The organism is Synechococcus sp. ATX 2A4, from assembly GCF_024346375.1.
GTDB lineage: Bacteria > Cyanobacteriota > Cyanobacteriia > PCC-6307 > Cyanobiaceae > MW101C3.
Genome location: NZ_JAGQCV010000007.1, coordinates 55,119 through 112,789, shown reverse-complemented (window position 1 = coordinate 112,789; position 57,671 = coordinate 55,119). Strand labels below are relative to the sequence as shown.

Here is a 57,671-nt window from a genome sequence, read left to right as displayed (position 1 = left end):
GATGACCGACGGCAGCGGCATCGGCGTGGTGGTGGAACTGAGCAACGGCAGCACCGGCTGGTTCTTCGACGACGAAATCGCCCCGGCCTGAGCGTCCCCTTCGCCTCTCTCACTTGAGCGACACCCCCGATTCCAAGGCCAGCAAGGCCGCCGAGGCGTCCGGCAGCGCCAGGCAGCTGCTGGGCATGAAGGGTGCCAGCGGCACCAGCAGCCTGTGGAAGCTGCGGCTGCAGCTGATGAAGCCGGTCACCTGGATCCCCCTGATCTGGGGGGTGATCTGCGGCGCGGCGGCGTCAGGCCGCTTCGAATGGACCCTGCCGAACGTGCTGGCCTCCTTCGCCTGCATGTTGATGAGCGGCCCGCTGCTGGCCGGCTACACGCAAACCATCAACGACTACTACGACCGCGAAATCGACGCGATCAACGAGCCGTACCGGCCGATCCCGTCGGGGGCCATTTCGCTGCCGCAGGTGAAGGCGCAGATCTGGGTGCTGCTGCTGGCGGGGCTGGCGGTGGCCTGGGGCCTGGATCGCTGGGCGGGCCACAGCACGCCGGTGGTGCTGCTGCTGGCGCTGTGCGGCTCCTTCGTGAGCTTCATCTATTCCGCCCCGCCCCTCAAGCTCAAGCAGAACGGCTGGCTGGGCAACTACGCCCTGGGCGCCAGCTACATCGCCCTGCCCTGGTGGGCGGGTCAGGCCCTGTTCGGCCAGCTCACCTGGGCCACGGCGCTGCTCACGCTGGCTTACAGCCTGGCGGGCCTCGGCATTGCGGTGGTGAATGATTTCAAGAGCGTGGAAGGCGACCGCGCCCTGGGCCTGCAATCGCTGCCGGTGGTGTTCGGCATCCAGCGGGCCAGCTGGATCAGCGCCTTGATGATCGATCTCTTTCAGCTGGCGATGGTGGGCGTGCTGATCGCCATCGGCCAGCATTTCGCGGCGGTGCTGCTGGTGCTGCTGATCGTGCCCCAGATCACCTTTCAGGACATCTGGCTGCTGCGTGATCCGGTGGCCTTTGACGTGAAATATCAGGCCAGCGCCCAGCCCTTTCTGGTGCTCGGCATGTTGGTCACCGCCCTTGCGATCGGGCACAGCCCGCTGACGGTGGGAATGTGAGGCGCCGCCAGCGCCAGCTTCTCGTCACGGCGCTGCTGGCGGCGGGTGCCGGTGGGGTGGTGGCCGTTGGCCAGGCCTTCGTGGTGCGCACCCTCGACCAGACCCTGCCGGATGTGAGCCGCATCGGCACGTTCAACCGGCCCGGCACCGTCACGATTCTTTCGGCCGATGGCCAGGTGCTGCAGAAGCTGGGCCCGGCCACGCGCGAAAAGCTGGTGGGCGGCCAGATGCCCGAGCTGGTGGAGCAGGCCTTCATCGCGGCTGAAGATCGCCGTTTCTACGAGCACAGCGGCATCGACGCCTGGGGCATCGGCCGGGCGTTGTGGCGCAACGTGCAGCGGGGCGCGGTGGAGGAAGGGGCCAGCACGATCACCCAGCAGCTGGCACGGCTGGTGTTCCTCAGCCAGGACCCCACCTTGGTGCGCAAGCTGCAGGAAGCGCTGCTGGCGGGAAAGCTGGAGCGTGAACTCAGCAAGGAGCAGATCCTTGAGCAATATCTCAACTACGTGTATCTGGGCTCCAGCGCCTATGGGGTGGCGGATGCCGCCTGGATCTACTTCTCCAAGACCCCGGAAGAGCTCACGCTGCCGCAGGCGGCCCTGATCGCCGGCCTGCCGCCGGCTCCCTCGGTGTATTCGCCACTGGTGAATCCGGATCTGGCGCAGCGGCGCCGGGCGGTGGTGCTGCGGCGCATGCGCGAAGCCGGCTTCATCGACGCCAGCGAAGAGGCGGAAGCCAACGGGGCACCGCTGGATCTCAAGCCGGCCGAACCGAAGTTCTGGACCAGCCGCGCACCGTATTTCACCAGCTGGGTGGCACAGGAGCTGCCCAAAGTGCTCACCCCCGAGCAGCTGGAGGTGGGCGGGCTCACGATCCGCAGCAGCCTCAATCTCGTGTGGCAGAAAGAAGCCGAGCAGGTGATCGAGCGCAGTGCCTTCGGTGCCATGGAGGGGGCCCTGGTCACGATCGAGCCGGGCACCGGCCTGGTGCGGGCGATGGTGGGCGGCAAGAACTTCAACGAAAGCCAGTTCAACCGCGCCACCCAGGCGCTGCGTTCGCCGGGCTCCACCTTCAAGCTGTTCGTGTATCTGGCGGCGCTCAAGGCCGGCATGACGCCGGAAACCACGGTGCTGGATGCGCCGCGCTGCTTTGCCGGTTACTGCCCGAAAAACTTCGGCAACCGCTACCTGGGCCGGGTATCGCTGGCGGTGGCGCTGCAGAACTCCCTGAACGTGGTGGCGGTGAGCCTGCTGCAGCAGGTGGGCTTCGACAAGGTGATCGCCGTGGCCCAGGGCCTGGGCATCACGCGGGAGCTGGGCCGCTTCTACCCGATGGGGATCGGCGCCTACGAGCAGACGGTGCTCGACATGACCGCCGCCTACGCGGGCGTGGTGAACCGGGGCATTTTTGTGCCGCCCACCCCGTTTGAGGAGATCAGCGGGCCGGAGGGTCAGCTGCTGTGGAGCCGCCGCGTGCAGGGCGATCGCGGCCGCCGGGTGGTGAGCTCCGATGTGGCCGACGCCATGGTGTGGATGCTGCAGCGCGTGGTGACCAATGGCACCGGCGGCGGGGCGGCCCTGCCGAACCGGCCGGTGGCCGGCAAGACGGGCACCTCGGAAGGCGCCCGCGATCTGTGGTTCGTGGGCGCGATTCCCCAGCTCACCACCGGCGTCTGGCTGGGCTTCGACAACAACCGCAAGACCAACAGCGACAGCGGCGCGGCGGCGGCCGCCTGGGGCCGCTACATGGCCGTGATCACCAAGGATCTGCCGGTGCGCCCGTTCCCGCCCAAGCCCGCGCTCACCAATACCTTCAACGTGCGGGGCGTGAAGCCGCCGGCACCGGCCAGGCCGGTCGAGCGGGCACCTGAAGCGCCGCGCAGCTGGGAGCCCACACCAACCCGGCCGGAGCAAGACTTCCGCGACGACGGCCGCTTCCGGGGCGATCCGGCGGACCCTGCTGCACCGGCGCCGGACGCCCCCACCCCCGCACCGAGGCCAGCCCCAGAGCCGGCACCCGCCACCCCCTCGGTGCCGTCACGGCCCAATTCCCCCAGCCAGCCGCCCCCGCCTGCGGCCGCGCCAGCACCGGCAGCTCCACCGGCACCACCGGCACCCGTAGCGCCACCGCCAGCACCCTCTCCGGTGGCACCGCCGGCGCCTTAGGGCGCCTGGAGCACGCGCCTCAGGGCGCCTGGAGCACGGCGGCATAAAAGCCATCGCCGCCTTGCGGCCGGGGCCAGAGCTGCTGCTCAACGCGCAGCTGCCAGCCGGGGTGGGCGGCGAGGAAGGCCGCGATCTGCTGCTGGTTCTCGCGGGGATGCACGGTGCAGGTGGCATACACCAGACGGCCAGCGGGCCGCAGCAGCGGGGCCACGCCGGCCAGCAGGCTCTGTTGCAGCTCCACCAGGGCGTCGATGGCGGCGGGGGTGATGCGCCAACGGGCATCGGCATGGCGGGCGAGGGTGCCGAGGCCCGAGCAGGGGGCATCCAGCAGCACGCGATCGAAGGGCGCCGCCCCCAGCTTTGCTGCCAGATCCGCCCCCAAGGCCGCCGCATCGCCCTGCAGCGGTTTGATCGTGTGCAGGCCGAGCCGCTCGGCGTTGTCGTGCACGCGCTGCAGGCGGCCGCTGGAGCGATCGACGGCCACCACCGTGCCCACATCACCGATCAGTTCAGCGATGTGGGTGCTTTTGCCGCCGGGGGCGGCGCAGGCATCGAGGATGCGCTCGCCCGGCTGCGCCTCCAGCAGGGGCGCGATCGTCTGGGCGGCGCGGTCTTGCACGCACCAGTGGCCTTCCGCATAGCCGGGCAGGGCGCGCAGATCGCTGCTGCGGGCGGTGAGCGTGAGGCCGGCGGGCAGATCGGCGAGCGGTTCGGCGGGCACCCCGGCGGCCTCGAAGGCCGCCAGCACGGCGTCGCGGCTGCTGCGCAGCACATTCACGCGCAGATCCAGCGGCGGGGCCTGGTTGGCCGCCAGAGCGAACGCATCGGCTTGCTCGGCCGGCAGCCAGGCCAACAGATCCGCCGCCAACCAATCGGGCAGGGAATGGCGCAGGGCGAAGGCGGCAGCGGGATCGGCCGGCAGCGGCAGGGGGGCGGTGCGGCGCAGGAAGGCGCGCAGCAGGCCGTTCACCACCGGCGCCAAGCGGGCGAGACCATCGCGTTTGGCCAGCTCCACCGCCGTGCTCACCGCCGCCGACGCCGGCACCCGCTGGGAGAACAGCAATTGATAGAGCCCCAGGTGCAGCAGCCATCGCAGCGGCGGCGGCTGCTGCTCAGCGGGCACCTTGCCGAGCTGATCGAGCCAGGCATCCAGCAGGCGCCGCTGGCGGATCGCCCCATAGGCGAGCTCGGTGGCCAGGCCCCGGTCTTGGGGCGCCAGCGGCAGACGGCGCAACTCCCGCTCCAGGGCCAGATCGGCATAGGCGCCCGAAGCCACCGCCAGCAGCACCCGCCAGGCCACCCGCCGGGCCTCAAGACCGGGGGGCGCCGTGCTGGCGGGCGGGGTGGAAGCGGGGGACGCGGCGCTCAATCGGCAGGCAGCGGTGGAACCCACAGATAGCGCCGCAGCGGCAGGCGGCCGTCGTCTGCCACCGGAATGCCCTCGGCCAGCAACAGGTCGCGTTGGATCCAATCGCTGCCTTCGCGGCCCAGGCTCATGCTGATCCGCCCCTGCGCGTTCACCACCCGATGCCAGGGCACGGCTGAGGGCAACGGCAACCGCCGCAGCGCCCAGCCCACCTGCCGGGCACAGCCGTAAGCGCCGATCCGATCGGCGATCTGCCCGTAGGTGGCCAGCCGGCCGTGGGGAATGCGCTCCACCTCCGCCCAGACGCGTTGATCGAACAGGTTCGCCATGGCCGGAGAGTCTGGCCGCTGCAGGAGGCCGAACAGTGACAGGATCCCACCGCAGGGCTGGGGGGAAAGATCCTGTCATCAGGCGCCCTGCTGCCAGTGACAGACAGGGGACTCAGGCGACGTAGGACGAAGGTCTGCCTCGGATCGTCCGCTGACGACACCCCCCATGCTCCTCCCCCACCAGCCCTCACCAGCCCAGCCCCCGGCCCCTCCCCGACGCCCCGCGTGGGCCGTTGCCGCGGCAGGGGCCACCGGCCTGGCCATGCTGCTTTCGAGCTGCACGGCGGTGCGCAGCAATGCCACCGCACCCACGCCGAAGCTGGCGGCAGTGGCGCCGGCCCCCACAGGCCAGAGCTGCAGCAACAGAACCCAGAGCGCCGAGCAGGTGTTCAACAGCGCCAAGCAGGGGGTGGCCGTGGTGACGCACGGCGATGGGGTGGGCAGCGCCTTCGTGGTGGCCCATCAAGACGGGCAGACGTTTCTGATCACCAATGCCCACGTGGTGCAGGGCACCGAAAGCGTGCGGTTGAAGTGGGTGGATGGCAAGCGCGATGGCGCGCGGGTGGTGGCCCGCGGCCGGGGCGACACGCCCAGCAGCGACCTGGCCCTGCTGGCGGTGCAGGGCACCAAGGGCACGCCGTTGCGCATCGCCGATCAGGCGTCAGCGGTGGGGCAGGAGGTGTTCGTGATCGGCGCCCCCAAGGGGCTGGAGTTCAGCCTCAGCCGCGGCGTGGTGAGCAGCCTGCGCGACAGCAACAAGATCCTGCAGGTGGATGCGGCGATCAACCCGGGCAACTCCGGCGGGCCGGTGCTCAATGCCGGCAATTGCGTGGCGGGGGTGGCCACCTTCAAGTTCAAAGACAGCGAAGGCCTCAACTTCGCCATTTCCGCGGCGGTGGTGCAGGACTTCCTGGCGGACCTGCCGCCCGCGTCAGCCGCGGCTGACCCTGCACCGGCAGGCCCACCGATCGCCCAGGCCCCCGGTGGCGAAGGCAACACCACGCTCTGCCTGTTCAAACGGCCCGACGAGGACGCGGCCGCCTCAATCCCCTGCCAGCTCAGCCGCGGCGAAACCGCCCAGGGGCAGACGTTTTATCAGCTCGCCTGGGCCGATGGCGCCCGCAGCGCCTATGCCTTTTTCGGCGATGGCCGGGTGGCGATCGACGCGCGCAGCGCCGACGGCCGCCGCGTGCAGGACGCGGGCAGCTTCAGGCTGCTGCGTGATGGGGTGGCGGTGCGCAGCAGCAGCGACGCGATCGCCGTGATTCCGGGGCTGGATCCTGTGCTGAACTGAGGAAGCTGATCAGCGTTCAGCCAGCAAAGGCAAATAGTGCTAAAAACATGGGGTATGCGCTCTAATTCCAGTGAGGTTTTTACTTGAAGACAGTCAAACCACGATCTATTGCAGAATAATAAGATGCATAAGAAACAGCCTCATTGAACATGGATACAATGCTGCAATACTGGCTCCAAATCTATCGGGCTCACAACTCGAATACAAGCAATCAATCGCAGCATGGAACCCCACCCATATTATACTGGTCGACCCAACGAGAATGCTCCACCATGTCTGCACATGGGCTTCAGGCAGGCTTTTGCTAGAAGAAATAGATTGCAACTTGGTTTTTCTACACTTCGATTATCCCCTAATTTACGCTGCAGCAGGAAATACCACTCCAATCACCCTAAGCGCTTACATTCGGTCCGCATCGAGAAGTCACCACTTTTGCCTTGAGCATGAAGGCTTGAGCGACCTTGCGGAAGCAGGCATCAAGAACTCTTACCCCTTAAGATCTTCAACTGAGATTATATCGGACTATGAAGCCCAGCCAAGCCATCCAGAAGTCTGCTTTGTAGGTCATGTGATGTCATGGCTTAGCAACATGGCACAAGAAGACCCATTGAGCCACCACTTGCGAAGAGATTTCTGGGCACGAGTATGCAATCTCGCACATCCGATTGCTCCGTCATCAGTTCGTCATGCAAGATCTTTATCACCTCATGAAGCGGCGTCGATCCAGTTCACGTCAAGGAAGATTCAGTATCGATGTGAAGCGCATGGGTTATCACTGCCATTTCGCGGTGAGATACTACAAAGACTCAATGCGCCGAGCATAGCCATCTACGGAGGGATCTTACCCATTTACGCGTCTGAACAGAATGCAAAGATAGACAAAGACAGTGTGCACTATTTTGCAGCCCAGCACGATCCTGTCAAATTAGCTCAAATCTACAAAGAAAAGAGAATCAATCTTAACATCACTTCCCTTCAGTTTGACAATGCCGTGATCAATCGTGTGATTGACATCGCTGGAGCAGGTGGGTTTGTCTTGACCGACTGGAGACCAGGCCTTGCAGAACTCACCGAGGTCGCGGACTCAATCTCATACCGAAGCCCTGAGGAGCTCAACGAGAAGATAGCTTATTACCTTGATCCTTCGCACGACAAAGAGCGGCAAGAAATCAGCGAAGCCCTTCATAATGACATCATGAGCCGATGTACCTATCAACAAACTGTTTCATCAGTCCTTGAGCAACTGGAAAAACCGGAATCACGTGAAGCCTCTGTCATGCAAATTGATCTTGGCTGTGGCATCCACAAGCCAGAAGGATATTTGGGCGTGGACAGGTATCCAGCAGCGGGCGTAGACCGCGTAGCCGACTTAAATCAGAGATTCCCGTTCGCCAGCAATAGCGTAGACAGGGTAAGAGCTCACGACGTAATTGAACATCTTACAGACCGAATTCACACAATGAACGAGATATGGAGAATTTGCAAGCCAGGTGGAATCGTAGATATTCTCGTGCCTTCAACAGATGGGCGAGGTGCATTTCAAGATCCCACTCACGTGAGCTTCTGGAACCTTAACTCGTTCTTGTACTACAGCATTGATCACCCTGCCTACCTCAACCTCTGCAAAAGCTACGGGTTCAAGGGTTGCTTTAGAATTATTGCCTGCAAGGAAGATCACACCCCAGGCAACGTGGTCCATGTAAACATCCAATTGGAGGCAATAAAAGACGAAAAAACAACGGATGCAGAAGGAAACAAGGATCTTGTCTCACGTTACACTCTCAAACAGATCAACGTGATCGCAAGTGCTTTACAGACTAACGAAGATCGATCAAGCCAGCTGAGCCCCCAAGGGCTACTCGAACTTGTCCGTAAGATTTCCAAGCACCCCTCTGGCGCAAACGTCACAATAATCGTGGATATCGGAAAGGAAAACCAGGAAGCAGCAACCGAACAACTCTCAGATCTAATGCTATCCTTAATTCTGGAGGATTTCATGGATAGCAACGCGTGCGTACCGAGTATTAGTATCTACTCTGATCATGATGGAAGTGAAAGAAGTCAGCTGAATGCCCTGATCCACGGACGGATCACCAACGATGACTTCATAGAGCCCGTCCTTGCACAGGTGTTACCACCCATTCCCCTTGATGGCAGTCTCGCTCCAAGCACTGAGTGCTGAACTGGGGCGGAGTTACCACACGCTTCGCAATGCCCCTGCTCCCCCGACGTTTCGAGCGGCTCCAGGCCGTGCTGAACCGCCGCATGGCGGATCTCACGGTGCTGTTGGAGGCGGTGGACAAACCCCACAACCTCTCGGCGGTGCTGCGCACCTGTGATGCGGTGGGGGTGCTGGAGGCCCATGCGGTAACAATGCCGGGCCGCACCCGCACCTTCAACGACACCGCCCGCGGCAGCCAGAAGTGGGTGGCCCTGCGCCCGCACGCCAGCGGCGTGGAGGCGGTGAAAGCGTTGCAGCAGCAGGGCTTCAAGGTGTATGGCACCCACCTGGGCGTGAACGCGGTGGACTACCGCAGCTGCGATTTCACCGGTCCCACAGCCTTCGTGCTGGGAGCGGAGAAGTGGGGCCTGAGCGGCCCGGCAGCGGCGGCGGTGGATCAGGCGCTGTTCGTGCCGATGGGGGGCATGGTGCAGTCGCTGAATGTGTCGGTGGCGGCGGCGGTGCTGCTGTTCGAGGCACTGCGCCAACGGCAGGCCGCCGGGCTGGTGCCCTCGTCCGGAGAAGGGGTGCCAGCCGAGCGGCAGCAAACGCTGCTGTTCGAATGGGCCTACCCGGAGGTGGCGCGCTGGTGCCAGCAGCAGGGCCGCCCCTATCCAGAGTTGGATGGGGAAGGGGCGATCACGGAAACGCTGCCCCGCACGGTGAAGCTGCGCCACTGAACGCAGCAGAGGCTCAGCTCCGGGCTGAGCATTGGGCTCAGAACGGAATCGACACGTCGTCGCGGTGGGGGATCGGTGGCGGCGCCTGGTTGGCGCGGGCGCGTGGCAGCCAGAAGGCCAGCAGAACCCCGGCGATCTCCAACGGCACCCCGCGGCCCACCAGCACCACCACCATCAGCGCCCCCACCGACAGGATCCGCTCCAGCAGGCCGATCACGTCGTCGGCGTTGTTGGAACCCGACAGCCACAAGGTGCCGGACACGGACAGCAGAACCAGGGTGAGCCAGACGGGCACAGGCAGGTGGCTGGGCAATCGTCAAGACTAGGGCGAGATCTGGGCACCCAAGAGCCACAGCCGCTACCAAACCCACACATGCCTGCGCGCCCGTGCGGCGAGCACACGCACGCGGAAGGCAATGGAGCGGGGCAGCGACAGCACAGGATCTTCAGTAGAGCGTTGCTGCGGTGGTTCGGCTGCATGCTGCTGGAGGCGGGGAAAACAGGGCTTGCCATGAAACGAACAGGCATCACGTCCTCCCACCGGCTGCACACCCATCCGCCGATCTCGACGGGAGAGGGGTCCAGCCGCGACGCACAAACCCAGGTTCAATCTCCTGCGCCAGATGCAGAACCTGCTGGCAACTGCGCAACTTGCGTAGCATCAGACCATCTAAACCCACGCACCTCAAAGGCTGCCACGGGACAGGCATAAGTGAACAAGTTACCCCCTTGACAAAGCCATTCAAAAAAACGATTGACAACTCCAGAAGAAACAATGAAAGGCCTGGCCGCAATACAAGGGACCAGGCTTGGAACAAAAGAAAGAAGCAGCTAGCCCCGCTGAAGTCTTAACAGGGATGTCATTCGCGTCTCCGACATTCTAGACAGAGCAGATGACGCTCACTGGAACGGATTGCTCAACACAAGGTCATATTGCTAATATTTGAGGTGAATGCGCATGTCTTGCACGATGGTGGTAGAAAGATCAAAGACCGACCCATCTGTAGCCATTTTCACTTGGCAGGGAAAAACCATCCGGTACTGCACACCAAACGCCGCGGTTCTCTGGAGAGTAGACACGCTCCTTTCCAAAGAGCCATGCACCATTGAGTGGCTATGTCAGATTCAAAGCAACGAGACGTTCTTTGATATTGGCGCAAATGTTGGCATGTATTCGCTATTTGCTGCAATATGTCAAGACGCCACAGTCTATGCGTTCGAGCCAGAATCACAAAACTATGCCCTGCTAAACAAGAACATTCATGAAAATCAAGTCAGTGGTCGTGTGCATGCTTACTGTCTTGCCTGTTCCGATCAAGAGGGCTTCCAACCGCTCTATCTATCAAGCTTTGAAACCGGAGGCTCCTGTCACTCAGTTGGGGAAGAAGTTGGGTTTGACCTGCAACCTAGAAGAGCAAGTTTTACCCAAGGCGCCTATGCGATAACCATCGATCAAGCCATTGCTTCAGGGGGCTTACCGACACCCAATCACATCAAGATTGATGTGGACGGCTTTGAGCACAAGGTTCTACGCGGAGCGTCAAAAACACTGAACGACTCCTCCCTGCGATCGCTGATTATTGAAATCAATCCAATGCTTCCTGAGCACCAGGAAGTTGTGTTTGCCCTCTCAGTTCTTGGCTTTGAAGTCAATGAAAAGCAAATTCAGAAGGCCACCAGAAAAGATGGTCCTTTCAAAGGGGTTGGCGAATGGATATTTACTCGGCGCGAAGACAACACTCACATAAGCCAGCTGATCAAACGCAAGCAAACACCTTCATTGCTGTGCAGACAGACAGACCGCGGCAAGCTCGTCAGTGAGCACGTCGTGAAACAGATCTGCCTCACTCCGATCAAGTCAGAACACTTTCCAATCAGCATCGTCGACAACGTATTTCCCGAGGAATACTACCAGCAGATTCTTGACAACTTTCCATCTGCCGATCAGCTTCTCTCACTGCCAGCAACCGGAAGAGCAGCAGGCGGCACGTACGAATACAGACAGGTCGCAGTGTTTAACGAAGAAGGGTTCTCACGTTTCAACCAGCCGCAATTGGACTTTTGGAGCGAACTGGGGTCGTGGCTATACCACCCTGATTTCGTTGCTGCAATCATGCAATACTTTGACTCATACGTGACCCCCCGCATTGAAGACATTGTCAGCAAAGAAAAAGGGCAAGTAGAACTTAGCAGTGATGCACTGATTGTTTCGGACCAAAGCAACTATGCGATAGGACCTCACACCGATGCGCCCCACAGACTACTATCGCTGCTGTTTTACTTGCCCCATGATGACTCCATGAGACACCTTGGAACATCACTTTATACGCCAAAGCAAAAAGGAATGACATGCCATGGACTAAGACATCACGATCAAGCGGACTTTGAACGCGTCGCAACCATAGATTATATTCCCAATCGTCTTGTGCTATTTCCCAAGACTGATTCATCATTTCATGGCGTCGAGGCAATAAGAGATAGCAATCCAAAGCGACAGTTGCTTATCAGCAATGTTCGAGTGGCAAGGGGAGATGGAGAATCCTAGGCGCCAGGGATACAGAAACCATAATGGCGAGAGCAGCTTTCGCAGAAGAAAGGTGCATAAGCGCCGGAAGCATCGACACCGAATTCTGCCAAACCGGATCTAAACAAGCGGCCGAGTAAATCCAGGCGCCGCCAGCCATTCAGCTGGCGACGCTGGTGAAAACACCTCAGCCCTCGCATACTCTGTAGAAGCATACAAACAAACAACAACATCAGGGAATGCCGGTGCCACCGCATCAAACACCCCTTTCCACCACAGCGGAGGCCTAACTGTGATATGGGCATTCTCACCGTTGGGGAGAAGTGCGCCGGCGGGATAGCAAGCAACATTCACGACAAGCAGCTTCTTTGCATAAGAGAATAAGTCCCATACCACGCTAGAAACATCAGCCAGAAACACATGCTCTAAGACATCAAAACAAACAACAGCGTCTGCCTGCTGTCGTTCGTCCAAGCCAAGGCTCGGTTCATAACTCCAAACAGACTCAATGGCAAAATATTCCTTAGCAGACCGCTCATCAGAAAACCCCGGCATATCCCAGCTGGTATTGCCACATCCATAATCCAATACAGACTTAATATCGTTGGCAAGGAATAACGGAGCAACCATCTCCTTGAAAAGACGAATGTTCATCAGGGAAAAGTCCTTGGGGGCGCCGTCCACCTGGCCTCGGTCCACGCCTTCATGCGCCATCTGCGTATAGAGGCCGAAAAGCTGAAGCTGCTTGTCAGTTGTCACGGCGGGGATCAGAGCGCTCTCTAACAGCCTAGACGAAAGAGCATGAGTCCCATCATTCAACGAAGAAGTGCCGAGGGCGGAGTGACACCAAGGAATAGCATCACAGCCATAATGAGGTGGTGGCTTAGGAACAAGTCGAGGCCCCAAGTCGAGCAGCCCAGCACAATCAATATCAGAAAACGCTCTGAATGGTCCTTGGAATGACAGCCATCAATAGTCAGAGGAAGATGCTACAAAAGTCAGATTTAAAGATACTGTTGTTGCAGATCGGCATGGAGGTCACCATACGGATCGGCATGGAGGTCACCATAGGCACCAGCAACGTCCAATCAGCAAGCAGCAACCGACATAGATGCATACGCGCACCCTTCCATGAATGCTGTAGTTTCAAGCAATGGAAGGCTCAGTCATCTCGCCCAAGAGTGCGAACAAGGCCTTCGATATCATGGATTCAAGGTCCGTCATCACCATGGACCGTAGCCTACGTAGATAGATCTTTAGCTTGCAAGGCCCGCCATGAGGCCGTTGTGGAATGCGGGCTCAACCTAAACAGTCACAACAAACTTGTCAGCATAAGCACAACAACAGGCCATGGCTGATGACGCTCATATCGAGATGAACTAGAATGCCAGCGCGATAGTTCTTGGTGTTGACAGGAATGGGACGAAAACTTCACATCGGAGGTACGTCTATCAACCCCGGCTGGGAAGTTCTGAATGCATTGCCTGGGGAGTTCGTAGATCACCTAGGCAACGCCAATGATCTATCGCAATTTCCCGATGGAACATTTTCAATTATTTACGCTTCTCACGTTTTAGAGCATCTTGATTACACAGCCGAACTTCAGCTCACCTTGGCAGAGTGGCGAAGAACACTAGAGCCTGGCGGGCTATTGTGCCTCAGCGTCCCGGACCTAGACACTCTTACGGAACTGTTCGTCGACAAGAAACTCCTATCCATTGAAGAGCGGTTTCTCGTGATGAGAATGATATTTGGTGGGCACACAAGTCAATTCGACTATCATTTAACAGGCCTCAACGAAGAATTCCTCACTGAATATCTCACTCAGAGCGGTTTCATCGAATTGCAAAGGGTGGAGAGCCTTGGATACTTCTCTGATACAAGTGAACTTGAACTTAAGGGAAGAAAGATAAGCCTGAACATGCAGGCAATCAATCCACTGGAGGAGGGGTAGCTGGCGAAGCTCTCATAGGCCACCGCAGCCCACTTCCTGCCAAGTCGTAAAGAGTCAAGCTTCCCATGAAGCATGGGTTTTGGCATGCTGCGTCGCGAAGCGCACGTCTGGCTAAAAGTGCCGATCGGCAGACTGAGTTGACGAACCCTGATTTCGAATGAGGAACAACGTGAAAGGCCTTGAACGTGAATGCGATGGTCCATTGGCCACAGTCATCAACTCACTGGTATTCCAGAATCGTTTTGATGAAGCTCTCATAGAACTGGATGCTCTGTTAAAGGATGACGAATGGAATCCGGATATCTATGTGGCCATTTCACTGGCCACAGAGGGAAAAGGGCGAATTGAGGAAGCCATCCAAGCGATGCAATTTGCAATCCTCCTGGACATCGCAGACCCACTGAAATACATTCGCCTCGGAGAATTGCTGCTCAACATCATGGAGGCGAAAGATGCTACGGACGCCTTCAAACAAGCCATTCATCTGGAGCCAACCAACTATGGGGCATACATTGGGCTGTCGAGAAGCCTTCACGAACAAGACTTACTTGAAGAGGCTCTTGAAGCAGCCAAGGAAGCGATAAGAATTGATTCATTGCAGATACATGCACATGAGTTACATGGCGCAGTTTTGCACTCGATGGGTCTTGATGAAGAGGCAATTGCTGCGTTTTCAGCTGGTCTTGATGTGCACCCAGATTCTGCGAGCTTGCATACGTTGCGAGGAACATTGCTACTGGCCTGTCAACGGTATCGCGAAGGCTGGGATGAGTTGGAATGGAGATTCAAAGGCGTTTTGAGCAGCGTTGAAGCCAAGCATTCCCATCTTCCTGCATGGGATGGAAAGAGTCAATCACAGCGAGTTTTCATCTGGAGAGAACAGGGCCTTGGCGATGAGATACTCTACCTGGGTCTCCTACATAACTCAATCCAGAAGACGCAGCAATTCATTATAGAAGTTGACGAGAGGCTGATTCCTTTGGCTAGAAGGAGCTTTCCAGGATGCTCATTCATTTCTTCCAACGAAGCCGGCACGATTAGAGAAGGTACCCCTGCGGTGGCAATGGGATCAGTCTGCAAATACTTAAACCTTGACAGTTACATTGCACCGAGGGCAGGCCAATACCTGGTGGCTGATCCAAGAAAGGTAGAAGCCGTTGCATCTCAATTGGAGGACACAACGACAGAGGCCGTAGACCTCCGCATTGGGCTCTCTTGGAAAAGCTTTCGCCAACATCTCTCCGCATACAAGTCAGTGCCAGTCAACAAACTTTCACTTCTCTTTCAAAACAATCAGTTCCAGCCAGTTAATTTACAATATTCAGCCAATCAGGATGAGATCGATGAGTTCAACAAGGCTTCCTCGCAGCCGATGGCTTGCCTCGACATTAATATTCGAGACGACATCGATCAGCTTGCCAGCCTCATTGAATGCTGTGACATTGTCATTACGGTTAGCAACGTAACGGCTCACATCGCCTCAGCTTTGGGTAAGGAGACATGGGTTTTACTTCCACGTCCGAAAGGCTTAATTTGGTATTGGCTGCGAGAAGGTGAAACCGTACCTTGGTATCCCAATACGCATCTATTTCGTCAGAAGGCTAGCAGCAACTGGGATGAGGTGATTGAGCGGGTCAGACACGAGTTATGCGCTCGAACGGGCATGAAGCACATTTAGAGGCAGTTGAGGGAATCTCCGCGGTGATCCCTGGAATCAAAACACAATTGTGATTGCGCGGTGAGAGTTCGTGAATCAAGGAATGCATCTTGCTTTCAGATGCGCAGAAGCAACGAGGGCAAATGCGTTGGCAGAAACCATGGTTGCCATGCCAAACTGTTTGATGATAAGCACAGCTTGCTCCCAACATCAAAGCAATGGATCCACAGAAGACGGAACAACCGGCCACACCCTCTTCTGTGGAGCCAGTTCCACCAGGCCAATCAAGTGCTCCCAGCATCAGCACCGACAACAGCCTATTTTCAGATCAAGTTGCACATGGCTTGGCACTCTGCCAAAGCGGAAAATACGAAGAAGCTGAGCTGATCTATCGAGATATGATAGCTTCAGGAATTGCAGATGCAGCCGTTTTCTGTAATCTTGGCAACCTATGCCGCCTTACGAGCAGGAGCGAAGAAGGGCTTGCCCTGCTGAAACATTGCACGGAGCTTGATCCCACCTATGCCAATGGCTTTTTCAATCTTGGTGTTGCCTATCAACAAGATAACGATCAAAGGCAAGCGATAGGATTCTACCGGAAAGCACTTTCAATTAACAGAAAACACGAAGAGGCCATCAGGAATCAGGGCCTTGCATTCTACTTTTTGGGCAGACCACTGGGAGCCTATGTGTGTTTTAAACGATTATTCGCCCAAAACCCGGGACAGCCTGGATTGATGCTTGATGCAGCACGCCTCGACAAGAGACTTTATACCCCCGTCATCCAGGAGTATCAGAAGAGATTGGCAACTGACCATGCAGACACCGTCACGGCTTATCACTTAGGCGTTGCACTGCGAGAGGCCCGCAGACTGGAAGAAGCAGCCTTGCACAATGCAATTTGCCTTTCAACTTCACCAGCTTCCGTTGATCTCTGGCTGGAGCAGGCGTGCTGCCTGATGGAACTTCATGACATTCCACAGGCGCTGGAAGCCTGCCAGAAAGCCCTCAGCCTTGATCCTGAAAATGCCCGTAGCCATTTTCTGAAGAGCAACTGCCTCCGAAACTCTGGCAAGCCGATGGAGGCTGCACAAGCCATGCAACACGCCATCGACTTGCAGCCCGACTTCGCTGATGCGATTGTAAATCTTGCGATCAACAAGCGAGACCAGGGGTTGCTCGAAGAAGCCATTGATATGTTTAAGCGTGCAATTCAATTGCAACCAATGCATCCGGAAGCATGGGAGGGATTGATATTTTCATATTCCATTGGAGGAAAGAGATATCAAGATGAATTGATCACTGCATCGGCTAAGTTCTGGGCATTAACGGCTCAAGCCGCTCCTCTCCATCATTCAAGTGCAAACGATCGCAAACTACGACAGCCGACACAGGTAAGACGCGCCAACAAGATGCGAATTGGCATTCTCTCAGCCGAGATTGGCCACCATGTAGTGAGTACCTTTCTGGATTCCTTTCTTTCTCACTACAACCGGGAAGCGATTGAGGTGGAAATCATTGTTCCCGCCCTACGCGTAGAAGCTGGATCGCGGGAGCTCATCAGCAAAGCCAGCCAGCTGCTGAACATTCAGGGAGAAGGAGTTGAAAAGGCAAGAGAATTGCTCCGCTCAAGGAGTTACGACATACTGATCGAGACGTCTGGCCACACTGAAAGCAACCGTTTGCAACTCATCTCGCAACGTTGCGCGCCCATTCAATGCCACTACATCGGCTTTCATGCCACAACCGGGCTGAAAACGATTGACTACATTATAGCCGACCATGAATTGATACCCGAAGAGTTTGATTCTTCTTTTACGGAAACTCCCTGGCGCATCAATCGGCCCTGGCTTGCCTGCACCCCTTATTCAGAGCCACCGGTTGCGGCCTCCGCCGCCCAATCGTTGGCACCTGTTTGGGGTTCATTTGGCCAAGTGGCCAAGATCAGAGAAGAAACTCTCTCCTACTGGAGCAGTGCCCTCCGCGCTGTGCCTGCAGCCACGCTAGTGATCAAAGATCGGAACACCGTCTTTGAATCAGTACGGCAAAGAATCTTGCTATCCCTGAAGCGCCAAGGCGTGGAAAGCCATAGGGTGAGCTTTCTCCCTTGGACAAAAACATGGCGAGATCACATGCTCTGCCACAACCAGATCGATATCGCCCTTGACACCACCCCGTGGAGTAGTTCCACCACAGCTTTCAATGCGCTCTCCATGGGGGTGCCATTGGTGGCCATCCGCGGCCAAACCATGGCGGCCCGCATGAGTGCCTCGATCGTGCGGGGGTTGGGAAAACCCGAGTGGATCTGCGACACAGAAGCAGAATTCGCTGTAATCCTGGCCCAGCTCTCCAGCGGGGTGGCAGCCCTGCGCTCCGGCAAACAGACCCTTCAGGCGGAGGTGATGGCGAGCCAACTGTTCGACGGCAAAGATCTAACCCTGCACCTCGAAACTGCCTTCAGGCAAATGATCGCCAGCCACAAAGGCTGATCGCTGATCAAGCAGTTTGAGCAAACTCAGGAGAAGACGCAGGAGATCGCGCCCTTCTCTGAAACAGTGATCGTTGCCGCGCCATCCGTGGCGATCGATCTGTCGCCTAGACAGTTGAGCCCAATGGCTCCGGGCGTGAAGGCCACGGAAACAGTGCCTCCAGTGGTGTTGCACACGATGGTGACATTTGTGGACCCTGTGGTGACGCCAGTATCCAAAGCAGAAGCGGCAGCGGTGGCGCATTCTTTCGCGAAGCCGATGGCTTCACCCACCACAGCCCCAGCAGCAGCGGCAGTGCGAGTGTTCAAATAGGTGGGCACTGCCACGGCAGAAAGCACGCCCACGATCGCCACCACGACCATCAACTCAACCAGCGTGAAGCCACGCACGAGGCTGGGGTCGGCCCGCAGTGAGCGGATCAGCTGGAGCTTGGTGCTGGACGTCAGTCGCATACGACCCCCCTCGGCCTAGGCCCGCTCAGTGACTAGATTCACGATAAAACAGCTATGGCTTCATTCAGACAGCTTTGCATTGAGGTTATGCCTTAACAGACAAATCTTGATGTCATCCGCCGCCTCTCAACCGGCAAGCCCAGAAATGCACGCAGTGCCCGCCTAGATGTTTCAGCCCGTTGATCAATCAGCCTGAGGCGATCCCCGTAGTGAGGCAAAAAAAAGCCCCGTGAGGGGCTTAAATGAAGCAAGTGGTTGTTAATTGACCTGAGCAATCAGGCGCCGAAGGCGCAGGTGATGGCGCCCTTGCCGGAGACGGTGACCGTGGCTGTGCCGTCGCCGCCAGCTGAGGTGTCGGTAAGGCAACGGATTCCTGAAGAACCAGTGGCAAACGTACCTGCAACCGTTCCGCCAGTGACGCCGCAAGCAATGGAGACGTTCGAGGACGAGGTGGTGATGCCGGTATCGATGCCGGAGGCAGCCGCGGTCGCGCACTCTTTGGCGATACCGATCGCTTCACCCACCACAGCACCAACGGCGGCGGCTGCACGGGCATTCAAATAGGTGGGCAGGGCAACGGCGGACAGCACGCCGACGATCGCCACAACGATCATCAGCTCAACGAGCGTGAAGGCGCGGGCGATGCCGCGGGTGCTGTTGAGGTTGCGGATCAGCTGAAGCTGGGTCTTGGAGGAGAGTTTCATGGCCTGGATGGGGCGGTAGGGCTGGTTTGATCACCGAACCAATAGTAGCAAAAAGAGGGAGGAATCGGGCGCCAGATCGGCGGATTTTTGCCTTGATGTTGAGATCTTCACAAAACGGCTTCAAGCCGCAGTTGCTTTCCCCAGGCTCCCCGGCTGCAGCCCCGATCTGCCCTGGGGCAGCTATCGGCCCATGCAGCAGATACGCAGGCCGCAACCGGCTGCTTCAGCTGCGCAAAAACCAGTGATACCAACGATGTTGACCTCCCTCTGGCAACACCTTCAGCGGCAGAGCATCCGCTCCAGCGCGACGGTCAGCAACGCAGCTGCTTGGAATCGAAGTGGCAAGGGAAAGGGATCAAAACTTCTTCTAGAAAGCGCAGATCCAGCCGCAGATAGTCAGCGAAGTGGTTGGCGCCGATGTCAACGCGCGGGCGTTGCGCGGGGCTAAACGATTTGAAGATTCGTGTCTGGCGCTGATACTTACGGGAGCAATCAAGCTTGTTCGCCGCTCAACCAGCTCTCCAGCCCTTCACCTAGAAACGACAACCCCAGCACCAGCACGAACATGGCCAGGCCGGGGTACAGGGCCGTCCACCAGATGCCGGTGGGCACGGCGGTGAGCGCCTGCTGCAGATCACCGCCCCACTCGGGAATCGATTCGGGCAGCCCCAGGCCGAGAAATCCGAGCCCGCCCAGCACCAGCACCGCATCGGCCGCATTGAGGGTGAGCAACACCGGCACCGAGGTGATCACGTTGCGCAGCAGGTAGTGCCGCAGGATCCAGAGCGGATCGGCCCCCAGCGAGCGGGCCGCCTCCACATACAGCTCCGCTTTCACCTGGGCGGTTTGGTTGCGCACCACGCGGAAATACTGCGGCACGTACACCACACACAGCGCCGCCGCCGCATTCGGCAGGCCGCGGCCCAGCAGAAAGGCCAGCACCACCGAGAGCAGCAGCACCGGCAGCGTGTAGAGCGTGTCCATCAGCAGCACCAGCAGCCGATCGATCGGGCCGCCCAGATAGCCGCTCACCATGCCCAAAGGAACGCCGATCGTGAGCGCCACCACCAGGGCCAGCAGCACCACCTGCAGGGCCACGCCGCTGCCCGCCAGGGTGCGGCTGCACACATCGCGGCCGAGGCGGTCGGTGCCGCACCAGTGGGCCCACGACGGCCCCGCATAGATGGGGTTCTCCAGGCCGGCATTGGGATCGGGCAGCACCCCGGCCTGCACCAGCAGCGGCGCGACCAGGGCCACCAGGGCGTAGGCCACCACCACCACCAGCCCCCAGCGGGCAATGCGCCCCGACAGCCCGGTGGGCCGCCAGGAGAACAGGCGCAGACCCGGCAGGGGGAAGGAGAGGAGGGGTGTCACGACTGGGGGATCGACATGACCAGCAAAACCGCCAGGGCCTTCAACTGAGAACTTGCAGTGAGTATAGGGTGAGGAAGCGGTGAGAACCGCAAACCAGTTAAAAATGGTAGCCCCCGTTACCAATTGCGTTTCTCGTATGGCAGCGGTGAGCTCCTGGCCAGGCCTCGCACGGCACACTGACCGGGACGGGAACTTTTGCGATGTCTGACCTGGTGGATCCCCACAACCATCGTGTTCTGATCGTCGATGACGATCCCGAGCTGCGCCGCTTTCTCGGCCAGGAGCTGAAAGTGGAGGGCTACGCCGTGGAGCTGGCCGACAACGGCCAGAACGCCCTCTCCCTGATTCGCGAACAGGCCTTCGATCTGGTGCTGCTCGACTGGACCCTGCCGGACTTCTCCGGCGTGGAGGTGTGCCGGCGCATCCGCCGCAGCGGCATCCAAACCCCTGTGCTGATGCTCACGGCCCGCGACGACGTGCGCGAGCGGGTGGAGGCGCTCGATTCCGGCGCCGACGACTACGTGACCAAGCCCTATTCGATCGAGGAGCTGCTCGCCCGCGTACGGGCCCTGATCCGCCGCTCCATCCCCGCCGACGAAGACTCCGGCGACGATGCGGGGGTGGTGGTGAGCCTCGGCAACCTCAGTGTCGACACCGGCAGCCGTGAGGTGTCCCGCAACGGCCTTCCCATCAACCTCACCGTGCGCGAATACGACCTGCTCCTCTGCCTGCTCTCGGAGCCCAACCGCGTGATCAAGCGCGAAACGATTCTGCAGACCGTGTGGGGCGAGAACCACTACGGCGACGACAACCTGCTCGATGTCTACATCCGTTATCTGCGCCGCAAGATCGAACAGGAGGGCCAGCCCACCTTGATCCAAACGGTGCGGGGCGTGGGCTTCATGCTGAAGGAGGGTCCCCCGGCTGGCGCGGGTTGATCCGCCGCAGCTTCAGCTGGAAATCAGCGCCGCCGCCCGGGGTTTCCGCCACCCGCGCCGTGCCGTCCATCCGTTCCATCAGCAGCTTCACCACCGATAGCCCCAAACCACTACCGCTGCCCACCAGGTTGGCGGGCACCCCGCTCGCCGGCGCCCCGCGCACAAACCGCTCGAAGATGCGCCGCCGGTCGCCGGGATGCACCCCAGGACCCTGGTCGCGCACATGCACCACCACCTCACGCGGGTTGCCGTCTGCGAACAGCTCGATCGGGCAGCCCACCGGAGTGTGTTTGAGCGCGTTCTCCACCAGGTTGGTGAGGCACTGCTGCAGCCGATCGGCGTCGCCCCAGGCCCGCAGCGGCTCCTGCTCCTCCGAGGGGATCAGCCGCAGGCGGCCGGTGGTGTAGGTGCTGAGGCGTTCATAAGCCTCCAGCAGTTCCTGGTCGAGATCCAGCTCCCGCAAGGCCAGATCCAGGCGGCCGGCGTCATCCCTGGCGATGTCGAGCAGGTCGGTCACCAGGCGGCCCATGCGGGCCGATTCGCTCTCAATCAGCGCCAGCGGCCGGCTCTCCGGGGCGCTGGCCGGGATCTGGCGGCGCAGCCGCTGCGCGTAGCCACTGATCAACGTGATCGGCGTGCGCAGCTCGTGGGCCACTCCGTCGGCAAACGCGGTCTGGCGCTCCCAGGAGGTGGCCAGGCGGCCAAGCAGGTCGTTGAAGGCGGCGGCGATCTGCTGCAACTCCAGCGGCTGCTCCTCCACCTGCAAGCCTTCGGTGGAGAGGTTCACGGTGGGCAGTGTCACATCTTCCAGGCGGGTGCTGAGCCGGCCCAGCGGCGACAGGCCCCGATCCAGGGCCAGCCGCATCAAGCCGCTCGTGAGCAGGGCCGTGAGCACCGCCACCGCGATCAATAGTTCCTGGGCGTTGCGCTCCCGCTTCACATCGGAGCTGAAATCCTCCAGGTAGCGCAGCAGGGCACCGCTCTCGCCCAGCCGCACCGGCAGCGTGGAGAACAGGAAGGAGCCGCCGCTCAGCTGCAACCACACCGGATTGTTCTGCCCCCTGGCGATCAAGGCCAGCTGCTTCGCCAACGGCCCCAGCGGGCCGAGCCCGAAGGTGTTTTCCCGCTGCGTGGTCCGGTAGGGCACGCCGGCGGCTGTCTCCACCCAGATCAGCAGCCCCGGGCTGAGCACCCGCTCAAGCCGCGCCTGGATGTCTTCGGCGGAACGGGGCACAGGAGCACGCATCAGCTCCCGGTGCGCCTCGAACACGGTTTGGCTGTGGCGGTCACGCCGCACCTTGCTGGCGATCAGGCCATTGGAGAACACCAACACCCCATAGCCGGTGAGGATCACCAGCAGGCTGGTGAACTGCAATTGGCGGCGGATCGAGGCCCGAGAGCGTCGGCGTCGGGGCACAGGTTGCTCAGCCAACGAGCGCACCTGGCAAGGGAGATCTCATGCCGGAACGGTTGCAGTGGCGGAGGTGCAGCCAAGTGTAAGAAGCGCACCGCAGGCCCGCCAAGGGGGCCGCCAAAGGCAGCTGCCAGGATTTCGGTGGTATCCCGGAAGCCATGGCAACGTCATTCGTGCATGGTTGTTTGAGTTTCCTGAACTCCTCAAGCTGAACAGATCAACAAGATTTTGCGCTTATGTTGAGGAGGTCTTTAGCCATTCACCTTCGGACTCTCATCTATTTTTAATTCTCATTGCTTTTCGCGCCGTTCTCTCTTCTCTTTCTTTCAGGCCCGCACCGTTCGGCCCTGCGCAGTCCCCGGCTTTGGCTCTCCCCATCCACTCACCTTGCCCGCCCCAGTTCGCTAACCCTGGTTTCCGCCTGGCAGTCGATCCTGCCGTCCCCATGAAGCTCCCGCATCGGGCTCCCCGATTCGCCCCGGCATGAGAACCCCTTCCCTGCGGATGCGTCGTCGGCTGCACGATGGTGCCAGCGGCGATCCAGCAGGCGACGCAGCCTTCAGCCTGGTGGAGTTTCTGGTGGCGGCCATCCTGATCACCATTGTGGTCAGCGGCACCACCGTCACCTTGTTGGTGAGCAACCGTTCCGGCCGCCCCGCAGACAACGTCGATGAACTCGAGCGCCTGATCGCTCAGGATCTGGCCTTGATCCGCGAGCTCAACGACCGCTTCACCTGTTGCGGGGAGGAGTGCTCCGATGCAGCCATCGCCAGCGGTGCTGCAGGCGCCTGCGGCCCCACCGCCACGGTCGATGCCGCCTTCCAGTACGACGACGCCATTGCAGCTGCCGGCAGCCTGCCCGACGCCTGCCTCGACGGTCGCGTCGCCGAAAGCATGATTGCCGCGTTCCCAGCTCCCCCCAACGCCCCCTCCGGCGTTTCCCTCACCCGCACGGGCCCCACCGTGGCCGACCCCGAAGCCAACCGTCTGCAGTGGACCTACACGGTCTCCGTCGACGGCGTCACCATGATTTCCAGGGTGGTGAACCTCGTTCCCAACGCTGCGGCGTTCTGCCGGTGAAACAGCCCCCCCGCGCTTCCTCCTCCCGTCCCACCCCTGATATGGGGTTCACGGCGGTGGAATTGTTGGTGGGCAGCCTGTTGGGCCTGGCCGCACTCACCGCCACGGCCCAGCTGTTGATCAGTTACACCAACCACCGCACAGCCGCCATGCAGGTGGATCAGCGCCGCAGCGATTGGCGCAAGCTCACGTATCAGATCGCCGCCGACCTCGGCGACGATCATCAGCTGTCCACCGGCATGGCTGTGCCGGCAAGCTGCGGCACGGGCGTTTCCCTGCTCACCATCCGCATCCCCCAGGCGGCCACGGCTTTGGCCTCGCCTGGCGCTCCTGCCCCTGGCGATGTGCATTACATGCAGATCGGAACAGGGCCAGGCAGCGAGATTCATCGCTGCGGGCCGGCCCAGCAGGCCACTGCAGCCCCCGCCAAGCGCACGTCTCAGGTGATCAGCGGCCTCCCGGTGGTCGTGAGCATGCCGTCCACCTGCCCTGGCTGTCTACGCCTCAGCGCTGGCGATACCGGCAGTTCCAGCGGCAGCTCAAGCAGCAGCGCCACCAGCCGCCCCAACCACACCGCGAACACCCCTTCGCTGCCGCCGATCCTGCTACGCCAAGGGATCAGCGGGTCTGCTCAGGCACCTTCACGCTCGGCGTCTCCTTCAGGGGCTTCCCAACCGGCAGACCCGTGAGATCCAAGGGCTCATCAAAGGCCACCCCAGCCACGGAGATCAGCGAGCTGATCTCTACCCACCGCACGGAGAAGCCGTGCATGCGTGGTGGATCCGTGCTCCGAATCACCAGGCTGATCACGCCCCTCTGGCCCTTCGCCAAGGTGAGACCGGGGGGCAGAGCGAGCTGAAGCCGCAGACCACCTTCACTCACATCGAGCACATCCACATTGAAGTACGGCTGCCCTTCCAGGGTGGGGAAGCTGATCACAGCGTTCAGTGGCACGGGCAACTCCCGCCGCACCCGGGTGCGGCCATGCGGGAGGTAGCCCTCGCTGGGAGGGGGCCCGTTGGAGGGAGGGTCGTTGTCGTGGCCTCCCACGCTGCACGTTCAAATCTTTTGCCAACATTAAAGCCTTTCAGCCCGGGCCAGCCGCAGCTTCGGTGCTGATGCGATAGTCGCTGCCGCCAGGGCCGCCGGGGAAGCTTTGCTCCAGCCGTAGCCCCACCAGCTCGCTCTCCGGATCCAGGCAGGCGGAAAATGGCAGCCGCGAGGAGCCCGCCAGGTCGCGGTCTCGCGCCGCCTCCGCTGGCCCCACCGTCCGGCCCAGCAGGGCCTCGCATCCCTGCCAGGGGGTGGCCTTGGTGGCGAGCCGATCGAGCACCACCCGGCTCTGGAAGGCACTGCCCGGGTTCACCTGGCCATCGAGGCCGTAGGCAGGCCCGCAGCGCACCAGCACCCGCCCCTGCCAGATGCCGCTAGGCGCCGCTCCCACCGAATAATCAATCGTGCCTTCGGGGGTGAGCAAACGCAGTACCGCCGTGCGTCCCGCCAGCCCACAGCGGCTGGCGCCGCTGCCAGGGTCTGCCGCCACCGCGCTGGTGCGCATCAGGTCGCTGCGGATCAACGCCAGGGCCCGCCGCTGGTTGCCGCGCTCGCGCAGCAGGCGGGTGAACTGCTGCGCGTGGCGGCCTTCTCCCACCAGCGCCTGAATCACCACCCCGCAGAACCCCAGGCCCAGGGTCATCGCCAGCAGCATTTCCACCAACCCGAAGCCGCCGCGGGCCAGCGGGCGGCGGTTGGCGGCGGTGGTGGGGGTGGTGGGGGTGGGGGTCAATCGCAGAGTCATCGGTTGCAGGGCGTGGGAGCAGAACGTCAGAGCGTGGGGTCGGGGCTGCAGGCGGCGCTGTCGGGCGGGGCCTGGCCTGCGCCGCCGTAACGGCCCAGGCGCACCACCCCCAGGGGGAGGGCGATCACCAGGCAGCGCCGCAGCTCGGTGCCTTCGCTGCTCAGTACCACCGTGCCCCCATCGAGCACCAGCCCATTGCTGCTGAAGCGCAGGGCGGCGGGCAGGTTGTGGCTGAGCGCCACATCAGCCGGTTGAACGCCTTCATCGAGGCCGACCATGGGGGCGGCGCAGCCGGGCAGCTCGCCGCCGGTGGGCACCTGCCAGCCCTGCTCCCCCAGCTCCAGCGCGCAGGGCCGCCCGGAGGCCTCGGCGGCGGCGCGGCCCTGCTCAACGCCGAGGGCAAGCCGTCGGGTGGCGGCCTCCAGCCGCTGCTGGGCGAGCGTTTTGCCGCCGTGCTGCAAGGCCAGCGACGCCAGCAGCGCCAGGATGGCCGCCGTGATCACCCCTTCCACCAACGTGTACCCGGCCTGCTGTGCTGGCTTCATGCCCCCACCTCCGTGTCCGTGAGGCCGGGCCTCTCTGGCACCACGGGGCAAAGCCCATGGGCAGCGGCACTGAACAGCCGCCGCCGCTCCAGGGGCTCAGCAGCGGCTTTGTACACCAGCCACACGGAGCCGCCCTCCCGGATCAGCTCCTTGTGCACCCCTTGCGGCAGCAGCGCCGCACCGCCCGCCAGGCGGGAGCGCATCCATTCCGCCGCCTGCTCGCAGGCGACCGGATCGGGCCGATCACGCGCCACGCTCGCCCGCAGGCGATGGCTGCGGCGCATCAGATCCGCCTCGATGCCGCTGGCCAAGGCCTGGCGGGCTTCAGCGGCCTGGCTCCAGGTGGCACTGGAACCCCATAGCCGCAGGGAGCTGGTGGAGGCCAGGCTGAACACCAGCACGGCCATGATCACTTCGGTGAGGGTCACAGCCCCAGCCCCCGCACGGACTGGATCGGAGCGCTGCCGGCCTTATCGCCCACGCTCACAGCAAAGCGGCGCTGGATCCTTGCAGCTCCCCGCTCAGCGGCGAGCTGCAGCACCAGCTGGGCCGGCTCGCTGCCGGTGGCGGGCCGCCATTCCACCAGCTGATAAGGCAACTCGGCCACCGTGCCGGCCATCAACCCGGCGGCGGCATGGCCCTGCGCGCACTCCCGCCCATGCCAATGCTGCGAAGGCAGCGTCAGCAGGCAGGCAAATGGCCCGCTGAGCTTGGAGGCCACCTGCTGGGCAGCGGAGGCGAGGGCATCCTCAGCGCGATCGCGGCGCAGGCCTGCCTCCAGCCGCGCCCGCGACTGCAGCACCGCGGTTTGCACCGACAGGCCACTGAGCAGCAGCACCAGCGAGGCGCCAAAGCTGAGCGGCATCAGAAAGCCATCGGGCTGCGGGCGCCACCGGGCCAATCGCCGCGCCCGGCGCCGGCTCCCGCTCGGGCTGTGCTGGCCGAATTCCCTCCACTCCATGGTGGTGTTCGCTCACGACCCCGGCAGTGTTCCCAGCGGCCCCTGCCTTGCTCCCCCGGCAGCAACGAAAACACCCGGTAAGCTGCGCCCGCTTCACAAACATCCTTCAGGCGGGCGCCACCGATGGGCTGGGATCACGGCTACTACTCCAGCGAGTACTACACCATCGGCTACTACCGGGAGATGGCGCCGAACTGGCTCGATTTCGCCGCGCTGGTGAAAGGGCACCGCCCGCCGCGCAGCGGCGAAGGCGAACCCTTCGCCTATCTGGATCTCGGCTGCGGCATGGGCTTCGGGCTGTGCCTCCTGGCGGCGATGTATCCAGAAGGGGAGTTCACCGGCGTGGATTTCCTGCCCGATCACATTGCCCATGGCCAGTGGCTGGCCCGCCGCCTGGGGCTCCACAACATCACCTTTCTGGAGGCCGATTTCCTCGAGCTCGCGCGCGACCCTTCACCGCTGCGCCCCGCCACCGCAACCACAGGCGGCGCCGCCCAGTTCCACTATGTGGCCGCCCACGGCATCGCCACCTGGGTGATCGAACCGGTGCAGCAGGCCTTGTTCAAGGTGGCGGCGGCAGCGCTGCGGCCCGGCGGACTCTTTTACTGCTCTTACAACACCTATCCCGGCTGGTTACCGCTCCACGCGTTCCATCAGTTGGTGAAGGTGGAGCGCCAGCAAGGGGCAGGCAGCGATGCAAAGGCCGCCCTGAAACGCGCCACCGAACGCCTGCTCGCCCTGATCGGCCCGGCCGAAGAGCCGGGCGTCCTTGGGGTGGCTCTGCCCAGCCTGCGCACAGAAATGGAGAAAGCGCCCACCAGGGATCAGCGCTACCTCTCACAGGAATACGCCAACGACGGCTGGCAACCGCTCTACGTGGCCGACATGCACCAGCGCCTGCTGGCCCACAAGCTGCGCCCCCTCGCCACCGCCACCCTGCCGGAGCTGTTCGACGATCTGCTGCCCGCACCGCTTCAGGCCTTGGTGATGGCGGAACAGGATCCGCTGGTGCGCGCAACGCTGCTTGATCTGGGCACCAACAAATCCTTCCGGCGCGACATTTTCGTGAACGGGCAATTGCACCTCAACCAAGCGCAGCGCCACCAGGCCCTCGGCCAGCTGCTGCTGACGCTGCAGCACGCTCCATCCGTCCAAGAGGAATACACGTTCACCACCAGCTTCGGCACCCTCACCGCCAGCCATGTCTCCTGCGCGGGCATGGAGGCGCACCTGGCCGAAGCCGGCCCCTGCAGCCTGGAGGAGCTCGCCGAAAGCACCAATCTGCCGCCGGAGGAAGCCATCCGGCTGGTGGCACTGCTGCTGCATGCCAACCGCATCGGCCTGCACCGCGGGGCCGCCTGCGAGGCCGCCCGCGCCAGCTGCCAGCCGTTCAATGCGGCCGTGATTGAACTGATGCTCGAAGGCGCCCCGCTCGCCAACCTGGCCAGCCCCGTGCTCGGCAATGGCGTGAATTTCACCACCATCCAGGCCATGGCGGCCCAGGGCCTGGAGCAAGGCATGGAAGGGGAGCTGCTGCTGGTGTGCGTGCAGGCGGGCCTGGCCGCCCTGGGCGCCGCCGCCTTCAAGGATGCCAAGGGCCAGCCGCTGGAGGATCCCGCCGCCCAGCTGGAGGCCTTGCAGAAAGTGGCCACCGATCTGCAGGCCACCGGGCTGCCGCTGCTGCGCCGCCTCGGGGTGCTGGCCTGAGCTACTGGTTCAGCTTCAGCACCGCCATGAAGGCCTCCTGCGGCACATCTACGCGGCCCATCGCCTTCATGCGCTTCTTGCCCTTGGCCTGCTTCTTGAGCAGCTTTTTCTTGCGGGAGATGTCACCGCCGTAGCACTTCGCCAGCACATCCTTGCGGATCGCGCTGATGCTCTCGCTGGCGATGATGCGGCTGCCGATTGAAGCTTGGATCGGAATCTTGAACTGCTGGCGCGGGATCAGCTCCTTGAGCTTTTCCACCAGCCCCTTGCCCACGTTGTAGGCCTTGTCGCGGTGCACGATCGTGGTGAGCGGATCGGCCTTCTCGGCATTGATCAGCACATCGAGGCGCACCAGCTCGTTTTTGCGATAGCCGATCAGGCTGTATTCCATCGAGGCGTAGCCCTTGGTGCGGCTCTTCATCACATCGAAAAAGTCGGTCACCACCTCAGCCAGCGGCATTTCGTAGTGCAGGGTCACCCGATCGGTGGTGATGTATTTCATGTCGATGTATTCACCGCGCCGCTCCTGGCACAGCTCCATCAAGGCGCCGTTGTAGCTGTTGGGCGTATAGATCTCCAGCTTCACATAGGGCTCCTCGATTGATTCGCGCTTCTGCGGATCAGGGAGCGTAGCGGGATTGTCCACCATCAAGATGCTGCCATCCATCATGTTCACCTGATAGATCACCGAGGGCGCCGTCACGATCAGGTCGAGGTCGTATTCGCGCTCCAGCCGCTCCTGCACGATCTCCATGTGCAGCAGCCCCAGGAAACCGCAGCGGAAGCCGAAGCCCATGGCACTGCTGGTTTCCGGCTCGTATTTCAAGGCCGCATCGGAGAGCTGCAGCTTGTCGAGCGCTTCGCGCAGATCGGGGTATTGATCCGCATCGGTGGGGAACAGGCCGCAGAACACCATCGGCTTGGCTTCGGCATAGCCGGGCAGCGGCTCGGCCGCTGGATTGGCCGCCAGGGTGATCGTGTCGCCCACGCGGGCATCCGCCACCGCCTTGATCGAGGCCGCCATGTAGCCCACCTCGCCGGCATGCAGGCTGTCCACCTGCCGCTGGTCGGGCGCCATCACGCCCACCTCATCGAGCTCCACCGTTTTGCCGCTGGCCATCAGCAGCACCTTGTCTTTGCGGGCGATCACGCCGCTGATCACCCGGAAGTACACGATCACGCCCCGGTAGGGGTCGTAGTAGGAGTCGAAGATCAGCGCCCGCAGCGGCTCGCTCACCAGGTCGGCCGGCGCCGGCACCCGGTCCACCACCGCCTGCAGGATGTCGGGCACGCCCAGGCCGGTCTTGGCGGAGCAGTCGATCGCCTTGGAGGTGTCGAGGCCGATGATCGCCTCGATTTCTTCCTTGATCCGCGCCGGGTCGGCGCCGGGCAGGTCGATCTTGTTGAGCACCGGAATGATCTCGAGATCGTTCTCCAGCGCCAGATACACGTTGGCGAGGGTTTGCGCCTCCACCCCCTGGCTGGCATCCACCACCAGCAGGGCCCCTTCGCAGGCCTGCAGGCTGCGGCTCACCTCATAGGAAAAGTCGACGTGGCCCGGGGTGTCGATCAGGTTGAGGATGTAGTTCTCGCCATCGGCCGCGCGGAACTCCATGCGGGCGGCCTGCAGCTTGATCGTGATCCCCCGTTCCCGCTCCAGCTCCATGTTGTCGAGGAACTGGGCCTGCATGTCCCGCTCCGCCACCGTTCCGGTTTCCTGCAGCAGGCGGTCGGCCAGGGTCGATTTGCCGTGGTCGATGTGGGCAATGATGCAGAAGTTGCGGATCCGCTGAACGGGAACGTCGGTCATCGCAGCGGGTCAGCCCGTTCAGAGGAAGTCACTGAATCTTAGAAAGCGGCCCTGAGGGTCCCGCATCAGCCCGCCACAGGCCCAGGGCAGCCCCCCTCCGGCCCGCAGCAGTCCACCTGAGGCCCGCAGCACCCGCCGCAGGCCTAGAGCAGCCCGCTTCTGGCCGCCCTGCCTAAGCTGTTTTCATCCCCGAACCCAACCCATGTCCAGCGACACCAGCGCCCCCACAGCTGAGGCCCCGGCTGACGCCTCCAGCGCACCTGAGGCCCAAGCCGCCAGCGACCCCCGCGCCCTCACGGTGGAGAACGTGGAGCGCGTGCTCGATGAGCTGCGCCCCTACCTGATGGCCGACGGCGGCAACGTGGAAATCGTTGAAATCGACGGACCGATCGTGAAGGTGCGCCTGCAGGGTGCCTGCGGCTCCTGCCCCAGCAGCACCATGACGCTCAAGATGGGCATCGAGCGCAAGCTGCGTGAATCGATTCCCGAAGTGAGCGAAGTGGTGCAGGTGCTCTGAACCGCGGACCACGCACCACTAACCTTCGGCCCATCTGCAAACGTCCGCCGTGCTGGATCAGCGCCTGCTGCGCGACAACCCCGCACAGATCGCCGAAGGGCTGGGCCGACGCGGCACGGCGGCAAACCTCGACGACTGCCACCAGCTCGCACTTGAGACCCGCGATCTGGAGCAGCAGCGCAGTGAGCTGCAGGCGGAGGGCAACCGCATCGGCCGTGAGGTCGGCGAGCTGATCAAAGCCGGCGCCGCCCCTGGCGGAGAGGAGGTGAAGCTGCTGCGGCAGCAGGGCGCGCAGATCAAGCATCGGGTGGGGGAGATCGAGGAGCAGGAAAAGGGCCTCGAAGCGCAGTTGCAGCACCAGCTGCTGGTGCTGCCCAACCTGCCCTCGCCCCTTTGCCCCACGGGCCGCAGCGAAGCCGACAACGTGGAGGTGAAGCGCTGGGGCACCCCGCGGCTGGCCGCCGAAGGAGAACAGCTCGAAGAGCACTGGCAGATTGCCGAACGGCTCGGCATCGTGGACACCGAACGCTCGGTGCGGATTGCCCAGAGCCGCTTCGTGACTCTGATGGGCCAGGGTGCGCGGTTGGAGCGGGCGCTGATCAGCTTCATGCTGGATTGCCATGCCTCCAGGGGCTACACCGAAGTGTTGCCGCCCATCCTGGTGAACACGGACAGCCTCACCGGCTCCGGCCAGCTGCCGAAGTTCGCCGAAGAGAGCTTCCGCTGCAAAGACGACGATCTCTGGCTCACCCCCACGGCCGAGGTGCCGATCACCTCCCTGCATCGCGGCGAAGTGATCAACGCCGATGACTTGCCGCTGAAGTACGCGGCTTATACCCCCTGCTTCCGCCGGGAGGCCGGCTCCTACGGCCGTGACACCCGCGGCCTGATCCGCCTGCACCAGTTCAACAAGGTGGAGCTCTACTGGTTCTGCCATCCCGAGCATTCCGAGCAGGCCCATGAGCAACTCACCCTCGATGCCGAGGCGATTCTGGAAGCCCTGCAGCTCCCCTACCGGCGCGTTGAATTGTGCAGCGGTGATCTGGGCTTTTCCGCCGCCCGCACCTACGACCTGGACGTGTGGCTGGCGGGCGCCGGCACCTACCGGGAGATCTCCAGTTGCAGCACCTGCGGTGACTTCCAGGCCCGGCGGGCCTCCATCCGCTACCGGGATGGCAAGCACACGCGCCTGCTCCACACCCTCAATGGCAGTGGCCTGGCCGTAGGCCGCACCATGGCCGCCCTGCTGGAGGCCGGCCAACAGGCCGATGGCAGCGTCAGGATTCCGGCGGCGCTGGTGCCCTATTTCGGCTCCGCGTGGATCGGGAAGCCTTGAGGCGTGGGGTTGGGGTTGGCACGCCACCCAAACGCTCCAGCAAGGGCACTTTGGTGGCTTTCAAAATGGCGGCGATCTCCTGAATCTTCAAGAGCTGAGCCGGCGCTTCCAGAATCACCTGATGGCCATCGCCGATCAACTGCACGTTGGTTTCCTTGAGCCATAGCAACACACAGCTGCTGAGCATCGGCTCCTCCAGTTGTTCACGCTGGGCCCGATAGATCAGGGCCTCAAGCACGGAAAAGGGAATGGCTGAACCCACGGCGGGCAAGGCCAGCTGCGTGTAGGAACGCCCCTCCTGGATGCGACCCAGCAGCAGCTGATTGAGGCGCTGAACCTGGGCTGCCGCCTTGGCAGCGGCAGGGCCACGGTCAAAGCCGATGCCACCGGCCTCAAGCAGGAGCGAGAGCATCACAACGAGCTCACCTGGAGATTGCTGGCAAGCGCTCAAGAGGGAGTGCAACGAGGATGGCGCTGCCGAGATGGCAGAAAGCACGGGCCCATAGGCCTGGGGATCGCCCTGGATCTCTCCGAAGCAGGCTCTGAAGTGAAGGGTGTCGCTGGGATTGGCCAGCCAGGCCTCCTGCGGCTGGAGCAACTGGAAGGAAACGGGGCGGAGCCGCTCCAACCATTCCTGGTGCGTGAGCCGGACCTGGCCCTTGGTGAGCAGATCTCGGCGGAAGGCCTTGTTGGTGGCGAGATCAATCAGCAACTCACGGGCCTCGATCCTCGGCTCCTGCAGCACCAGATCACGCAATGGAGGCGGCAGCAACTCAAGGAACGATTCGGAATAGGTGGCCGATCCAAGAAACGAGAGCTTGTGCGCCTTGCAGCGCGCAAACATCTCCGTGACGTAGAGGGGTGCCCAACCCTCATTGGCATATTCACCGCAGAGATAGTCCACAGGGGCAAACTCCACGGATTGCAACTCCCGGCGCAAGCTGGGATAGGAGGCCCCAAATGGAGAGGGTTGCGCTTCATCGCCCAGCAGCTGATGCAGCAAACGCGCGGTGTCGTGAAAGCGCGGCCCGCTGCCCCCTGGATGTGCGGCAGGAAGATCCAGCGCCAGCAGCTGCTGAAAACAGCTGCGGGCCAGCCAACCGGGATAGGTGTTGTAAGAGCAATAAAACAGCCCAGCTGGACGCAAAGACGCTGCGGCAACAGCAAGCAGGGCCGCCTGAACCGGTGCGGTAACCCAGGTGGCGATGCCATGGGCCACCACGTAGTGGCAGCCACCAGCCGCCCAGGGCAACACAGCATCTGGAGCTGCCAATTCCAGAAAATCAGCTTCCAAGATCTCAATATTCTTCAACCCTGCGCGGCGCGCCAGATCAAGGCCGTGGGCCACATGATCAGGGTGGAAATCCACACCATAAAAGCGCCCTTCCGGATAAAGCGATGCCAGCACCACCAAGGAGAACCCTGTGCCGCAACCGAGATCAAGAAAAACAAAAGGCTCACCTTCCGATTCTCGTGGTGGCAACTGCCCCTTCACCAAGGCCGCAAAATCCAACCAACTGGGGGTGAGCTCACGGTAAAAGGCACTCGTATAGGAACTTGAAGAGTGATAGCCGTGATCCCAGGAGGGTTGTTGAGCCAATTCAGTGAATGCTCAGGGATGATCCAGAATAGAGAGTGAGCTGACGTGCCACCACCGCTGTAGAACCTGGAACAGCCAGGGTGAGATTCAGTGTCACCCATGTGCAATCACCTGAAACGGTGGCAGTGAATGCGGAAACATTGCTCAACACCCTGCTGGCAGCCACTGTTGTGCCTGGCACCAATAGGCTATTGACTCCAATTTGAGGGCCATCTCGGAGCAATTCGGTTCCGCTGAGGTAATAACGAATAATGTTTGTGTAGGTGATGGCATTGGAACCTGGAGGCTGAATCGGCACCAGCATGCGGAGATCGGATGTGGTGGTTTGAGGCAAACAAACCGAAGGATCTTGTGGTTTGCAGGGGGTATCCGGCAAGGTTGCCGTTGTGCGGGGATTGACCCCTCCGCGCAGCATGCAGGCTTCGGCCACCTCCACCTTCAACAGATCAGAAAAGCGCCTGAAGCTGCGATTGATCGTGGTGGTGGCGTACACATTATCGGCGACACGAATCTGCTGAGCGGCCAGGAAGGCCACAGATCCCATCGTGATGATCGTGAGCACACTGCCAATCAGCAGCTCCACCAGGGTGAAACCATTGCTGGATTGGCGTTTAGCCGCAAGGTGTTTCATCACGTGCGCTCCCATACTGTGCAGGTTTGGGCAACATCCCCTGTGGCGTTATTGATGCCGGTGCTGAGCGTGCCAAAACGAATTCTCACGCAACGCAAGGGCAGCTGATTATTCACCGAGATTCTTACAACGGCTTCCACACCATTGGCCACCACACCAGCCCGATTCGTGAACGCCAAAGCGGTTGTTCCATTCGGCGTATAGGTCACGGCCACGTTGTAAGTGCGATTGCCATCGGTGGCAGGAAGCGCCAGATTGGGCTCCGGGGTGCACCTGGCATCGCCGGCCTGCAATGAAGCAAACGTGGCCCCCGGTGCCAGCCCATTGGCGGCAGTGAACTGCACTGTGCAGGGACCAACGGACCCTGAGCGCGCAGAAATGGCCTCAAGCCAACCAACCAGCTCTGCTGCTGCGGCATTGGCCTGATCACGGCGCAGGAAAGCCTGCGAAGAGGTAAACACCACCGCGCTAAGAACGCCGATCACGGCAACAGTCACCATGAGCTCGGCGACGGTGAACGCCTGGAATCTGAATATGTTCTTGAAGCTCGCAGTTTTAAACATCATGGGCAGAAATAGGCCATCTGGGGGATGATGTTCTCCACACGGACCTGCCGATTCTGATTATTGTTATCCGTGAACGTTACTCTCAAGATGCGATCTGCTTGAATGGCAGTGGTTCGGGTGGCGTTCACAGGCTGGGGCACAGCATTCACAGCAGTGCGAAATGGAGTCATGAAATTTGTGTTATTGGCGCAGAGCTGTTCAACGGCGATTGGTTCAGAAGAAGTGGTGGTATTGGGAAAGCTTGCAGTTGTTGATGCCAGATCCACTTGCGGGAAGTAGTAGCGATCATCCAGGGGATTGTTGGTGGCACAGGGCTGGGTCACGCCCCCAACCACGCCGAAGGTGGTGGGAGGCGTGACTGTGCACACACCAGAACAACAGGTGTACCGGCGCGCGAGGGTTTTGATTTGGCGTATGTTGTCGTCGATCGAAGCCTGCATCAGCACCTGCTGCTGCGTGGAAATCGTTCGACGGCTGATGCCGGTGAAAATCGAAGCCGTGGAAGCCAGCACAATCGTGATCATCCCCGAGAGAACCAAGGCCTCCACGATTGAGGAACCCCGTTCCTTTGGAGCAAACGGAACAAACTTTCGGCGCAAAAGTGTCTGCATCAGTTCAATCCAAGGAACCTCTGCGTGCAGCTGATGGCGAACGCGCAACCCAGTCGATTCCCTCCCAGCCGATGTAGGTCACATCTGCAGAGTTTGTGGCTCCCACAAGTTGCGTAAGGCTGGAGGAAGAGGAGGGCGGAACTCGGAAGTGATTCTGTCCGCCGGCCAGGATGGTGCGCACCCAAATCCGTCCACCAAAGTTCCAGCTGTCGTCTTGCGCAAGCTCTGCTTCAGTGATGGCCGGCAGAGGTCCACAGCCGTTCACACAAAAGGAGACAAGACCCCAGGGCATGTAGAACCAGGCACCGGCAATGCGGGAGCGATTGGCTGCCGTGGCGGAGGAATCCGCCCCGATGATGACAACCTGATTGCATGGCTGGTTAGCCAGCCCCGCATCAAAGCAATTGTTTGCGGGAGTAGTATCACGTCCAAAAATGTTAAAGCGATCATATTCACCGACGGGGTTGAACACATTCTCCGCAACGAGTGTTTTGCAATTTTCGATGGGTGCGGTACCCAGAACAGGGTTGCCCACGCCTCGAGTGCAAGACACATTTGCCATTGCTCCACCTTGGAAAAGGTTAATCAAGGGTTGAGCAGTTGTGATTCCCCTGGAATCAGTGGGGCGGTTGTAGTAGAAGGTGATGGAGTGGTCGGTGGTGTCCATCCAGAGGTTGTTGCCAAGGCCGCGCATGTCGACGGTGGGGCCCAGGCAGTGAAAGCCACCGTCGAACGAAACCGTGGCGGGGAAATTTGGGCTGTATTCGCACCAGTTGAGGTATTGCGGTGGAGCAGAAGGGTTGGCGGGGGAGCTGCGAATAGCGACATTATCCAGCAGCACTCTTTGGATGCGGTTTCTAGTATTTCGAGCTACTGTTGAATATTGGTCGTTGGCTCGTATCCGAAACTTCACGTAGTGACTGAAGCGGTTGGATGTGGCAAAGGCCGCTGGGGGGAAGGCAATCCTGCAGGTGTAGAATCTCGAAGATCCTGGTTCCGCCGCTCCAGTCCCAGGGTTCCTGGTACAGTCCGGCCCAGAGGCACCATTGCTGTCATCCAAAACGCCATTAGCGGTGATCGTGGCCATCTGAACCCACCCTGCGTCGGTACCGATCGCTTCATCAGTGGAAACTCCCGCACCAGCATCGAAGCTGTAATCCACACGCAAGGCGGATCTACCAGTGAAGGCACCTCGGCCCGACCGTTGAAGTGTGAACTCCAGAACAGGCGTTTGCAGGGCGTAGAGATTCACCGCTCTGGCCAGGGCCGGTGCATTGGTGAAGTCAGCGTTCCAGGCCGTGTTGGCGACCTTCCGAAACTCTGCATTTCCTCCAGCGATGGTCACATCACCGGTTGTGAGCTCGCTGCCCTTGGTGTTGCCACGATCGTTCTCTTGCCAGATGGATGGCCAGCGCGGCGTGCTGTTGGCAGTGAAGCCGGAAAGGCTGTTGGAAGCGAAGTCGTCGCCAATGCCACCGGTTACTGCTCCTGGCCTGGAAACCACAGCCCAGGTGTGGATGGTGGAGCCTTTTCCATCAAACACCGAAGCGCAGGCGTTATCAGGGAGATACCTGGTATTGCAGTATTCGAGGAACGGCCCAGGGGTCACCTGATCGACAGAGGTGGCTCCGTTGCCGCGGAGCCAGATGTTCACACCGTCTGCATTCGGCCCATTTCGATCGGCTGCTTGCACATCGAACACAGGGTATCCACCGGTGTTTGCCGATGTCACCGTCTGCTTGCTGACGGTGTCAGGATTGCCGCCAACTGTCCATGCATAGGTGTACTTGCTGGCAATGCTGGGGAGGCCTGTGGACAAGAACAACGGCACGATCGGGATGCAGGAGGCTGCGCGGCCTTGGATGGAGGCTTCATTGCCCAAAAACAAACGTAATGGCGCACCACTGGCCGGGGGGCAGAGGGCGGGGGTTGGGTTTTGGCTGGCAAGAAAGGGCCTGAAGTAACTTCCGAAACCAGTTCCTCCAATCGTGTTGCCGCTGGTGTCCCCAGGAACAATTTCTGCCGTTGTATTGCATGGGCTGGGAACCGTTCGGCACCCCACTTGCCGGCCACCAACAACTTGCTGAGTATTGCGATCCCACACATAATCAGCATTGTCAATGATGCCGAGAATAGAAGCGATGTTGACAACCTGATTGGCTTCGTTCCGCTTGGTGTATCTGTCGTTGGCCGCCTGGGACAGGAAGCGTCCACCGTTGATGCCGGTGATCATGCCGAATTCAATGCCGCAGAAGCGGCTGTCCGCACCGAGGTCACCCGCCGCAGCGGCACCCTGGGCAGAACCGCCGGAATCATTGCTTCCGAACGACCCCCCGCAGCACTTCGGCACCACCTCAAACTCCTTGGTGATGGTGGAGGTGGAGAAGGTGCCATCCGCCCGGTACAAACGGCCTTCTACCGTCACCGCGATATACCCCGTGTTTGTCCCCGGCCGCAGAGGGCCGCCACCATCGGGATCATCGAGATTCAGCAAGGAGTTGAAGGTGGTTCCTGCTGGGATCACTCCGCCTTGGCTCAAGGCCGTGCCGTTGGCATTGAAGGTGCGAAACACGCCGCGGCGATCGGTGCTGCCAGGGGTCCCTGCGGAATAACGAATCGACTGCAAGGCAAAGCGGCGGTTGCCCTGATTCACCTGTGTAATGTTTTCAAGGTTGCGAAATTGCCCATTCGCAAGGCCGATCGCTCTAGTGGAAGGGAAGCCGGTGCCACCGGGGCGGACATTGCTGGTGGAGACGCAGGGGCTTTGCAGGGCCGCATTGGTGGTGCTCCATTGGTTGGGAGGTGTGCTCCCCGCCACCAGCAACTGACGATTCTCTGGCTGGTTGAAGGTGGCGATGATCTGATCGGCGCCTGCCTCCGCCACCTGCTGGGCATCCCGGCTTTCGCCACTGCCAAATGAAGCCAGGTTGGAGCCGGTCACCACCGCCACCAGCCCTAACGAGCCCACAAGCAGGGCAAGAACGACAAGGATGCCTGCCACCAACGTGGATCCCGCTTGTTTCTCATCCCGCGCCTGAACACGCAACAAATGAAAGACCAGCCGGGTCTTGAGCAGCTGAGCGCTGGTGGCCATGTCAGGACGCACTCCGTAGCGCGAATTCAGACGGGACATCCCAGATCAGCCACATGAATGCTGGAATCCTAGCAAACTTCTAGGCGTGCTCTCACCATTTCGTAAGACTCCCGCAATGAAGGGGTTGGCCGCTGCTGGAGGCCGCCAGGGGATTGGCATGGTCGCATGCGTGGGGCGGATCACCCCTGCCTTTCTCCTGCCTGGTGCCCTACTTCGCTGCGGCCAGGCTCGCGGCAGAGGGCTGAAGCGCCAGATCGAGAGCGGCCCGGTTGACCCGGGGGAGCGGCGCAGCAGGGTTGGCAACACCCATCTCGAGGTTGGCGGCTTGCGCACCGGCAAGATTCCGCTCGATCGCGCCACCCGCCGCCAGCATGGCGCCCTGCTCGTCGAGGGGGATGTAGGTCATGCCTCGTTCTGCATCGCGGAAGCCAGTGGCACTCAGGCCCGACGACTGGCCCATCAGCAGCTGCGATTGCTTGGGATGGCGGGCGGCGAACTCCTGGGCGGCCTGCCAGGTGCGCAGCAGCTTGGTGACGGCGGCTTTGTCGCTGTGAAGCAAGGCAGGATCCACCACCAGCAGGCTCACGATCTGCAGGGGCAGCTGGCGGCTGTCGAAGAGCGCCCGGCCGGTGCCGGTGCGCACCGAGTAGCCGCTGTAGGGGGAACCCATGGCGGCAGCCAGCACCTCACCGCGACGCAGCTGGCCCGGCATGCCCTCGAGCGGCTGGGGCTTGAGCGTGACGTCGCTGAGTGAGAGGCCCTCAGCAGCCAGGGCCTGGGACAGCAGGTAGGTGCCGGGGCCCGAAACGGCTCACAGCCACGGAGCGGCCCTGAAGGGCTTGGACCCCCCAGAGGCCTCGGTTGGCAATGAGCTGGTGGCCACCATTGGAGGTATTGATCACCATCACCACCACCGGGCAGCGCTCTGGCTTAAGGCTGCAGATCCGCACGGCATCGAAGTTGGTCATCTGCGCCACGCGCAGGTTTCCCTTCAGGTAATCGTCGACGATGGCGTCGGTATCGCTGTAGTGGGCAACCTGAAGGTTGAGCCGATGAGGCTCTGCCAGGGCCTCAGAGGCGGCCAGGGAGAAGTATTGATGCCCCGGCAAGCGCGCCACCGGAACGGTGATTGAGTCTGTCGAGGTGAGCGCCCCCTGCACGGCACTGAAGCCGAAACCGATGCTGACCAGCGTGGCCAGCGCCGCCACACCCAGAAGATCCCGCTTGGAGATGGCACTCAGCCGCTGCAGCCAACCGGGCAACCTGGCCGGGCGTGGGGCAGGGGCAGCAGGAGCGGGCGAAGGGTTCGCCAGCGTCCTGGGGGGTACGGAGGGAACAGAAGGAACGGCATGAATGCGCCGTTGGGGATGAGCCGCCGCAACACTCGCCGCCGTCACACTTGACACAGCGGCAGTTGTGGAAGGGAGGTTGGCAAACAGGAAAGATTCAGCCTTGCCGGGAGATGTGAAATTCACTGAAGCTCCCTTGGGGGCCCCTCAAGGTTCGCAAACCTGCCCAGAAGGCAACAGTGGCCAGAAGGAAGGGTGTGTGGGAGCCGGGTGAGAGTTTTCTGGGACGCGTGCCACCCACGGCAGCCAGCACAATGGAGACACTGCCTGAAACCAACTGAATGGGTGTCCTCACGGCCCTGGCCATCCTTGCCGGCCTGATCGTCGTCCACGAAGCGGGGCACTTTTTTGCAGCCACCTGGCAGGGGATCCGGGTCAGCGGCTTCTCGGTCGGCTTCGGCCCGGTGCTGCTGGAGCGGCGGCGCCGTGGGGTGCAGTTCGCCCTGCGGGCCATCCCCCTGGGCGGCTACGTGGCCTTCCCCGACGACGACGACGACAGCGACATCCCCGCCGATGACCCCGATCTGTTGCGCAACCGCCCGCTGCCGCAGCGGGCCCTGGTGATCGCCGCCGGCGTGCTCGCCAACCTGCTGCTCGCCTGGGCCGTGCTGGTGGCGCAAGGAGCTGTAGTGGGCATTCCCGCCGGCTTCAGCGCCACCCCGGGCGTGGTGGTGGCGGCGGTGCAGCCCGGCCTGCCGGCGGCGGCCTCCGGCCTGCGTCCCGGCGACCGGATCCTCAGCCTCGCCGGCACCCCCCTCGGCGGCGGCCAAAGCGCTGTGGAGGGCCTGGTGGCCGATATCAAGGGCGCGCCGCAGCGCACACTCCAGCTGGTGGCGGAGCGCGCCGGCAGCACGGTGACGCTCACGCTCACCCCCGATGAACAGAACGGCATCGGCCGCATCGGCGCCCAGCTGCAGCCCAGCGGCAGCGAAGCCTTCCGGCCCGCCCGCGGCCCGCTGGAGGTGATCGGCCATGCCAACCGCACCTGCGTCAAGCTGATCCGCCGCACCGTCGATGGCTTCGTGGCCCTGGTCACCCGTTTCGGCGAAACGGCACCCCAGGTGTCGGGGCCGGTGAAGATCGTGGAGATGGGCGCCTCGCTCGCCCGCGATGGCGGCGGCAGCCTCTTTCTGTTTACAGCGCTGATCTCGATCAACCTGGCCGTGCTCAATGCCCTGCCCTTGCCCCTGCTGGATGGCGGCCAGTTCGTGCTGCTGCTGCTTGAAGGCCTGCGCGGCCGGCCGCTGCCGCAGCGTCTGCAGCTGGTCTTCATGCAGTCAGGCTTCCTGCTGCTGGTGGGCCTCAGCCTGGTGCTGATCGTGAAGGACACCAGCCAGCTCTCCGCCGTGCAGCAGCTGCTGGCCCGCTGACGTGCCCCGCTTTCCCACCGCCCGCCAGCGGGCGCCGCTGATCCTGGAGCGTCTTGCCGCGCTCTACCCGGAGGCCACCTGCTCGCTCGACTGGCGCACCCCCTGGGAGCTGCTGGTGGCCACCATGCTTTCGGCCCAGTGCACCGATGAGCGGGTCAACAAGGTGACCCCGGCCCTCTTCGAGCGCTTCCCCGACGCCGACGCCGCTGCCGCCGTGGACAGCGAGGCGGTGGAGCCCTACGTGAAATCCACCGGCTTCTTCCGTAATAAGGCCAAAAACATCGTGGCCGCCTCCCGGCTGCTGCTCGAACACCACGGCGGCGCGGTGCCGGCCTCGATGCCCGAGCTGCTGGAGCTGCCGGGGGTGGCCCGCAAGACGGCCAACGTGGTGCTGGCCCATGCCTTCGGCATCCATGCCGGCGTCACGGTGGACACCCACGTGCGACGCCTCAGCAACCGGCTCGGCCTCACCCGCCAGAGCGAACCGGTGAAGATCGAACCCGAGCTGATGAAGCTGTTTCCGCAGCCGGAATGGGAAAACGTCTCGATCCGGCTGATCTTTCATGGCCGTGCCGTGTGCCGGGCCCGCAACCCCGGCTGCGGCGTCTGCCCGATGGCCGATCTCTGCCCCAGCCATCCCGACCATGGGCCGGGGGGCAGACGGGCCGTTCCTGCCGCAAGGTAGGGTTGGTCCTCATCCGCAACAGCACAGCAGCCGCATGGCGAAGAAGTCGATGATCGCGCGCGACGTGAAGCGCAAAAAAATCGTGGCTCGTTTCGCTGTCAAGCGCGCCGCTCTCAAGGCCGCGTTTGAAGCCGCCGCCGATCCCATGGAACGGCTCGAAATTCACCGCCAGATCCAGGGCCTGCCCCGCAACAGTGCTCCCAACCGGGTGCGCAACCGCTGCTGGGCCACCGGCAAACCCCGCGGCTACTACCGCGATTTCGGCCTGTGCCGCAACCAGCTGCGTGAACGCGCCCACAAGGGGCTCCTGCCGGGTGTCACCAAGTCGAGCTGGTGAGCTGCTGAGCCTGCTCCTGTCCTCCCCAGCCACCCCCTCCCCGGGGTCAGGGGAGGGCAGGATGCGAGAATGCCTTTTGACAACAAAACGGACATAAGACGACGTGCCAGGAAAAACTCAGTCGGTCTCCTTCGATGGTCGGGAGATCCGGCTGACCACAGGGCTCTATGCCCCCCAGGCCGGGGGATCGGTATTGATTGAATGCGGTGATACCTCCGTGCTGGTCACGGCCACCCGCGCCAAAGGCCGCGAAGGCATCGATTTCCTGCCCCTCACCTGCGATTACGAAGAACGGCTGTATGCCGCCGGGCGCATCCCCGGCAGCTTCTTTCGCCGGGAAGCACGCCCCCCCGAGCGGGCCATCCTCACCACCCGCCTGATCGATCGGCCGCTGCGGCCCCTGTTCCCCTCCTGGCTGCGGGACGACATTCAAGTGGTGGCCACCACCCTTTCGCTTGATGAGCGGGTGCCGCCCGATGTGCTGGCGGTCACCGGCGCTTCAATCGCCACCCTGCTGGCGCGCATGCCCTTCTACGGCCCGATGGCCGCGGTGCGGGTGGGCCTGCTGGGGGATGATTTCGTGCTCAACCCCAGCTTCCGTGAGATCGAGCGCAGCGATCTGGATCTGGTGGTGGCCGGCACCCCCGCCGGTGTGGTGATGGTGGAAGCGGGCGCCAACCAGCTGCCCGAACAGGACGTGATCGAGGCCATCGACTTCGGCTACGAAGCGGTGGGCGAATTGATCAAGGCCCAGCTCGCCCTGCTCAGCGACCTCGGCATCGAGCAGGTGATCCCCGAGCCGAAGGTGGAAGATCCCGCCCTGCCCGCCTTCCTCGAACAGGAATGCGGCAAAGGCATCGGCGAGGTGCTCAAGCAGTTCACGCTCACCAAGGCGGAGCGCGATGCCCAGCTCGATGCCATCAAGGCGGAAGTGGCCGGCAAGATCAGCGCCCTTGGCGACGACGACCCCGTGAAGCTGGTGGTGCAGGGCAACGCCAAAACGCTCGGCAACACCTACAAGGGCATCACCAAGAAGCTGATGCGCGCCCAGATCCTCAGCGAAGGCAAGCGCGTGGATGGCCGCAACCTCGATGAGGTGCGCCCGATCAGCGCCGCCGTGGGTGTGCTGCCCAAGCGGGTGCACGGCTCCGGCCTGTTCCAGCGCGGGCTCACCCAGGTGCTCTCCTGCGCCACCCTCGGCACCCCCAGCGATGCCCAGGAGCTCGACGACCTCAACCCTTCGAGCGAAAAAACTTACCTGCACCACTACAACTTCCCCCCCTATTCGGTGGGCGAAACCCGGCCGATGCGCTCCCCCGGCCGCCGCGAAATCGGCCACGGCGCCCTGGCCGAGCGGGCGATCATCCCGGTGCTGCCCCCGAAAGAAAAGTTCCCGTACGTGCTGCGGGTGGTGTCGGAGTGCCTCAGCTCCAACGGCTCCACCTCGATGGGCTCGGTGTGCGGCAGCACCCTGGCGCTGATGGATGCGGGCGTGCCGCTGCTGGCTCCCGTGAGCGGCGCCGCCATGGGCCTGATCAAGGAAGGCGATGAGGTGCGCATCCTCACCGACATCCAGGGCATCGAGGATTTCCTCGGCGACATGGACTTCAAGGTGGCCGGCACCGAAAAGGGCATCACCGCCCTGCAGATGGACATGAAGATCAGCGGTCTGGCGGTGGCCACCGTGGCCGAAGCCGTGAACCAGGCCCGCCCTGCCCGCCTGCACATCCTCGAGAAGATGCTGGAGGCGATCGACAAGCCCCGCGACACCATGTCGCCCCATGCGCCGCGCCTGCTCAGCTTCCGCATTGATCCGGAACTGATCGGCACCGTGATCGGTCCTGGCGGTCGCACCATCAAGGGCATCACCGAGCGCACCAACACCAAGATCGACATCGAAGACGGTGGCATCGTCACCATCGCCAGCCACGACGGCGCCGCCGCCGAAGAGGCCCAGCGCATCGTGGAAGGTCTCACCCGTCGCATCAGCGAAGGGGAGCAGTTCAGTGGCACCGTCACCCGCATCATCCCGATCGGCGCCTTCGTGGAAATCCTTCCTGGCAAGGAAGGCATGATCCACATCTCCCAGCTCTCGGAAGCCCGGGTCGAGAAGGTCGAAGACGTGGTGAAGGTGGGCGATCCCGTCACCGTGCGGGTGCGTGAAATCGACAACCGCGGCCGCATCAACCTCACCCTCCGCGGCGTGTCCCAGGAACCGGCACCGGTAGCGGTCTGAGCGTGTTGCCTCGCCTGACCCCCTGACCGGCCGTAACGACGGGAAAACAGCCGGGACGTGCTGAATCGCACGCCCCGGTGGGGGGTTCAGAGGGGGAAACCGGGATCGATCAATGCCATCGCCGCCGCCGCACGCTCACAGAGTTCGGCGTGGGCGGGGCCATGGCTGGCAATCAGGCAACCGGCCTGGAGTCCATCACCGGTGTTGTAGGTGAGCGGCGTGCCATCGGCATGGCTGAAGCAGCCGCCGGCCGCCTGGAGCACCGCCTCAGGGGCCGCCATGTCCCAGTCCTTCGGGGCGCTGCGGCCCGAGAGCGACACGTAGAGATCCGCCTCGCCTCGCAGGATCGTGGCCACCTTGCCCCCGACACTGCCCACGGCCTTGGTGGCGCCCAGTTCAAGGGCAGCCAGCAGATCCTCCAGCCGTTGATCCCGATGGCTGCGGCTGGCCACCAGCACCAGCTCACCGCAGGCGCGGCGGGGGCTGAGGGAAGCCGGGAAGCGATCCCCGCCGCGATCCTCACGCCAGGCTTCTCCCGCTGCGCCGGGCTGCGGGCCCTCCAACAGGCCGAACCAGAGCTCCTCCGGTTCCGGCAGCAGCACCACACCCAGCACCGGCCGGTTCCCCCGCACCAGCGCCAGGTGAACCGCATATTCGCCGGTTCCCTGCAGAAAATCCTTGGTGCCATCGAGCGGGTCGAGGATCCACAGCCACTCGGCCTCCAGGGGAACGCCGTCCCGCAGCTGATCGGCAGCGGTTTCCTCGCTCAGCAGCGTCCATGGGGCGGCAGGAAAGGCCTTGGCGAGCCCTTCAAGCAGCCACTGATTCACCGCCAGATCGGCCGCTGAAACCGGCCCCTCGCCGCCATGGTCGACGCTGAGGGCAGGGGGAAAGCCATAGGGAGGTGTTTCGCCCCTGCCGTACGCCCGCAGAATGTCTGCGGCACCCCAGCACAGCCGCCGCAGCTCGCTGAGCAACCCCTCAAGATCCACGCCAGCGGGCAAAGAGGGTTGAAACGACATCGTGTCGGTGGCAGATGGGAATTGCATTGTGAAGGAACCGCCGCCGCCCACCACCCCGCCGAGGGCCTGCAGCCCCGCCGCCGCCCACCACCCTGCCGAGGGCCTGCAGCCCTGCCGAGGGAACGGAAATCCTGCGGCCGGGAGCATCCGAGGTCCTGGCTCAAGCCTGCGGATCACGGGGCCGGCATCGGGAGTTCCCCGTTTCGCCGACTCCTAAGTTCATAGGCCCATGTGGCCTTGCGGTGCTCGGATCCCCGGAGCCCAGCCCCGGCGTGTTGTATCTGGTGGGCACCCCGATCGGCAACCTCGCTGATCTCTCCCCCCGCGCCCGGCTGGTGCTGGAGCAGGTTGACCGCATCGCCTGTGAAGACACCCGCCACAGCGGTCAGCTGCTGGCCCGGTTGGGCATTCGCCGGCCCCTGCTCAGCTTTCATCAACACAACCAGGCCACCCGGCTGCCCGAACTGCTGGAGGCGCTGCAGCGGGGCGAGCGGCTGGCGGTGATCAGCGACGCCGGCCTGCCGGGCATTTCCGATCCCGGCGAACCGCTGGTGGCCGCCGCGCGACAGGCGGGGCTGGAGGTGGTCTGCATCCCGGGCCCCTGCGCTGTCACCACCGCACTGGTGAGCAGCGGCCTGCCCAGCGGCCGCTTCTGCTTCGAGGGATTTCTGGCCGCAAAGCCCAGCCAGCGCCGGCGTCAGCTGCAGGAGCTGGCGGCTGAGCCGCGCACCCTGGTGCTGTTCGAGGCGCCCCACCGGCTGATCGCCCTGCTGGAAGACCTGCTGGAGCTGCTGGGTGATCGCCCGCTGCGGGTGGCACGGGAGCTCACCAAGCGGCACGAGCAGCAGGTGGGGCCCACGGTGGCCGCCGCCCTGGACCACTTCCGCCGCGTGCCGCCGCTGGGGGAGTGCACATTGGTGCTGGGCGGCGCGCCACCAGCGGCGCAACCCGCCTGGAACGCTGCCGAGCTACGGGTTGAGCTGGAAGCGCTGCTGACTGATGGGCTCAGCAAGCTGGAAGCCGCCCGCACCCTGGCGGCCCGCACCGGCCACAGCCGCCGCGACCTCTACGCCCTGCTGCACCGCGACGGACCTGAGCCCGGACCCGACGGTCCTGAGCCCGGAGCCCCAGAGGGGAGCCCCCGCACCTGAACGGCGCGGCCACCGGGCCGTCGGCGCGTCACACTCAGGTCCGACTCCTTCAACCACTGCCGCCGCCATGCTGGTGCGTCTTCAACTCCTGGCCAGCAGCGTGGCCGGCGGCCTGCTGCTGCTGGTGGTGTTATGCCTCGGCGGGCAGAACCTCAGCGACCGGCCCCAGCTGTGGCTCGGGTTCGGCCGTAGCGCACCCTTGCCCAGCGGCTTTCTGGTGGGCCTGGCGCTGGTGGTGGGGGTGATCAGTGGCGGGGCCGCCACCGCCCTGCTGATGCCCGGTGCCAATCAGGATCCGGGCAGGGAATAAAGCGCCCCTTCGAGCACCACACGGGTGATGCCCTTGCGTAGCAGGTAGGGGGCGGTGCGACGGATCACCTGGCTGTCGGGCACCTTGATCACCCGCTGGGTGCGACCGCAATGGCGCTTGGCCTGGCGTGGATTGCTGAACACCACAAGGGCGCGGCGCCTGGATTCCTCTTCCGGCAGCAGGCCGAGCTCAGGGAAGTCGCTCAAGGGCCGGTCTTGCAGCTCCACCGTTTTGTCGACCAGCATGTAGAGGCTGTCGGGCAGCGGTGCCGCCTCAAACGGCTGGCAGGTGGCGGCAGGACGGTCGAGCAGGGTTGCGCCGACCGGCACGGGTGTGAACAGGTCGAGCTCATCGTCGGCGTCATCGCCATCGCTGTCGGCATCCACGTCGCTCTCGTCGGCGTCATCCGCGAAATCATCCGCATCGTCGATCGGCAGCACCTGGGAATCGTCATCGCCATCTGGCGCGTCAGCTTGCTCGCTGGGATCGCCGTAGGAAGCGGCAGCAATCCCAGACCCGAACGGCTCCAGGGGTTCGGCGTCCGCGCGATGGGAGCTTTCGAAGCTGTTGTGTGCGGAGCCGGCAGGTTCTTCTGATCCGGCAAGTTCTTCTGAGCCGGCAGCTTCTTCGGAGCCGGCAGGTTCTTTGGTGAGGGCCTGCGCCTGCTCGAACAGGGGGCCAGATGGAATCGCGATGGCGGCGGCGTATGGGGCGGCGTTGTCTGTGGCAGCGGCGGTGGGGGAAGCAGCGGCGGGGGAAGCGGCGGCGGCTTTGTGACCTGCCGCCCCCCCCTTGCCGCGCTCCAACTTGATCTGCTCGTAACGCTCGGGGCCGATCGCAGCCTTCACCACCCTGGTGACGGTGGCGGCGCTGCAGCCGAAGGCATCGGCCAGTGCTTGGGCGGTTTCCCCCTGCTGGTAGCGGGCGACGAGCTCCTGCCGTTGAGCGTCGCTGAGCCGGGTGGACGCCATTGAGAAGGTTTCACAGCACTCCACCTTAGGCTGTGCCGGTGGGCCGTTAGCTCAGTTGGATAGAGCATGCGACTTCTAATCGCACGGTCGCTGGTTCGAATCCAGCACGGCCCGTTATTGCTGCCCTTCGGCCATTCCTGAGCTCTGGGGGCAATGGCGCGCCCGTGGCGCTCCATTACGGAGCAACGGCCTGCGGCGTGGACCCATGGGCGCGTTGGCGCAGGGTGTCGTCGGAGGGCTGGCGCAGCTGATCGGCGAGGCCGAAGCGTTGCAGCAGCTGGATGAAGCGGTAGGTGGGATCGGGCCGCAGCCGCAGTTCGCCGTCGCGCACGGTGTAGCCCTGGCGCGCCGCGAACGGGAAGGCGTGGTGCAGGTTGTGCCACCCCTCGCCAAGCGTGATCAGCGCCACAAAGGCGTTGTTGCGGCTGTGATCGTCGGTGCGGAAGGGCTGGTCGCCCCACACATGCGCCAGCGAATTCACCGTGGCCACGCCATGAAACAGGACAGTGGTGCTCAGAGAAAAAGCCGCCACGTACATCCAGCCGCCCACCAGATAGGAGAGCGCGGCGAGGGCCAGCAGGGGCACGGAATGGAACCGATCCAGGCGGCGCAGCACCGGATCGGCTTCCACATCCGCCGGCAGTTCATCGGGGAAGAAACTTGAGCGCAGCAACCAGCCGACCTGGGAATTCCACAGCCCGCGCCAGCCCTGGTGCGGCATCAGCGGCGTGTGGGGGTCCGCGGCGGTGTCCACATGGCGGTGGTGCTGCAGGTGGTGGGCCTTCCACCAGCTCGGGCCCATCTGGCCGGCGGATGCCGCCACGGCGCAGCCGATCCAGAGCACAGCCCGCGGGGCGCGGTAGCTGCGGTGCACCAGCAGGCGGTGGTACACGGAGGTGATCGCCAACATGCGCACCAGATACAGGCCAATGGCCCAGAGCAGCGCTCCGAGGCTCAGGCCCGTAACCAGCAGCAGCAGGCAACCGATGTGAAAGGAAATGATGAAGATCGGCCCAAGCAGATACAAGGACCGGTGCAGGCCGGAATTCAGAAGGAAGACGTCACGCTGACCTCAAGCTAGTGGTCACCCCTGGCCGCTCGCCGCGAAGCCACCTCCCCGCCGGGCGTCAGGGCCAGATGCCGTCGCCGAAGCCATCGCCCATGCCGCCATCGCCCACCGGGTCAAATTCCGGCCAGCCCGGGTTGCCGCCATCCAGCAGGCCGAAGCGAGCGGCTTCGTCGTCCATCAACGTGTTGCCCTCCGGGCGGGTGTCGCAGGTGACGCTGCCGTCGCTGCCGGTCACGCAGTTGTCGAAGCGCACGTCCGCCCGGGCGGCAGCCGGCAGCAACAGCGGGGAGCCGAACAGACCCAGCAGGAGCACCGCAGGGCCCAAGCACCGGGCGGCGGCAGAGCCAAGGGACCGGACGGCGGCACAGGCAGGTGATCGGCCCTCGGCAGGGCGGCTGGAATGATGGACCAACGTTCGTCCTGCAGCGATGTACACCGATTGGACCGCTGTCATCCTGCTCCTGCTCACCGCCGTGCCGCTGGGTGTGGTGGTGGCCACGACGGTGTTCTTCATCTGGCGCCAGAAGTCAGCGAGTCGGCGCTGAGGGCATTGGCCTCCTGGCGGCGCAGGATCTGCTCGAGCGAGGGCTCAATGCTGAACTGCGGCAGCCGGCCCTGGCCGAGGCAATCGAGGCAGGTGCGGAATTTCTGATCGCTGAGGCGCAGCACACCGCTGCCGCCGCAACGGGGACAACGCTGCGCCGCCGGCTCTCGCCGCCCTGAAGGCAGGCCCGCATGTGGGGAGCCCGCGTGTGTGGATTCGCCCATCAATCCTCATTTTGGTGTTGGTTTCAGTGTGGTCGGCCGAACCCCCCGGATTGGCGCCACTTCCTTAAGCCTTCCCGCATAAACGCTGCTTCAGCGCCTCGTTGCTCAGGTTCTGCAGCAACTCAGCGGCACTCAGGCGGCTTCCCGCTGGCACCAGGTCGATGCTGGCGGCCAGCAGGCCGATCACGGCCGCCGCATCCTGCCCCTGCTCGCGCAGGTCCGCCACCCCCTCCGCTCCCGCCCGCTTGGCCAGCCGTTCGCCCTTGGCATCGCGCCACAGGGGCACATGCCAATACGTGGGCGGCGTGGCGCCCAGGCACTGCATCACCGCCACCTGCGGCGCCGTGGCGGCCCAGAGGTCTGCGCCCCGCACCACCGTGGTGATGCCCAGCGCCAGCTCATCAACCGCCGTGGCCAGGTGATAGGCCAGGAAGCCATCGGCGCGCCGCAGCACCACATCGCCCACCTCGCACGCCGCCTCCAGCCGCCCGGGGGCGGCGATCGCCTCCGGCCAGCAGAGCGCAGCATCCTGGAGGCGCAGGCGCCAGCTGGGCAGGCGGCCATTCTCTGCGCCCCAGCCGTGGGCGCGCGTGCGGCAGAAGCCCGGATACACCGAAACCGCCCCCTGCGGCGCCGACACATCGGCGAGCAGGCGGCGGCTGCAGCGGCAGGGATAGAGCAGGCCCTGGCGTCGCAGGGCGGAAAGCACCGTGGCGTAGAGGCCGGTGCGCTCGCTCTGGCGCACCGGCGGTCCATCCCAGCTGAGGCCCAGCCAGCGCAGGTCGGCGAGGATCGCCTCCTCAGCACCGGCGCGGTTGCGCGGGGTGTCGAGATCATCGATGCGGAGCAGCAGCTCACCGCCCTGCAACCGGGCTTCCAGCCAGGCCACGAGGGCGGTGCGCAGATTGCCGCGGTGCAGAGGGCCGGTGGGAGAAGGAGCGAAACGCCCGCGGTGCTGACGGTTTCGCTGTCGCTCTCCCGCTTCGATCAGCCGCTGCAGGTGCGACGGCAGACCGTTGGAGGCGGGCGGAATCAGCCCTGAACCTGATCCTTGAACTGCTTGCCGGCCGTGAAGGCGGGCACGCGCTTGGCGGGGATGGCGATCTTTTCGCCGGTTTTGGGGTTCAGACCCTGACGGGCGGAACGCTCACGGGCTTCGAAGGAACCGAAGCCGAGGATCGACACCTTCTTGCCTTCCACCACCGAATCGATGATGGTTTCGATGGCGGCGTCGACGACCTTCGACACTTCGGTCTTGGTGAGCTCGGTGCGAGCCGCAACGAGGTTGACGAGGTCTGCTTTGTTCATTGGGCGGGAATCTGGGGGCAAAAAACTGGAGAGGCGGGAGTGGGGCGGAGCGGAAAGAAGCGTTCCCGCCATGCGGTGAAAACGAACCGACCACGGAGACCAACCAACGGCTGGACGCTCGACCGGATCATCTGGCGGGCCAATCGTATGGGGGAAGGGCGACGAGGGCAACCGAAACCGCTTGCTTGGCCAAGGTTTTTCCCGTTTTTTCGTCCTTGATCACCCCTTACTGTGCCGCTTGAGCGGTGCCAGGCACCAACTTCTCGCCGCGCAAGGCACCCAGGCCCGCCCCCGTGGCGAACCAGCGGGGGGAGCCCGCCGGCAACCAGTGCTGCAGACGCTCCAGGCTGCGCTGCTGCCGCGGCCAGTGAAAGGTGTGGGCGGTGCGCAGCGGCCCCAGACGCCCGGGGGCAAGCGGCACCAGCAGCCGCCCACAGAACAGCAGGTCGTGGGCGGCGGCGGCATGCAGCACGCAGGCCCCGGGCGAGGGGCCCGGCGTCCACAGCAGCCGCAGGTCGCTGGCGAGGTCGTGGGCGGCGCCGAACGGCCGCAGCTGCGGCAGCCCCGGCAGCAGGTAGGCCTCCTGCTCCTGCACCAGCACCGGCCAGCCGATCGCCTCCTGCAGGCGGCGGCAACGGCCGTGGCCAGCGCGGCCGGTGAGCACAATCAGCCCCGGCGGCCCCGCCAGCGCCGCCAGGTTCGCCGCCGTCAGCGCCGGGCAATCGATCAGCACGGGCGGGCGCTGGGGCAAGGCCAGCAACCAGGCGGTGCCCCCCTGCGTGTCGCGGTTGGGGGGAAACACCCACAGCCCGGGCAGCACCTGCTGGGGCGGCCGTCCTTTTTCCATCTCTGCGGGCAAGAACGCCGACATCCGCACCGGGGGGCCAACACACGGCTAGCTTGAACCGCAGCACTTCAGAACCTGTGTCCTCGACCCACCTGGGACACCCTTGGCCCCTCGGCGCCGCCGTCACCACGCGGGGAGTGAACTTCTCAGTGGTGGCGCCGCTGGCCACCCGGGTGGAGCTGCTGCTCTTCACCGACGGCGACGCGGCCGAACCCTTCCGCATCATTCCGCTCGATGCCCGCCATCGCTCCGGCGATCACTGGCATGTGGAAGTGGTGGGGGTGGGCATCGGCTGCTGCTACGGCTATCGGGTGTACGGGCCGTTGCAGCCGGGGGCGCACGGCTTCAGCCCCTCCAAGGTGCTGCTGGATCCCTGCGCGCGGGCGATCAGCGGCTGGTCGCGGTACCGCCGCGCCGATGCCACCGGCACCGCGCCCAACACTGGCTCCTGCCTGAAGGGGGTGGTCACGGAACGCGACCTGTTCGACTTCAACGCCGCGCCGCGCCCACGCCACAGCTGGCAGCGCACCGTGGTGTACGAGCTGCACGTGGCCGGCTTCAGCCAGGGAGAGCGCAGCCCGGTGGCGCCGGAGCGGCGCGGCAGCTTGCTGGGCCTGATCGACACCATCCCTTATCTCAAGAGCCTCGGGGTCACCACCCTGGAGCTGCTGCCGGTGATGGCCTTCGACCCGCAGGATGCCCCGCCCGGCCGCCACAACTACTGGGGCTACAGCCCGATCAGCTGGATGGCCCCCCATCACGGCTACCTGCTGGGCGACGACCCGCTGCAGGCCCGCGATCAGGTGCGGGCGCTGGTGATGGCCTGCCATCAGGCCGGCCTGGAGGTGGTGCTTGATGTGGTGCTGAACCACACCAGCGAGGGCAACCAGGACGGCCCCACCCTCAGCTGGCGCGGCTTCGCCGACCGCCTCTACTACCACCAGAACAACGACGGGGACTACCTCGATGTGACCGGCTGCGGCAACACCGTGGCGGCCAACCGGCCACTGGTGCGGCAGCTGATGGTGGAGGCGCTGCGCTGCTGGGCGCTGGAGCTGGGCATCGATGGCTTCCGCTTCGATCTCGGCATCGCTCTGTCGCGCGGCGAAAACCTGGCGCCGCTCGACCAGCCGCCCCTGTTTGAGGAGCTGGAGGCCGATCCGCGGCTGAGCGATCTGAAGATGGTGAGCGAGCCGTGGGATTGCGGCGGCCTCTACCGCCTGCACGACTTCCCGGCGCGGCGCATGGGCACCTGGAACGGCCGCTTCCGCGACGACGTGCGCCGCTTCTGGAAAGGCGACGACAGCTGCTGCTGGGCGATGGCCCAGCGCCTGTCCGGCAGCCCGGATCTCTATGGCGGCCGCCCCCCGGCGGTGGGGCGCAGCATCACCTTCATCACCGCCCACGACGGCTTCACCCTGGCGGATCTGGTCAGTTACAACGGCAAGCACAACCTCGCCAACGGCGAAGACAACCGTGACGGTGACAACCACAACAACAGCTGGAACCACGGCGTGGAGGGTCCCACCTCCGACCATGGGGTGAACGACCTGCGCAACCGCCAGCTGCGCAACCTGCTCGCCACCCTGCTGCTGGCCCCGGGTGTGCCGATGCTGCTGATGGGCGATGAAGTGCGGCGCAGCCAGGGGGGCAACAACAACACCTGGTGCCAGAACAATCCGCTGGGCTGGATGAACTGGGAACCCGATGGCGAAGACCTCGGCCTCAAGCTCTATCTGCAACGGCTGGTGCATCTGCGCAGCCATCTGTTCAGCCTGCTGAACCCGGAAACCCCCTACGCCGAGGGCGCCCAGGGGGCCGGCCTGCCGGGTGATCACCTCTGGCGGGAGTGGCACGGCGTGGTGCTGCAACAACCCGACTGGGGCAGCTGGTCGCACACATTGGCCTGGAGCCTGCACGACCACGCCCACGGTCCGCTGTTGTGGTGCGGACTGAACGCCTACAGCAAGCCCATCCACTTCGAGCTGCCCACGGCGCCGGAAGGCTGGCTGCGGGTGATCGACACCGCCCTGCCGGCCGGTCAGGACATCCCCCATGAGCCCAGCCGCTGGATGCACGACGGCGCGCCACTGGAAAGCCGCAGCCTGATGTTGATGATTGCCCCCCAGCTGCTGAAGGGGAAAGCGCTCTGAGTCTTGCGGATGGCGGGTGCGCCAACGACGTGAAGGTGCCCCACACCTGGAGGGATCTGAGGGAGGTGGCAGCTGAAACCAGCTTCTGCCCAGGTGCCCGCTTGATTCGGAAGTCCCTGCTCGGGTTCTCCTGGGATGGTCTGGCATGGCTTCGCCGCTTGTCACATCGACGGGGCATGCCACATGCAAACCTCTATTCCCAGAGTTCTATTCGCAAAGCTCTATTAGGAAGGCTCTGCAGTGCCTGACTGAGGGATGAGCCGAAAAGACTGATGGGCCAAGGCAATTGCTTCTGCAGCTGAGAGTGCATCCTGGGGGTACTCGCCCACTCCATTCACTCGCCCTGTCGTACCGGATCTACCAACGATCTCAGGCTGAATACTGAATGGAACCAACACATTGTCAGCCTCAAGAATGGAACAGTAGAGATGCTCTAAAAAAATGCCTTTCCGGTCATTCACCTTCTCAAAAGCATCCATCAAGCTTCGCCGAAAGTAGTCAACAGAGCACTTGAAAAAGCGCGTATCGGCAACTCCCGGCCTTGGCTTTCTATTAAAAATAACAGGAGTAGCGCTGTGGGCCCGACAAATCTCTCGGAAATTTCGAATATACAATCTACCTGTGATTTTAAAGAAGCAATTCGCATTGTGCAAAAGACGGCTATTGAGCATCACATACCGAAGGATTTCCCCCTCCCCATACCCCTTGCCCAGCCTTGAAACCAAATTCTGGCTTGAGCTGAAGGTGAGCACCTCAAGCTCAACGCCATGGTCCTTCGCAAGTTCAGAAAATGGCGAGAACAAGGAGGCATCAACCGTGCCGTCGCAAATCACAATCCGTCTGGCCTTGGCCCCTAGAATCCACTGGTATAAGCAAGCAAAGACCTGAATAAGCCTGGCCCGAGGATCAGATAGCGCAAGCATGAACACATTTGGCGCCGGACAGATTGCCGAGGTAATGATCACCACCTCGCTCGCATCGAGAATGTCCACGTGGTCATGCATGTGCGTCAATACGGTCGACTATGCTTCCCAGCAGCATCATAAGGGAACGTCCACCGGAATGCTCAATCCATAGCGGTCTCCTCCGCACATAAAGGCACCCTCCTTTCAAAAGATGCACTCTCAGCGTGCAGACGAAAGAGGAGGAAGATGGAACCAGAAGACTCCAGCCAGAACTCAACGCCATCGACATCCAAGCTGCTTCTGTGGCCGCCAGAGAAAACCAAGGCAACAGGCGTGGCCGTGCTGTGCGTTGCAAAGCCCGCCATAGGCAATCGCGCAGTGCAAGCAGTACAGGCTTCAACCGCTAACTTAACGACTGCTTTCATTATGGCCAGATGTGTGGACAGACATCTTTCACAGTGATCGCCCAGGCGCTTGAATCAGGTATTGCAAGTCTGTTCGCTGGTTTAGCCAAGAGAAAGGCATGCGCTTGCTGTCGCCACTTTCGGAAGCCACCCTAGCATTCGACCCAATGCTTGGCCGTGGTCAATCTGTTCCGACATCTACCGAAGCAACAACAACAAACACAGCAAAAGAGACTAGCACTACATCTCAGATTGCAGCCAATACAGATGCGGCAGAAACGCCATCTATCAACGATGTGCCATCTGCCATTTTAACTGAGAATGGCATCGCCATTCGAAGCGCCGATCCGGTCGCATACTTTAAAAACAATCGATATATTCCGGGCAGCGCCAACTAAACTCACGAGTGGGGCACTGCTACATGGCAATGCACTAGCGCTGAAAATCGGGATTTCTTTGCTGAGAATCCTGACCAGTATTCGCCTCAATATGGTGGCTTTTGCGCTTGGGCCGTCGTCGAAGGATACACTGCACCCGTTGGCCCCAATGCCTGGAAGACTGGCCAGAAGCGATCAATCATCAGGCCATTAACTTTCGGTTCTGTCATGCGTCCCTGAGCTATCAGCAACCAGAAGCGCAAGCCAGGGAGCAGCGCAAGCCAGTCAGAAGCGCAAGCTAGCGACCTGTAGGATCTCACCCAGTTCTACACGCCCACCACTTTCCGCGGCTTCGCGATAGCTTGATCGTTTTTCGTATCTGCTCAGCCCTATTCAGGCTCAACCAAAACGGTGGCATCGATCAAACCCGCACAAAACTGGTGCCCAAGCAGGTCTGACCTTCTGGCTTCTTTCCAATAATCCGAAGAATGAATACTGTCAATTGATGAAGCAATAACGCCTTATCATTGCTTTGAGTCGGGTGCCAACCCAAGCCGGGAAAAGCTCTGCGTGTCTAGGGTTGAGCTGAGGTACATTCGGAGAGCTTCGCAGCAGAGGCAGGTCAGAAGTATGGCCAAGTGCCTGCTCAAAGCGATTGGGTAGTCATGCTCAACCAAGCCGTGGTGGAGCCATCAGCGCGTGTGAGGTCAAAGTGATGGATGTTGATAAGTGTCTTCAGCGCCTGTTCAGGGAAAACACGCGAGACATGATGTCGTTGAAAGAGAACGCCATTCCTACCCTTAACTGCCGAGGAGGTGCGCTGAGGGTTCGCACGCATCCACAGGCATCGATGAAGGACGGCCCCCCGAGTTTCAGACGCAACCGAGTTTGCTCGTGAGATTGCTGAGGGTCAGTGTCGCCGCTGTTGCCAAGTCGTTGGCCCGCTGTAGGCCATTCATTCAATAGGCCCACTCTCGAAGCAGGATCCAGGGCTTCGCAGCAGCGCTTCAAGCCAGAAAGTCGGCTGCTGTGGCCGGGTTCTAGGCCCGGGCGACGCATCCTCGCCGGGGCCAATGTGGTGATCGGTGCCAGCAGGCGGCCGAGCCGAACTATTGCTAATCATGGCTGCGCCCAGGTGCTCCATGCTGCCGAAAGCCGCTGGCTCGCCCTGGTACCCAATCCCCAGAGCCGTCAAGGCGTTCACAAAGACAACTGATGGTGGTAACCATGCACAAGCTGGGGCCGGTTGGCCTGGATTCCAAGCCAGGGAAACAACGGTGGCTGCTGCAGATCCCAGATCACACGGTTGGGATTCACGCATGCGGCCAGCCAGGCAAATCCCCTGTAGCCAGCCACCAGAGTCTTGGCATTCGCCAGGGCAACAAAGTCGTCGTCTGGCTGACTTGAGACAACCGAGCATGCCAAGCCCAAGGCTTCGACGGCCTCACAAAGACGATCCAGATACTGCCTGGACTCGTTG

At 62.7% G+C, this 57,671-nt stretch carries 56 protein-coding genes and 1 tRNA gene (2 of these 57 cut by a window edge); 25 read left to right on the top strand and 32 right to left on the bottom strand.

Annotated elements, in window-relative coordinates:
- The 3 genes from KBY97_RS08450 to KBY97_RS08440 form a co-directional block, all read left to right on the top strand.
- A protein-coding gene (locus KBY97_RS08450; RefSeq protein ID WP_255146354.1) for a DUF2862 domain-containing protein crosses the window boundary here: on the top strand, positions 1–91 show its 3' end. 122 nt of this gene lie to the left of the window's left edge; only the last 91 of its 213 coding nucleotides appear in the window; its start codon lies off the left edge, out of view; its stop codon occupies positions 89–91.
- A gap of 94 nt (positions 92–185) precedes the next feature.
- On the top strand, positions 186–1,112 hold the full coding sequence (gene chlG, locus KBY97_RS08445; RefSeq protein ID WP_399217554.1) for a chlorophyll synthase ChlG: 927 nt from the start codon (positions 186–188) through the stop codon (positions 1,110–1,112).
- Positions 1,109–3,277, top strand: coding sequence for a transglycosylase domain-containing protein (locus KBY97_RS08440; RefSeq protein WP_255146352.1), 2,169 nt, complete (start codon positions 1,109–1,111; stop codon positions 3,275–3,277). The genes chlG and KBY97_RS08440 overlap by 4 nt, the downstream gene beginning before the upstream one ends.
- Before the next feature lie 19 nt (positions 3,278–3,296).
- Here the strand turns inward: KBY97_RS08440 and KBY97_RS08435 are convergent, their stop codons facing one another.
- Positions 3,297–4,646, bottom strand: coding sequence for a 16S rRNA (cytosine(967)-C(5))-methyltransferase (locus KBY97_RS08435; protein ID WP_255146351.1), 1,350 nt, complete (start codon positions 4,644–4,646; stop codon positions 3,297–3,299).
- Positions 4,643–4,972 carry an MGMT family protein gene (locus tag KBY97_RS08430; RefSeq protein WP_255146350.1) on the bottom strand — a complete coding sequence of 110 codons (330 nt, stop codon included), beginning with the start codon at positions 4,970–4,972 and terminating at the stop codon, positions 4,643–4,645. The genes KBY97_RS08435 and KBY97_RS08430 overlap by 4 nt, the downstream gene beginning before the upstream one ends.
- A gap of 166 nt (positions 4,973–5,138) precedes the next feature.
- On the opposite strand from KBY97_RS08430, the gene KBY97_RS08425 reads away from it, so the two are divergent.
- The 3 genes from KBY97_RS08425 (at position 5,139) to trmH (ending at position 9,167) form a co-directional block, all read left to right on the top strand.
- Positions 5,139–6,266, top strand: coding sequence for a S1C family serine protease (locus KBY97_RS08425; RefSeq protein ID WP_255146348.1), 1,128 nt, complete (start codon positions 5,139–5,141; stop codon positions 6,264–6,266).
- Positions 6,267–6,717: 451 nt separating this feature from the next.
- Complete coding sequence (locus KBY97_RS08420; RefSeq protein WP_255146346.1) at positions 6,718–8,448, top strand: glycosyltransferase; 1,731 nt, start codon at positions 6,718–6,720, stop codon at positions 8,446–8,448.
- A gap of 29 nt (positions 8,449–8,477) precedes the next feature.
- Positions 8,478–9,167, top strand: a complete 690-nt coding sequence (gene trmH / locus KBY97_RS08415; RefSeq protein ID WP_255146344.1) for a tRNA (guanosine(18)-2'-O)-methyltransferase TrmH — start codon at positions 8,478–8,480, stop codon at positions 9,165–9,167.
- Between the two features lie 37 nt (positions 9,168–9,204).
- Here trmH and KBY97_RS08410 read toward each other — a convergent pair whose 3' ends face one another.
- On the bottom strand, positions 9,205–9,429 hold the full coding sequence (locus KBY97_RS08410) for a hypothetical protein (RefSeq protein WP_255146342.1): 225 nt from the start codon (positions 9,427–9,429) through the stop codon (positions 9,205–9,207).
- Between the two features lie 696 nt (positions 9,430–10,125).
- Between KBY97_RS08410 and KBY97_RS08405 the strand changes: the two genes are divergently transcribed.
- Complete coding sequence (locus KBY97_RS08405; RefSeq protein WP_255146341.1) at positions 10,126–11,712, top strand: FkbM family methyltransferase; 1,587 nt, start codon at positions 10,126–10,128, stop codon at positions 11,710–11,712.
- A 99-nt stretch (positions 11,713–11,811) separates the two neighbouring features.
- On the opposite strand, the gene KBY97_RS08400 is transcribed toward KBY97_RS08405, so the two are convergent.
- On the bottom strand, positions 11,812–12,450 hold the full coding sequence (locus tag KBY97_RS08400) for a class I SAM-dependent methyltransferase (protein ID WP_255146339.1): 639 nt from the start codon (positions 12,448–12,450) through the stop codon (positions 11,812–11,814).
- A 646-nt stretch (positions 12,451–13,096) separates the two neighbouring features.
- Here KBY97_RS08400 and KBY97_RS08395 point away from each other — a divergent pair.
- From KBY97_RS08395 to KBY97_RS08385, 3 genes are all read left to right on the top strand, one after another.
- Entirely contained in the window at positions 13,097–13,645 is a 549-nt protein-coding gene (locus KBY97_RS08395; RefSeq protein ID WP_255146445.1) for a methyltransferase domain-containing protein, read from the top strand.
- 157 nt (positions 13,646–13,802) lie between these two features.
- Positions 13,803–15,323, top strand: coding sequence for a tetratricopeptide repeat protein (locus KBY97_RS08390; protein ID WP_255146337.1), 1,521 nt, complete (start codon positions 13,803–13,805; stop codon positions 15,321–15,323).
- Positions 15,324–15,520: 197 nt separating this feature from the next.
- A complete protein-coding gene (locus KBY97_RS08385; RefSeq protein ID WP_255146335.1) occupies positions 15,521–17,791 on the top strand; it encodes a tetratricopeptide repeat protein in 2,271 nt (756 codons plus the stop codon).
- Between the two features lie 26 nt (positions 17,792–17,817).
- Here KBY97_RS08385 and KBY97_RS08380 read toward each other — a convergent pair whose 3' ends face one another.
- The 3 genes from KBY97_RS08380 to KBY97_RS08370 form a co-directional block, all read right to left on the bottom strand.
- Positions 17,818–18,180, bottom strand: coding sequence for a prepilin-type N-terminal cleavage/methylation domain-containing protein (locus KBY97_RS08380; RefSeq protein WP_255146333.1), 363 nt, complete (start codon positions 18,178–18,180; stop codon positions 17,818–17,820).
- Positions 18,181–18,518: 338 nt separating this feature from the next.
- Complete coding sequence (locus KBY97_RS14670) at positions 18,519–18,947, bottom strand: prepilin-type N-terminal cleavage/methylation domain-containing protein (protein WP_261356387.1); 429 nt, start codon at positions 18,945–18,947, stop codon at positions 18,519–18,521.
- 492 nt (positions 18,948–19,439) lie between these two features.
- Entirely contained in the window at positions 19,440–20,297 is an 858-nt protein-coding gene (locus KBY97_RS08370; RefSeq protein ID WP_255146444.1) for an ABC transporter permease, read from the bottom strand.
- A 224-nt stretch (positions 20,298–20,521) separates the two neighbouring features.
- Between KBY97_RS08370 and KBY97_RS08365 the strand changes: the two genes are divergently transcribed.
- Positions 20,522–21,259, top strand: coding sequence for a response regulator transcription factor (locus tag KBY97_RS08365; RefSeq protein ID WP_255146331.1), 738 nt, complete (start codon positions 20,522–20,524; stop codon positions 21,257–21,259).
- On the opposite strand, the gene KBY97_RS08360 is transcribed toward KBY97_RS08365, so the two are convergent.
- Positions 21,222–22,691: a sensor histidine kinase KdpD gene (locus tag KBY97_RS08360; protein WP_255146330.1), complete on the bottom strand. Its 1,470-nt coding sequence runs from the start codon at positions 22,689–22,691 to the stop codon at positions 21,222–21,224. The genes KBY97_RS08365 and KBY97_RS08360 overlap by 38 nt on opposite strands.
- Before the next feature lie 465 nt (positions 22,692–23,156).
- Here KBY97_RS08360 and KBY97_RS08355 point away from each other — a divergent pair, with 465 nt between their 5' ends.
- Positions 23,157–23,753: a hypothetical protein gene (locus KBY97_RS08355; RefSeq protein ID WP_255146328.1), complete on the top strand. Its 597-nt coding sequence runs from the start codon at positions 23,157–23,159 to the stop codon at positions 23,751–23,753.
- Entirely contained in the window at positions 23,750–24,442 is a 693-nt protein-coding gene (locus KBY97_RS08350) for a type II secretion system protein J (protein WP_255146326.1), read from the top strand. The genes KBY97_RS08355 and KBY97_RS08350 overlap by 4 nt, the downstream gene beginning before the upstream one ends.
- Here KBY97_RS08350 and KBY97_RS08345 read toward each other — a convergent pair.
- From KBY97_RS08345 to KBY97_RS08325, 5 genes are read right to left on the bottom strand one after another with little or no spacing between them, the layout of a single operon-like run.
- The gene (locus tag KBY97_RS08345; RefSeq protein WP_255146325.1) at positions 24,372–24,803 is read right to left on the bottom strand and encodes a PilZ domain-containing protein; all 432 of its coding nucleotides are present in this window, start codon (positions 24,801–24,803) and stop codon (positions 24,372–24,374) included. The two genes, KBY97_RS08350 and KBY97_RS08345, sit on opposite strands and share 71 nt — an antisense overlap.
- Before the next feature lie 37 nt (positions 24,804–24,840).
- Positions 24,841–25,551 (bottom strand): type II secretion system protein J, encoded by a 711-nt coding sequence (locus tag KBY97_RS08340; RefSeq protein ID WP_255146323.1) that lies wholly within the window; start codon positions 25,549–25,551, stop codon positions 24,841–24,843.
- A 26-nt stretch (positions 25,552–25,577) separates the two neighbouring features.
- Complete coding sequence (locus KBY97_RS08335; RefSeq protein ID WP_255146322.1) at positions 25,578–26,096, bottom strand: GspH/FimT family protein; 519 nt, start codon at positions 26,094–26,096, stop codon at positions 25,578–25,580.
- On the bottom strand, positions 26,093–26,524 hold the full coding sequence (locus tag KBY97_RS08330; RefSeq protein WP_255146321.1) for a hypothetical protein: 432 nt from the start codon (positions 26,522–26,524) through the stop codon (positions 26,093–26,095). The genes KBY97_RS08335 and KBY97_RS08330 overlap by 4 nt, the downstream gene beginning before the upstream one ends.
- Positions 26,521–26,961, bottom strand: coding sequence for a hypothetical protein (locus KBY97_RS08325; RefSeq protein ID WP_255146319.1), 441 nt, complete (start codon positions 26,959–26,961; stop codon positions 26,521–26,523). Before KBY97_RS08325 ends, KBY97_RS08330 begins: the two co-directional genes overlap by 4 nt.
- Before the next feature lie 219 nt (positions 26,962–27,180).
- Here KBY97_RS08325 and KBY97_RS08320 point away from each other — a divergent pair, with 219 nt between their 5' ends.
- Positions 27,181–28,764 (top strand): class I SAM-dependent methyltransferase, encoded by a 1,584-nt coding sequence (locus KBY97_RS08320; protein ID WP_255146318.1) that lies wholly within the window; start codon positions 27,181–27,183, stop codon positions 28,762–28,764.
- A gap of 1 nt (position 28,765) precedes the next feature.
- Here the strand turns inward: KBY97_RS08320 and lepA are convergent, their stop codons facing one another.
- On the bottom strand, positions 28,766–30,574 hold the full coding sequence (gene lepA / locus KBY97_RS08315; RefSeq protein ID WP_255146317.1) for a translation elongation factor 4: 1,809 nt from the start codon (positions 30,572–30,574) through the stop codon (positions 28,766–28,768).
- A 298-nt stretch (positions 30,575–30,872) separates the two neighbouring features.
- Between lepA and KBY97_RS08310 the strand changes: the two genes are divergently transcribed.
- Positions 30,873–31,091, top strand: coding sequence for a NifU family protein (locus KBY97_RS08310; protein WP_399217552.1), 219 nt, complete (start codon positions 30,873–30,875; stop codon positions 31,089–31,091).
- 49 nt (positions 31,092–31,140) lie between these two features.
- Complete coding sequence (gene serS / locus KBY97_RS08305; protein ID WP_255146314.1) at positions 31,141–32,427, top strand: serine--tRNA ligase; 1,287 nt, start codon at positions 31,141–31,143, stop codon at positions 32,425–32,427.
- Here serS and KBY97_RS08300 read toward each other — a convergent pair.
- The 7 genes from KBY97_RS08300 to KBY97_RS08270 all read right to left on the bottom strand — a co-directional run bounded on the left by KBY97_RS08300 (position 32,369) and on the right by KBY97_RS08270 (position 40,191).
- Positions 32,369–33,922 (bottom strand): class I SAM-dependent methyltransferase, encoded by a 1,554-nt coding sequence (locus KBY97_RS08300; RefSeq protein ID WP_255146443.1) that lies wholly within the window; start codon positions 33,920–33,922, stop codon positions 32,369–32,371. The genes serS and KBY97_RS08300 overlap by 59 nt on opposite strands.
- Before the next feature lie 106 nt (positions 33,923–34,028).
- Complete coding sequence (locus tag KBY97_RS08295) at positions 34,029–34,658, bottom strand: hypothetical protein (RefSeq protein WP_255146313.1); 630 nt, start codon at positions 34,656–34,658, stop codon at positions 34,029–34,031.
- A complete protein-coding gene (locus KBY97_RS08290) occupies positions 34,658–35,224 on the bottom strand; it encodes a prepilin-type N-terminal cleavage/methylation domain-containing protein (RefSeq protein WP_255146312.1) in 567 nt (188 codons plus the stop codon). Before KBY97_RS08290 ends, KBY97_RS08295 begins: the two co-directional genes overlap by 1 nt.
- On the bottom strand, positions 35,221–35,835 hold the full coding sequence (locus KBY97_RS08285; protein WP_255146311.1) for a hypothetical protein: 615 nt from the start codon (positions 35,833–35,835) through the stop codon (positions 35,221–35,223). Before KBY97_RS08285 ends, KBY97_RS08290 begins: the two co-directional genes overlap by 4 nt.
- 4 nt (positions 35,836–35,839) lie before the next feature.
- Positions 35,840–38,929, bottom strand: coding sequence for a hypothetical protein (locus KBY97_RS08280; RefSeq protein WP_255146309.1), 3,090 nt, complete (start codon positions 38,927–38,929; stop codon positions 35,840–35,842).
- A 208-nt stretch (positions 38,930–39,137) separates the two neighbouring features.
- Positions 39,138–39,701, bottom strand: coding sequence for an ABC transporter substrate-binding protein (locus tag KBY97_RS08275; RefSeq protein WP_255146442.1), 564 nt, complete (start codon positions 39,699–39,701; stop codon positions 39,138–39,140).
- On the bottom strand, positions 39,691–40,191 hold the full coding sequence (locus KBY97_RS08270) for a hypothetical protein (RefSeq protein ID WP_255146308.1): 501 nt from the start codon (positions 40,189–40,191) through the stop codon (positions 39,691–39,693). The genes KBY97_RS08275 and KBY97_RS08270 overlap by 11 nt, the downstream gene beginning before the upstream one ends.
- A 368-nt stretch (positions 40,192–40,559) precedes the next feature.
- Between KBY97_RS08270 and rseP the strand changes: the two genes are divergently transcribed.
- The 4 genes from rseP to KBY97_RS08250 all read left to right on the top strand — a co-directional run bounded on the left by rseP (position 40,560) and on the right by KBY97_RS08250 (position 44,906).
- A complete protein-coding gene (rseP, locus tag KBY97_RS08265; protein WP_255146306.1) occupies positions 40,560–41,648 on the top strand; it encodes an RIP metalloprotease RseP in 1,089 nt (362 codons plus the stop codon).
- Position 41,649: 1 nt separating this feature from the next.
- Positions 41,650–42,333 (top strand): endonuclease III, encoded by a 684-nt coding sequence (gene nth, locus KBY97_RS08260; RefSeq protein ID WP_255146304.1) that lies wholly within the window; start codon positions 41,650–41,652, stop codon positions 42,331–42,333.
- 34 nt (positions 42,334–42,367) lie between these two features.
- Positions 42,368–42,670 carry a 30S ribosomal protein S14 gene (rpsN, locus tag KBY97_RS08255; RefSeq protein WP_094510152.1) on the top strand — a complete coding sequence of 101 codons (303 nt, stop codon included), beginning with the start codon at positions 42,368–42,370 and terminating at the stop codon, positions 42,668–42,670.
- Between the two features lie 103 nt (positions 42,671–42,773).
- Positions 42,774–44,906 carry a polyribonucleotide nucleotidyltransferase gene (locus KBY97_RS08250; protein ID WP_255146303.1) on the top strand — a complete coding sequence of 711 codons (2,133 nt, stop codon included), beginning with the start codon at positions 42,774–42,776 and terminating at the stop codon, positions 44,904–44,906.
- A gap of 86 nt (positions 44,907–44,992) precedes the next feature.
- Here the strand turns inward: KBY97_RS08250 and KBY97_RS08245 are convergent, their stop codons facing one another.
- Positions 44,993–45,928, bottom strand: coding sequence for a 3'(2'),5'-bisphosphate nucleotidase CysQ (locus KBY97_RS08245; protein ID WP_399217550.1), 936 nt, complete (start codon positions 45,926–45,928; stop codon positions 44,993–44,995).
- Positions 45,929–46,170: 242 nt separating this feature from the next.
- Between KBY97_RS08245 and rsmI the strand changes: the two genes are divergently transcribed.
- Both rsmI and KBY97_RS08235 read left to right on the top strand, forming a co-directional pair.
- Entirely contained in the window at positions 46,171–47,079 is a 909-nt protein-coding gene (rsmI, locus tag KBY97_RS08240; protein ID WP_255146300.1) for a 16S rRNA (cytidine(1402)-2'-O)-methyltransferase, read from the top strand.
- Between the two features lie 67 nt (positions 47,080–47,146).
- Entirely contained in the window at positions 47,147–47,389 is a 243-nt protein-coding gene (locus KBY97_RS08235) for a hypothetical protein (protein ID WP_255146298.1), read from the top strand.
- On the opposite strand, the gene KBY97_RS08230 is transcribed toward KBY97_RS08235, so the two are convergent.
- Entirely contained in the window at positions 47,368–48,360 is a 993-nt protein-coding gene (locus KBY97_RS08230; protein WP_255146297.1) for a helix-turn-helix domain-containing protein, read from the bottom strand. The genes KBY97_RS08235 and KBY97_RS08230 overlap by 22 nt on opposite strands.
- 40 nt (positions 48,361–48,400) lie before the next feature.
- Here KBY97_RS08230 and KBY97_RS08225 point away from each other — a divergent pair.
- Positions 48,401–48,474 (top strand) — tRNA-Arg (locus KBY97_RS08225).
- A gap of 61 nt (positions 48,475–48,535) precedes the next feature.
- On the opposite strand, the gene KBY97_RS08220 is transcribed toward KBY97_RS08225, so the two are convergent.
- From KBY97_RS08220 to KBY97_RS08195, 6 genes are all read right to left on the bottom strand, one after another.
- On the bottom strand, positions 48,536–49,387 hold the full coding sequence (locus KBY97_RS08220; RefSeq protein WP_255146295.1) for an acyl-CoA desaturase: 852 nt from the start codon (positions 49,385–49,387) through the stop codon (positions 48,536–48,538).
- A gap of 100 nt (positions 49,388–49,487) precedes the next feature.
- On the bottom strand, positions 49,488–49,754 hold the full coding sequence (locus KBY97_RS08215; protein ID WP_255146293.1) for a hypothetical protein: 267 nt from the start codon (positions 49,752–49,754) through the stop codon (positions 49,488–49,490).
- 185 nt (positions 49,755–49,939) lie between these two features.
- Complete coding sequence (locus tag KBY97_RS08210; RefSeq protein WP_255146291.1) at positions 49,940–50,197, bottom strand: hypothetical protein; 258 nt, start codon at positions 50,195–50,197, stop codon at positions 49,940–49,942.
- 64 nt (positions 50,198–50,261) lie between these two features.
- Positions 50,262–51,197, bottom strand: a complete 936-nt coding sequence (gene gluQRS, locus KBY97_RS08205; protein WP_255146441.1) for a tRNA glutamyl-Q(34) synthetase GluQRS — start codon at positions 51,195–51,197, stop codon at positions 50,262–50,264.
- Positions 51,198–51,229: 32 nt separating this feature from the next.
- Complete coding sequence (locus tag KBY97_RS08200; protein ID WP_094510083.1) at positions 51,230–51,505, bottom strand: HU family DNA-binding protein; 276 nt, start codon at positions 51,503–51,505, stop codon at positions 51,230–51,232.
- Positions 51,506–51,731: 226 nt separating this feature from the next.
- Positions 51,732–52,376 carry an MBL fold metallo-hydrolase gene (locus tag KBY97_RS08195; protein ID WP_255146289.1) on the bottom strand — a complete coding sequence of 215 codons (645 nt, stop codon included), beginning with the start codon at positions 52,374–52,376 and terminating at the stop codon, positions 51,732–51,734.
- A 53-nt stretch (positions 52,377–52,429) separates the two neighbouring features.
- Between KBY97_RS08195 and KBY97_RS08190 the strand changes: the two genes are divergently transcribed.
- Positions 52,430–54,505, top strand: a complete 2,076-nt coding sequence (locus KBY97_RS08190; RefSeq protein ID WP_255146288.1) for a glycogen-debranching protein — start codon at positions 52,430–52,432, stop codon at positions 54,503–54,505.
- 224 nt (positions 54,506–54,729) lie between these two features.
- On the opposite strand, the gene KBY97_RS08185 is transcribed toward KBY97_RS08190, so the two are convergent.
- Positions 54,730–55,497 (bottom strand): hypothetical protein, encoded by a 768-nt coding sequence (locus KBY97_RS08185; protein WP_255146286.1) that lies wholly within the window; start codon positions 55,495–55,497, stop codon positions 54,730–54,732.
- A gap of 436 nt (positions 55,498–55,933) precedes the next feature.
- On the opposite strand from KBY97_RS08185, the gene KBY97_RS08180 reads away from it, so the two are divergent.
- Positions 55,934–56,212: a hypothetical protein gene (locus tag KBY97_RS08180; protein WP_255146285.1), complete on the top strand. Its 279-nt coding sequence runs from the start codon at positions 55,934–55,936 to the stop codon at positions 56,210–56,212.
- 625 nt (positions 56,213–56,837) lie between these two features.
- On the opposite strand, the gene KBY97_RS14820 is transcribed toward KBY97_RS08180, so the two are convergent.
- Together KBY97_RS14820 and KBY97_RS08175 are read right to left on the bottom strand one after the other, a co-directional pair.
- Positions 56,838–57,092 (bottom strand): DUF6399 domain-containing protein, encoded by a 255-nt coding sequence (locus KBY97_RS14820; protein WP_399217549.1) that lies wholly within the window; start codon positions 57,090–57,092, stop codon positions 56,838–56,840.
- Between the two features lie 299 nt (positions 57,093–57,391).
- Positions 57,392–57,671, bottom strand: the final stretch of a protein-coding gene (locus tag KBY97_RS08175; RefSeq protein WP_255146283.1) for a hypothetical protein. It continues 389 nt past the right edge of the window; the window shows 280 of its 669 coding nt (coding positions 390–669); its start codon lies off the right edge, out of view — the gene reads right to left on this strand; the stop codon is at positions 57,392–57,394.

Coding starts and splice junctions, on each gene's coding strand:
- chlG (WP_399217554.1), top strand. CDS start 186: ATGAAGGGTGCCAGCGGCACCAGCAGCCTGTGGAAGCTGCGGCTGCAG.
- KBY97_RS08430 (WP_255146350.1), bottom strand. CDS start 4,972: ATGGCGAACCTGTTCGATCAACGCGTCTGGGCGGAGGTGGAGCGCATT.
- KBY97_RS08425 (WP_255146348.1), top strand. CDS start 5,139: ATGCTCCTCCCCCACCAGCCCTCACCAGCCCAGCCCCCGGCCCCTCCC.
- trmH (WP_255146344.1), top strand. CDS start 8,478: ATGCCCCTGCTCCCCCGACGTTTCGAGCGGCTCCAGGCCGTGCTGAAC.
- KBY97_RS08405 (WP_255146341.1), top strand. CDS start 10,126: ATGTCTTGCACGATGGTGGTAGAAAGATCAAAGACCGACCCATCTGTA.
- KBY97_RS08390 (WP_255146337.1), top strand. CDS start 13,803: ATGAGGAACAACGTGAAAGGCCTTGAACGTGAATGCGATGGTCCATTG.
- KBY97_RS08385 (WP_255146335.1), top strand. CDS start 15,521: ATGGATCCACAGAAGACGGAACAACCGGCCACACCCTCTTCTGTGGAG.
- KBY97_RS14670 (WP_261356387.1), bottom strand. CDS start 18,947: ATGAAACTCTCCTCCAAGACCCAGCTTCAGCTGATCCGCAACCTCAAC.
- KBY97_RS08365 (WP_255146331.1), top strand. CDS start 20,522: ATGTCTGACCTGGTGGATCCCCACAACCATCGTGTTCTGATCGTCGAT.
- KBY97_RS08355 (WP_255146328.1), top strand. CDS start 23,157: ATGAGAACCCCTTCCCTGCGGATGCGTCGTCGGCTGCACGATGGTGCC.
- KBY97_RS08340 (WP_255146323.1), bottom strand. CDS start 25,551: ATGACTCTGCGATTGACCCCCACCCCCACCACCCCCACCACCGCCGCC.
- KBY97_RS08335 (WP_255146322.1), bottom strand. CDS start 26,096: ATGAAGCCAGCACAGCAGGCCGGGTACACGTTGGTGGAAGGGGTGATC.
- KBY97_RS08325 (WP_255146319.1), bottom strand. CDS start 26,961: ATGCCGCTCAGCTTTGGCGCCTCGCTGGTGCTGCTGCTCAGTGGCCTG.
- KBY97_RS08320 (WP_255146318.1), top strand. CDS start 27,181: ATGGGCTGGGATCACGGCTACTACTCCAGCGAGTACTACACCATCGGC.
- lepA (WP_255146317.1), bottom strand. CDS start 30,574: ATGACCGACGTTCCCGTTCAGCGGATCCGCAACTTCTGCATCATTGCC.
- KBY97_RS08295 (WP_255146313.1), bottom strand. CDS start 34,658: ATGAAACACCTTGCGGCTAAACGCCAATCCAGCAATGGTTTCACCCTG.
- KBY97_RS08290 (WP_255146312.1), bottom strand. CDS start 35,224: ATGATGTTTAAAACTGCGAGCTTCAAGAACATATTCAGATTCCAGGCG.
- KBY97_RS08285 (WP_255146311.1), bottom strand. CDS start 35,835: ATGCAGACACTTTTGCGCCGAAAGTTTGTTCCGTTTGCTCCAAAGGAA.
- KBY97_RS08280 (WP_255146309.1), bottom strand. CDS start 38,929: ATGGCCACCAGCGCTCAGCTGCTCAAGACCCGGCTGGTCTTTCATTTG.
- rseP (WP_255146306.1), top strand. CDS start 40,560: ATGGGTGTCCTCACGGCCCTGGCCATCCTTGCCGGCCTGATCGTCGTC.
- rpsN (WP_094510152.1), top strand. CDS start 42,368: ATGGCGAAGAAGTCGATGATCGCGCGCGACGTGAAGCGCAAAAAAATC.
- KBY97_RS08245 (WP_399217550.1), bottom strand. CDS start 45,928: ATGTCGTTTCAACCCTCTTTGCCCGCTGGCGTGGATCTTGAGGGGTTG.
- KBY97_RS08235 (WP_255146298.1), top strand. CDS start 47,147: ATGCTGGTGCGTCTTCAACTCCTGGCCAGCAGCGTGGCCGGCGGCCTG.
- KBY97_RS08230 (WP_255146297.1), bottom strand. CDS start 48,360: ATGGCGTCCACCCGGCTCAGCGACGCTCAACGGCAGGAGCTCGTCGCC.
- KBY97_RS08210 (WP_255146291.1), bottom strand. CDS start 50,197: ATGGGCGAATCCACACACGCGGGCTCCCCACATGCGGGCCTGCCTTCA.
- KBY97_RS08200 (WP_094510083.1), bottom strand. CDS start 51,505: ATGAACAAAGCAGACCTCGTCAACCTCGTTGCGGCTCGCACCGAGCTC.
- KBY97_RS08195 (WP_255146289.1), bottom strand. CDS start 52,376: ATGTCGGCGTTCTTGCCCGCAGAGATGGAAAAAGGACGGCCGCCCCAG.
- KBY97_RS08180 (WP_255146285.1), top strand. CDS start 55,934: ATGCGCTTGCTGTCGCCACTTTCGGAAGCCACCCTAGCATTCGACCCA.